The following is a 55,270-nucleotide window of genomic DNA, read 5'->3' as shown; positions in this document are numbered from 1 at the left end:
CCTACGAGCACGGCGCGACCCGCGACGGCAAGCTGCTGTACGTCCGGTGCCGCATCGTCCTCGACGGCGGCGCGTACGCCTCCTCCTCCCCGGCGGTCGTCGGCAACGCCGCCTCGCTGTCCATCGGCCCGTACGCCGTGGACAACGTCGACATCGAGGCGCTCGCGCTGTACTCCAACAACCCGCCCTGCGGCGCCATGCGCGGCTTCGGCGCCGTACAGGCCTGCTTCGCCTACGAGGCGCAGATGGACGCGGTGGCGGCGGAGCTGGGCCTGGACCCGGTGGAGTTCCGGCAGCGCAACGCCATGTCCCAGGGCACGGTCATGCCGACCGGCCAGCGCGTCGACTCCCCGGCCCCGGTCGCCGAACTGCTGCGCCGGGTCAAGGAGCGCCCGCTGCCGCCCGAGCGCCCCTGGGCGGACGCCGGGGGCTCCGTGGACGTACGGGGGCTGCCCGGCGGGCTGTCCAACACCAGCCACGGCGAGGGCGTGGTGCGCGGCGTCGGCTACGCGGTCGGCATCAAGAACGTCGGCTTCTCCGAGGGCTTCGACGACTACTCCACCGCCCGGGTGCGGCTCGAAGTGCTGGGCGCGGAGCCGGTCGCCCTGGTGCACACCGCCATGGCCGAGGTGGGCCAGGGCGGGGTGACCGTACACGCCCAGATCGCCCGCACCGAGCTGGGCGTCACCCAGGTCGTGATCCACCCGGCCGACACCCGGGTCGGCTCGGCGGGCTCCACCTCCGCCTCCCGCCAGACGTATATGACCGGCGGCGCGATCAAGCACACCTGCGAGGCGGTCCGCGAGGAGGTGTTCCGGCGCGGGCGGGAGCGGTTCGGCCACCGGCACCCCGGCTGGGCGGGCGACGCGGGGCTGCTGCTGGAGGGCGGCAAGGTGGTCACCGGGGCGGGCGAGGTGATCGGCGACCTCGCCGAGATCCTCGGCGGGGACGCGATCGACATCGAGCGGGAGTTCCGGCACCGCCCGACCGAGCCCTTCCACCCCGAGACCGGGCAGGGGTTCGGCCACGTCCAGTACTCCTTCTGCGCCCACCGGGCCGTCGTGGACGTGGACACCGAACTCGGCCTGGTCAAGGTGGTCGAACTCGCGGCGGCCCAGGACGTCGGCAAGGCGCTCAACCCGCTGTCCGTCGTCGGCCAGATCCAGGGCGGTACGACCCAGGGGCTCGGGCTCGCGGTCATGGAGGAGATCCAGGTCTCCGGCGGGGCGCTGGTGCGCAACCCGTCCTTCACCGACTATCTGATCCCCACCATCCTCGACACGCCGAGCATCCCCGTGGACGTGCTGGAGCTGGCCGACGACCACGCTCCGTACGGGCTGCGCGGGGTCGGCGAGGCCCCGACGCTCTCCTCGACCCCGGCCGTGGTCGCCGCGATCCGGGCGGCGACCGGCCTGCGGCTGGGGCGCGTCCCCGTCCGGCCGGAACACCTGACAGGCACGTGACGGTTGTGGGTAGAGGTGGCACAAAATGGCGCGACGGGTGCAAGGGGCACGAGGGGCACAAGAGGGCCCGCCCGCCGGCCCGTGCGTCCGCCCGCCCCCTCCGGCGACCAAGGAGCTGAGCACCATGCTGGACATCGCTGCCGAGCTGCACCGCTGGTGCGAGGAGGGGCGCGACTTCGCCGTCGCCACGGTCGTGTCCGTCGGCGGCAGCGCGCCCCGGCAGCCGGGCGCCGCGCTGGCCGTGGACGCCGCGGGGACGGCGGTCGGCAGCGTGTCCGGCGGGTGTGTGGAGGGCGCGGTCTACGACCTGTGCCAGGACGCGCTGCGCACCGGGCGGGCCGTGCGGGAGAGCTTCGGCTACTCCGACGAGGACGCCTTCGCCGTGGGCCTGACCTGCGGCGGGATCATCGACATCCTGGTCACCCCGGTGCCCGCCGCCGACACCGGGCCGCGCCCCGCCCTCGCCGCCGCGCTGTCCGCCGCCGCCCACGGCCACCCGGCGGCGCTCGTGCGGATCGTGGAGGGGCCGGCCGGGCTGCTGGGCCGCGCGCTGCTGCTGCGCCCCGACGGCTCGTACGAAGGGAGCCTCGGCCCGGCCCTGGACCGGACGGCGGCGGACGAGGCCCATGCGCTTCTGGAGGCCGGGCGGACCGCCACCGTCACGGTCGGCGCGGACGGCGGCCGCTGCGGCGAGCCGCTCACCCTCCTCGTCGAGTCCGCCGTGCCCCCACCCCGGATGATCGTCTTCGGCGCGGTCGACTTCGCGGGCGCGCTGGTGCGGATCGGGAAGTTCCTCGGCTACCACGTGACGGTGTGCGACGCCCGGCCCGTCTTCGCGACCGCCCGGCGCTTCCCGGAGGCGGACGAGGTCGTCGTCGAGTGGCCGCACCGCTACCTGGACGCCACCGAGGCCGACGCCCGTACGGTCCTGTGCGTGCTCACCCACGACGCGAAGTTCGACATCCCGCTGCTGGAGCGGGCGCTGCGGCGGCCGCTCGCCTACGTCGGCGCGATGGGCTCGCGCCGCACCCACGAGGACCGGCTGCGGCGGCTGCGCGAGGCCGGGCTCGGCGACCGGGAACTGGCGCGGCTGCGCTCCCCGATCGGCCTGGACCTCGGCGCCCGCACCCCGGAGGAGACGGCCCTGTCCATCGCGAGCGAGATCGTCGCCACCCGGCGGGGCGGCAGCGGCACGCCCCTGACGGGGGCGCGGACCCCCATCCACCACGACGTTCCCGCGCCCCTGGGCCCGGGGCCGGCCGGCCCGATCGGCTCGGTCGCCTGACGGAACGCCACCCGTTGGTGGGGGAGCGGTTCGGCCACCCGGCGGACGTACGCGTTGCGGGGCTCCGGTTTCTGATTGAGCCTCAGAAATCGACCCCGAAACCGCCGCTCGAGGAGTGCGCACGTGCGTAGAAGACGGACGATCCCCACCAAGCCGATGGCCGTTCTGGCCGCGATCGCGCTGCCCTTGTCCAGCGCCGCCGCCGTGTACGCGGCAGTGCCCCGGGAGCCCCGGGCCGAGGCCTTGAACCGCCTCTACACCCCGCCGGCCGGGACGGCCCCCTACCGTCAGGTGACCCGGCTGGCCCGGCACGGCGACCGCGGCGCGGCCGCCGGGGTACTCGCGATGCTCCGCACGCCCCACGCGGTCTGGTACGGGGACGAGACCCCGGAGGAGGTCGAGCAACTGGTCCGCGCGACCACCCGGCGCGCCGCCCGGCGGGGCCGGGTCCCGGTCCTCGCGCTCTACAACGCCCCCGGCCGCGACTGCGGCAACTACTCGGCGGGCGGCGCGAAGGGCACCGCGGAGTACCGGGCGTGGATCGACGCCGTCGCCCGGGGCATCGGCAACCGCCGGGCCCTCATCGTCCTGGAGCCCGACTCACTCGCCCTGCTGCCCTCCGACTGCGACCGCGCGGGCGGCGCGGCCGGCGGGCACCACGAGGAGGCCCGGGACGAATTCCCGGGGGAGCGGGAGGGCGCGGCGGGGGCCGGCGAGGGACTCGACGGCGGTGTCGACGGGGGTGTCGAGGGCGATGTGGACGGCGATGTCCTCGACAGCGAGCTGTTCGCGGGCGGGGCCGGGGTGCTCGGCGGCGCGCTGGCACACGCCGAAGCGCAGGCCCGAGCGGAGGCCGAGGCGCGGCTCGCGGCACAAGCGGCCCCGCCGGTCGGCACGGGCCTGCCCGCGGACGTGCGGGCCGGGGGCCCCGGGGGCGCGCGGGCCGACGTCGGCGCCGACACCGGTACCGGCACGGACAACACCGTCACCGACTCGCCGGGCGGCCGCCCCGCCGGCCAACCCGCCGGGCAGCACGCCGGCCAACCCGCCGAGCAGCACGCCGAGCAACCCGCCGGGCAGCACGCCGACCCGCACATGGGCCGGCCCGCGGCCGACGGCACCGTGAAGCCCACGCAACCCGCGCGACCCGCCCAGCCCGCCCAGCCCACGGTTCGGCCCGCGCCCACCCCCGCCGAGCTGAGGGCCCGTACCGCCGCCCGCTACGCGGAGATCCACTACGCGGTCGACACCCTCGAACCGCTGCCCGGTGCCAAGGTCTACCTGGACGCCGGACACGCGGGCTGGCACTCCGTCACCGGCATCGTGGGCCGCCTGCTCCACGCGGGCGTGGACCACGCGACCGGCTTCGCGATCAATGTCTCCCACTACCAGACCGACGAGGACAACGCCTGGTACGGCCGGCTCATCTCCTCCTGCCTGGCCTACGTGGCCGACGGCGGCGACATCATGGACTGCCCCGACCAGCGGTGGCCGCGGCTGCGCGCCGAGCGGTGGCTGGAGATCCATGTGCTCGACGAGCCGGAGGAGATGAAGCACTTCGTCACCGACACCAGCCGCAACGGCCGCGGTCCGTGGACGCCCCGGGCCGGCAGCCACGCCGACCCCCAGCCCTGGTGCAACCCTCCCGGCCGCGGCCTGGGGATCCGTCCCACCACCAGGACGGGCGATCCGCTGCACGACGCCGCGCTGTGGGTGAAGACCCCGGGCGAGTCGGACGGTCAGTGCCTGCGCGGCACGGCGGGCCCCCGGGACCCGGAGCGCGGGACGGTCGACCCGGAGGCGGGCCAGTGGTTCCCCGAACAGGCCCTGGAACTGGTCCGCTTCGCCCGCCCCTCGCTGTGACCGTACGTCAGGACGCCGCGGGCGCGACCAGCACGCCACCGATGCCGCTGCGGCCCGCCGGCGTGCCCACCAGTTCCACGCTCACACCGGAACGGACGCGTTCGCCGAACACGGCGACCACCGCGTCCGTGACCTCGGAGATCAGCCGGGCCACGATCTCCTCCGCGTCCGGTCGGCTGAAGGCGGCCTCTTTGATGCCGAACGTCACGCTCGGCGCCGGCGCCTCCGCCGGCTTGCCGCCGATGCCCCAGCGGCCCGCCGGCAGACCGATCAGGCGCACGTCCACGATGTCCCGCGCCCACTCCCCGTAGACCGCGACCACCGCGTCGGTCAGGGCTTCGATCAGGTCGGTCTCCCGGCCGGCGAGGTCGCTCTCGAGGACGTGAACGGTCAGATGCGGCATGACACCAACCCCAGGTGATAGCTTTGAAAGTAAATAATATTTGCAAGCAAAGCTAAATCGCCGGGTTGACCATGTCAACCCGGCGATTCCCGGTGTCACCCGGCGCGCCTCACCCGGCGCGCCTCACCCGGCGCGCCTCACCCGGCGCGCCTCACCCGGCGCGCCTCACCCGGCGCGCCTCACCCGGCGCGGCTCACCCGGCACGCGTCAGTCGGACGTACGGGCCGGGCGCCGGCCGGCGCCGCGGCGCTCGGTGGTCCAGTACAGGAGGGCGAGGAGCGGCAGGGCCGCGCCGAGGACGGTGACCGTGCTCCAGCCGCCGGCGCGGTAGGCGAGCGAGCCGAGCTGCGAGCCGAGCGCGCCGCCGATGAAGAAGGTGGCGATGAAGGCCGAGTTGAGCCGGGCCCGGGCGTTGGGGTCGAGCTGGTAGATGGTGTGCTGCCCGAGGATGAGGGTGGTCTGCACGGCCATGTCGACGAGGACGGCGGCGAGCGCCAGCAGCACCACGCTGTGCTGACCGAAGCCCGCGACGGCGAAGGCCACCGCGGCGACGGCGAAGGCGACGCCGGTCATGGGGCGGACGAGCTCGCGGTCGGCCCAGTGGCCGGCGAGCGGGGCGACGGCCGCCCCGGCGGCTCCGACGAGGGCGAAGACGCCGACGCCCACGGGGGAGTAGTGGAAGTGCGGCCCGGTGAGGACGTACGAGACGGTGGTCCAGAAGGCGCTGAACGCGCCGAACATCGCGGCCTGGTACAGGCCCCGGCGCAGCAGCGCCGGGTGGGTGCGCACCAGCGCGACGGTGGAGCGCAGCACGTGGTGGTACGGCACGGAGGTGGTGGGCGCGTGCTGGGGCAGCGCCGCCCGCAGGGCCAGGGCCAGGGCGGCCATCAGCACGGCGGAGCCCAGGTAGACGACGCGCCAGCCCGCGATGTCGGACACCAGGCTGCTGACGGTGCGGGACAGCAGGATCCCGGTGAGCAGACCGCTCATCACCCGCCCCACGATCCGCCCGCGGGCGTGGTCGGGGGCCAGGCTCGCGGCGAACGGCACGAGGATCTGGGCCACCACGGAGGTGGCGCCGCTGATCAGCGAGGCGGCCAGCAGCATGGGGAAGCTGGTCGCCAGCCCGGCCGCCACCAGGGAGAGGGTGGTGATGGTCAGCAGCGCGGTGATCAGCCCGCGCTTCTCCAGCCGGTCGCCGAGCGGGACCAGGAAGAGCATGCCGATCACATAGCCGACCTGGGTGAGGGTGATCAGGGCGCCCGCGGTGGCGGTGCTGATGTGGAAGACGTCACGCAGGGACGACAGCAGGGGCTGCGCGTAGTACAGGTTGGCGACCGTCATGCCGGAGGCGACGGCCAGCAGCGCGATCAGCCAGCCCGGTACGCCATGGGGAGCCAGGCGGCCGTCGGCGGCGCGCGGTGATGTGCGCAGAGCGGTTGACTGGGACACGGGACCTTCTTCGGGGAGCGAGCCGGGGGCCGGCTCGGGGGATGCCTGGTGGATCGAGCGTCTTTCTTGCTGCTTTCACCTGGCATCAAGCGCGCGGCGGGTCCCGTTCTTCCGCAGCCGTGGCGATGGTCGTCGATAATGGTTATCTCCGCCGGAGATGAGCGACCGCAGACCGCACCCGCATTCTTGGCGGGTGCGGGTGCGGGTGCGGGTGCGGGTGCGGGTGCGCGGTGGGCCGGGTCAGGCCGCCGGGTTGTGCCGGATGAGGGTGTCGACGAGCCCGGACACGGTGTTCGGGAAGTCCATCGGCACCACGCCCAGACCGGTCCAGCCGCTGGCCTCGGAGCTCTGCAGGAAGCTCTTGACCTGCGGGTTCAGCCGGTCCGCGTTGGAGCGGGGCGGGAGCAGGGCGGCGGTCGAGACGTAGTTGAGGAACAGCTTGCCGGGCTGGGTGGCGGCCTTGCGGAACTGGGCCTGGATCTTCGGCCACTTGCCGAACGGCTCCGCCATGTAGTCGTCCTGGATGTCGAAGAGCCGCGCGTCGGCGTACCGCACCCCCGGCATGTTGTCGGAGTCGGCGAGCAGGACGACCCTGCCGCGGGCCTCGCCCAGGGTCGGGAGCGTGGCGTCGAGGCGGAACAGCGGTCGCCAGCCCTTGCCGTCCAGGTAGGTGTCGAAGATGCGGCGGAACTCCGCGGCGCTCTCCTCGGAGTACTCCTGCTTGACGCGCATGAGCACGGTCTCGGAGGGGTGCGCGGTCAGGAAGGAGCGGCAGGCGGTGAGGACGTCGTCGAAGTTGAGGTGCTGGTAGAAGGCGCCGTGGTGGATGGGGAAGGCGCCCTCGAAGGCGCGGCAGCGGATGTCGAGGAAGCGTATGCCGCTGTTCAGCTGGTCGGCGATGGTGGTGTTCTGGCACTCCGTCCAGGGGCCGCCGTAGCGGGCGCCGGAGTCATGGGTGCCCGGCAGCGTCAGCCGCTGGACGGGGGTGGCGTCCGCGATGCCCGACAGCCAGTCCTGGGTGGTGAGCACCCTCGGTGCCGCGGTGGCCGTGGCCGCCCGGCCCGCGGTGGAGAACAGCCCCGCCGCGGACACCGCGGCCGCGCCTCTGAGAAACCCTCGCCGGTCCATGCGTCGTCTCCCGTCGCTGTGGTGTGAGTCGCCGGAGGGCATCGAAGCACAACGCGCGCCGGGAAAAAGCCAGTTGTGCCCTCCCGTGCCGCCCGGCGCGGCTCCGGGGGCGAAGGGAGGGAAGGGAGGGAGGGAAGGGAGAGGGGCGGCTGAGGACAGAAGCTGACCGCAAGGCGACCTACTGTGAGCGGCATGACGAACGACGTGCTCGGCCCGCGAGCCCTCAACCGGGCCCTGCTCCAGCGCCAACTGCTGCTGGACCGCTCCCCGTCCCTCAGCGCGCCCGAGGTGATCGAGCGGCTGGTCGGCATGCAGTCCCAGGCGCCCGGGGCCCCGTACATCGGCCTGTGGACGCGCCTGGAGGGCTTCGACTTCGAGGAGCTGTCCCGGCTGACACGCGAGCGGGAGGTCGTCCGGTTGGTGCTGATGCGCGGCACCGTGCACCTCGTCACCGCGGCCGACGCGCTGCGGCTGCGGCCGCTCGTCCAGCCCATGCTCGACAAGCAGTTCCGCGGCACCCCCTTCGCCCGCCTGCTGCCCGGCGCGGCGCGGGAGGAGCTGGTGAAGACCGTCCGCGAGCTGCTCGCGGACGGCGCGCTCGGCCCGGCCGAGCTGCGCGCCGAGCTCGGCCCCCGGTGGCCGGACGCGGATCCCGGCGCGCTGGTCGACGCGGTGCGGCTGTGGGCGCCGCTGGTGCAGGTGCCGCCGCGCGGGCTGTGGGGGAAGAGCGGCGGGCCCCGGTACGCGACCGTCGAGGACTGGCTGGGCCGGCCGATGGACGCCGACCCCTCCCCGGACGCGATGGTGCTGCGCTATCTCGCCGCCTTCGGGCCCGCCGCCGTCGCGGACATGCAGAAGTGGTGCGGGCTGACCGGGCTGCGCGAGGTGGTCGAGCGGCTGGGGCCCCGCCTGCGGAGGTACCGGGACGAGAGCGGGCGCGTGCTGTACGACCCGGCGGACGCGTCGCTCCCCGACCCCGAGACCCCCGTCCCGGCCCGCCTGGTCGCCGACTTCGACAACCTGCTGCTCTCGCACGCCGACCGGGCCCGCATCCTCGCCGACGGCTACCGGCGGCGGGTGATGGGCGACAACGGCGTCGTGCGCGGCACCATCCTGGTGGACGGCTTCGTCGCCGGGATATGGAAGACCGAGCGCGCCCGCGGCGCGGCGGTGCTGCGCGTGACCCCGTTCACACGGCTGGGCGCCGCCGACCGGGAGGCCCTGGAGGCCGAGGGCACGCGGCTGCTCGCGGTGACCGACCCCGAGGCGGGGGAGCGGGAGGTGCGGTTCGACCCGGTGGCCGAATGATCAGATCCGGGCCTGTTCTGATCCGGGCCGATCGGATCTGATCAAAATAGTGTGCCAAGCGGCGCTGGCCGTCGTGCCGTACCCCCCACCATTCGGGCGCCGGCGGTCAGAGCCAGTCGCGCCGCTTGAACACCACGTACAGGCTCACGCAGACCACGGCCATCAGCAGGATCGCGAAGGGGTAGCCGAAGACCCAGTGCAGCTCCGGCATGTGGGTGAAGTTCATCCCGTAGATGGTGCCGACCAGCGTGGGGGCGAAGAGGATGGCCGCCCAGGCGGAGATCTTCTTGACCTCCTCGTTCTGCTCGAAGCCCGCCTCGGCCAGCGCCCGCATCTCCGCGTTCTGCTGCTGGGTGACCAGGGTGGCGTTGACCGCGAGGATGTCGGTCAGGGCCGAGCGGAAGCCGTCCACGCGCTCGCTGGTGTGGGTGACGTGGTCGGCCACATCGCGCAGATAGCGCTGCAGCTCCTCGTCGGTGCCGTACTTGTCGAACCCGGCCATCAGCCCGTGCAACATCCCCACCAGCGGGCGGGTCGCGCGCTGGAACTCCACCATCTCGCGGGAGAGTTCGTAGATGCGGCGGGACACCTCGGGGTCGCCGCGGAACACCTCGGTCTCGATCTCGTCGATGTCGTTCTGCACGCCCGCGACCACCGGGGCGTACCCGTCCACCACCGAGTCCAGGATCGCGTACAGCACCGCCTCCGGGCCGAGCGCCAGCAGCTCGGGCGTGGCCTCCATGCGGCGGCGCACCGCGGACAGGTCGGGGGCGGCGCCGTGCCGGACCGTGATCACGAAATCGGGGCCGACGAAGACGTGCAGCTCGCCGAAGTCGACCTCCTCGGGCGCGTCGAGGTAGCGGGCCGCGCGCAGCACCACGAACAGCGTGTCGCCGTAGCGCTCCAGCTTGGGCCGCTGGTGGGCCTCCATCGCGTCCTCGATGGCCAGCTTGTGCAGGTCGAACTCGTCCGCGAGCGAGAGCAGCTCCGCCTCGCTGGGCCGCAGCAGTCCGATCCAGGCCATGGCCCCCGGCTCCTCGCGCAGCCGGCGGTAGGTGGCGGCCAGCGTGCCGGGCGTGCCGACCCGGCGCCCGTCCCGGTAGACCGCGGCGTCGACCACGCTGCGCTCGTCCTCCGCCGCCACCCGGGCGCCCGGGGCGGCGTCGCGCGGCTCGGCGCCCGGCGGCTCGGCCGGGCCCGCCCCGGGCCGGGGCGCGCCTGAGCCGCCACGGCCCGGGGCGGGACGCAGCCAGGAGGGCTTCCGCGGGGTGCGCGGGGACCGGGAACGATGCTCTGACATGGAGGGATCCTCACGAGTAGCAGGCGCGGGGGGCGGGCAGCCGGGCACACCGCGGGCGCACTGACCTCAAGGCAGGATATACACCCCAAATGTCCGGGACCCGCCCGGGTCGCCGGGAGCCGCGCCCCGCCACGCCCCTGCGCGGGGCTACGGCAGCAGCCCCGCACTACATCCACCCCACCCCGTCGCGCCCCGCCCCGCCCCGCCGCGTCACCCCCCGCCGAGTGGCTACGGCAGCAGCCCCGCCCGCCGCGCCTCCACCACCGCGTGCAGCCGGGTGTGCGCCCCCAACTTCCGCATGGACGAGCGCAGATAGCTCTTCACCGTCTCCGGCCGCAGCCCCAGCCGGTCCGCGGCCGCCGAGTTCGTGGCCCCCGACGCCACGCACGCCAGCACGTCCACCTCGCGCGGCGACAGCTCCACCCCCGGCCGGGCCGGCGCGTCCCCCGCGCCGCCGGCGGAGGCCCTGGCCAGCCGCCCGCAGGCGCTGAGGATCCGCTCCCGCAGCTGTGGATCGGCGACCTGCTGGGCCAGCGCCCGCAGGTCGCCGTGCGCCTCGCGCACCTCTTCCCACAGCGCCGGATCCGCCTCGGGCGGCTGCTGCGCCACGGTCAGCAGCCGCTGCGACTCGTCCTGCACCGCCAGCGACTGCTCCAGCTCGCGGGCCGCCTCCATCGCCGCGTTCAGCGCCCGGTCGCCGAGGGCGATCGGCTGGCGCAGCGCCCCGTACAGCACCCCGCGCACCCGGCCGCGCACCACCACCGGCACCGCCAGTATCGAGCGCAGGCCCTCGGCGCCGACCGCCGCGTCGTACTCGTGGCTGATCGCCCGCGAGGTCGGGTAGTCGGACACCGAGATCGGCCGGGACATGGTGATCACCTTGCCGCCCAGGCCGTTGCCGGGGGTGATGGCGAGCCCGCGCAGGGAGTTCGTGGTGGTGCCGGTCAGCTCGGAGATGCGGAACTGCCGCGCGCCGGAGAACAGCCCGCCGAACGCGACGGGCAGCCCGCCGCGCCGCCGCATCCGCAGCAGGGCCGTCCGCACATCCACCGCCCGGTCCGATTCCGCCACGGCCACCTCCCCGAAATGCCACCACCCCCGTCCGGGGGTGGTGAGACCCAGATCACCCGTCGCACGATGCTAGCGAGCAGCACGGCAATCAGGAGGAGATGTGACAGCAAACGGCCGGACCCAGGGTTTCCGGGCAGCCCGGGACTTCCTCCTGGCGCATCGCGACGACTACACAGCGGCGTACGAGGGTTTCAGATGGCCGCGTCCCGCCGAGTTCAACTGGGCACTGGACTGGTTCGACCGGATCGCGCGGGGGAACGACCGTACCGCCCTGCACATCGTCGAGGAAGACGGCCTCGAGACGCGGATCAGCTTCGAGGAGATGCGCCGCCGCTCCGACCGGGCCGCGCTCTGGCTGCGCGCCCAGGGGGTGCGGGCGGGGGACCGCATCGTGGTCATGCTCGGCAACCAGGCCGAGCTGTGGGAGACGGCGCTGGCGGCCATGAAGCTGCGGGCCGTCGTCATCCCCGCCACCCCGCTGCTGGGTCCGCTGGACCTCGCCGACCGGGTGGAGCGCGGCCGGGCCGCGCATGTGATCGTGCGGGCCGGGGACGCGGCCAAGTTCGCCGAGGTGCCGGGGGACTACACGCGCATCGCGGTGGGCGGCGCCCCGGAGGGCTGGCTGGCCTACGAGGACGCGGGCACCGGCCTCGGCACGGAGGCGCCCGGTGCACCGGACCCGGTCTTCGTGCCGGACGGCCCGACCCTGGCCGACGACCCCCTGATGCTCTACTTCACCTCGGGCACCACCGCCCGCCCCAAACTGGTCCAGCACACCCACACCACGTACCCCATCGGCCATCTGTCGACGATGTACTGGATCGGGCTGATCCCGGGCGACGTGCACCTCAACATCTCCTCCCCGGGCTGGGCGAAGCACGCCTGGTCCAACCTCTTCGCCCCCTGGAACGCCGAGGCGACCGTGTTCGTGTACAACTACACGCGCTTCGACGCCGCCCGCCTCATGGCCGAGATGGACCGCTGCGCGGTGACCACCTTCTGCGCTCCGCCGACCGTGTGGCGGATGCTCATCCAGGCCGACCTGACCCAGCTGCACACCCCGCCCCGGGAGGCGGTGGCGGCCGGTGAGCCGCTGAACCCGGAGGTCATCGAGCATGTGCGGCGCGCCTGGGGGGTGACCATCAGGGACGGCTTCGGCCAGACCGAGACCTCCGTCCAGGTCGCCAACACCCCGGGGCAGCCGCTCAAGACCGGCTCGATGGGCCGCCCGAGCCCCGGCTTCGCGGTCACCCTGCTGGACCCGGTCACCGGGCAGCCGGGCGACGAGGGCGAGATCTGCCTCGACCTGTCGGGCCCCTCGGGCCGCCCGGTCGGCCTGATGACGGGGTACGAGGGCGACGAGGAGCGCACCGCCGAGGTGACGGCGGGCGGCTACTACCGCACCGGCGACATCGGAGCGCGCGACGCGGACGGCTACATCACCTACGTCGGCCGCGCCGACGACGTCTTCAAGGCCTCCGACTACAAGATCTCCCCGTTCGAGCTGGAGAGCGCCCTTCTGGAGCACGAGGCGGTCGCCGAGGCGGCCGTGGTCCCGGCGCCCGACCCGCTGCGGCTGGCCGTGCCGAAGGCGTATGTCGTGCTGGCCGAGGGGTGGGAGCCGGGGCCGGAGACGGCCAAGGTCCTGTTCGCCCACTCCCGGGCGGTCCTTGCCCCCTACAAGCGTGTTCGTCGACTGGAATTCGCGGAACTTCCCAAGACCGTCTCCGGCAAAATCCGCCGTATAGAGCTACGCGAGCGCACCCTGCGCGGCGATGGTGTCGAGTTTCATGAGGAGACCTCATGACCGACCCGCACTCACCACGCGATCACGAGGAGTACTCATGACGGACCGCCCGGCCGACCCCTCAGGCCCATCGGGCTCATCCGGCCCGCAGGACCCGGCTGACACCGCCGCCCCCACAGACCCCTCCGCTTCGACCCGGGCCACCGGTTCGACCGGGACCGCCGCCTCCGCCGGGGCCGCCGCGCCGGCGCCCGCCCTGGCGTACGCGAGCGGGGCCGGCGAGGTCCCGCTGCTCGGCGACACCATCGGCGCCAACCTGGCCCGCGCCATCGAGCGGTTCGGGGAGCGCGAGGCTCTTGTCGACATCCCCAGCGGCCGCCGCTGGACCTACACCGAGTTCGGCCGGGCCGTCGAGGAGGTCGCGCTCGGGCTGATGGCCAAGGGCGTCGGCAAGGGCGACCGGGTCGGGATCTGGGCGGTCAACTGCGCCGAGTGGGTGCTGGTGCAGTACGCCACCGCCCGCATCGGCGCCATCATGGTCAACATCAACCCCGCCTACCGGGTCCACGAGCTGAAGCTCAGGCTCCGGCGGGCCGGCATCTCCGTCCTGATCTCCTCCACCGAGCACAGGACCAGCGACTACCGCCGCATGGTCGAACAGGTGCGCTCCGAGTGTCCCGCCCTGCGCGACGTCATCTACATCGGCGACCGCACCTGGGACGGGCTGATCCGCGCGGGCGCCGATGTGTCACGCGAGCGGCTGCTCGAGCGCGAGGCCCGGCTGTCCTGCGACGACCCGGTCAACATCCAGTACACCTCCGGCACGACCGGCCTCCCCAAGGGCGCCACGCTCTCCCACCACAACATCCTCAACAACGGTTACTCCGTCGGGGAGACGCTCGGCTACACCCCCCAGGACCGGGTCTGCCTGCCGGTCCCCTTCTCCCACTGCTTCGGCATGGTGACCGGCAACCTGGGCGCCACCAGTCACGGCGCCTGCATCGTCATCCCCGCCCCCACCTTCGACCCGGCCGCCACGCTGCGCGCCGTCGAGCAGGAGCGCTGCACCTCGCTGTACGGCGTCCCGACGATGTTCATCGCCGAACTCGGGCTGCCCGACTTCGACGCGTACGACCTCTCCTCCCTGCGCACCGGGATCATCGCCGGGGCCACCTGCCCGCCGGAGGTCATGCGGCGCGTGGTGGACGAGATGCACATGGCCGAGGTGTCGGCCTTCTACGGCATGACCGAGCTCTCGCCGGTGTCCATCCAGACCCGCCGCGACGACGACCTGCGCCACCGCACCGGCACGGTCGGCCGGGTGCTGCCGCACATCGAGATCAAGGTCGTGGACCCGGTGACCGGCGTGACGGTGCCCCGCGGCACCCGCGGCGAGCTGTGCACCCGCGGCTACTCGGTGATGCTCGGCTACTGGGAGGAGCCCGAGCGGACCGCCGAGGTGATCGACGCCGGGCGCTGGATGCACACCGGCGACCTCGCGGTGATGGACGAGGACGGCTACGTCCGGATCGTCGGCCGGATGAAGGACGTGATCGTCCGGGGCGGGGAGAACGTGTACCCGCGGGAGATCGAGGAGTTCCTGTACACCCATCCGAAGATCGCCGATGTGCAGGTCGTCGGCGTGCCGGACGAGAAGTACGGCGAGGAGATCCTGGCCTGCGTCATCCTGCGGGAGGGCGCCAGGTCGCTCAGCCGTGACGAGCTGGCCCGCTTCTGCCGGGGCCGCCTCGCGCACTACAAGGTGCCCCGCTATCTGCGCATCATGGAGGCCTTCCCGAGGACCGTCAGCGGCAAGGTCCGCAAGGTCGAGCTGCGCGAGGCGGGCATCGGGGACGCGGTCCGGCTGCGGGACGCCCGTACGGACGCCGCCGACACCCAGGCGGTTCCCCTGCGCTGACGCACCCTCGCGCCGATCCGCCCCCGCGCCGGGGTAACGGCCCGGCTGTCAGTGCCCCGTGGTGGAATCGTCCCCGGCACACAAGCGGTATGACGGGGCACCACGGGGGCACTGATGGCACGGCGTTCGGCACTGGCCGCGATCGACACCCTGCGCGGGCTCTCCCGGGGCGCCCCTCCGCCGCCCGCCGACGAAGGCGTGCTGCGCCTCCTGGCCGCCACGCACGTCACCTTCTGGCCCGGCGCCCGGTTCCCCGCATGGGTGCGCGACGCCTGGGCGGCCTGGGACGGCCGGGGGATCGCCGACCCGCTGCGGCCGGCGCCGGAGCCAGACCCCCACCGGGCGCTCAAGCGGCTCCGCGAGGACCACGTCTGGAGCGACAAGCTGGGCGTCAACGAAACGCTCCGCGGCGAGCTGGACACGGCCTGGCTCGCGGGCACGATCACCGGCCCGGACCTGCTCGCCGCCATCCCCGCCCGGTACACCATGCCGGTGGAGCACCGGTCCGCGTCCCCGGCCATGCACGGGCTGGAGCGGACGCTGCGCACCTTCCTGGCCGGCGCGCTCGGCGCCGACACGGACGCCTGGCTGCGGCTCGCGACCGCCGTGGAGGAGGTGCGCACCCTCCCCGGCGCCGACCGCGACGCCACCTGGCCCGACCTGCTGGCGCGCGCCGCCGGCACCCTTCCCGACCCGGCGCGGATCGTCCCGTACGGCAAGGTCACCGGCCGCGACCGGGAGAAGCTGCTGAGTTGGCGCGAGTGGACCTGGCCGGCCGGGGAGGTGCTGCGGCGGGCCCCCGACGCCAAGGTCCTGGACGCCCTCCTGCCGCTGCTGCCCGACCACACCGGATGGCTGCTCGCGCTGTACGTGGTCGCCCAGCGGAAGCCCGCGCCCCGGGCCGTCGTCGAGCATCTGATCGGGCGCGGCGACCGCGAGGCGCTGGTGATGCTGGCGGAGTGGCGGGATCTCGACCCGCCCACCCATCGCGCCCTGCGCGCCCACGGCGACCCCGAGGTCCACCTCGGCCTGCTCGCCCCGCACTTCTCCCTCGGCCCGGAGGAGGCCCGGCAGGTGCTGGACGGCTCGGTGCCGCTCGCCCCGTACGTGTCGCGCATCCCGGGCAACGCGTATCCCGACCTGCTGCACGCGGCCGAACCGGAGCTGATCGGGGCCGCGTTCGCCCACGACCACGGGCGGTTCAAGACCGCCGAGCAGCTCGTCGGCTGCCTGAACACGCTGCGGTGCGGCGGCCCCGGGGGCCTGTCCGCGCTGCTGGCCACCGGCCGGGTGGGCCCGGCCGTCACCAGGATGTGCCGGCAGGCCCTCGCCTCCGCCGACCCCCTCGCCACGCTGGAGGAGCGGGCGCGGCGCGAGCTGACGACGAAGAAGCTGGCGGGCCGGCTGCGCAAGGTCCGCACCACCTTGGGCTTCGCCGACACCGACCGGCTCGTCGCCCTCTTCCCGGACATCGACTGGGAGGAGCTGGAGGCCGAGCACGCCCGCGAGCCGTTCGCCTTCTGGCCGGCGGTGGTCGGCCATGCCGCGACCCCGTCCGCCGTCGCCGCGCGCCACGCCGACGCGATCCTCGGCGACCGGCGCGGCAGCCGCCGCCGGCGCCCCGCCCGGGACGCCGAGATCGCCCGCGGCATGGCCCGGCACGGCCTCGGCGCCGCCGACTGGCGGGCCATCACCCCGCGCGCCGACCGGCTGCTGGCCGACGGCCTGCTGACCGTCGATGACCTGGTCGCCCTCGCGGCCCCCGCCGACCGGATCCTCGGCTACCTCGGCAGCGCCCTCCGCCGCGCCGACGCCCCGGCCCCGGCCAGGGCCGCCGCCGAGCGGGTCGCCGGGCTGGTCGCCACCCACCTCGACGGCAGCGACGACCCGGACGCGGCCTGGCAGCGGGTGTACGCCCGCCTGGCCGGGCAGGACCCGCGGTGGCCACGGGCGAGCAGCATCGAGGCGACCCTCGAGCCCCTCGAGGAGTCCCTCACGAGCGCGAGCGCACCGCCGAGGTGAAGGAGCGCACCAGCCCGGCGACCTCCCGCGGGCACTCCAGGAGCATCGCGTGCGACGCGTCCAGCGTCCGCACGGTGAGGTGCGGGTGCGCGGCGGCCAGCTCGCCCAGGTCGCGGTCGAGCCCCTTGACGTACGCGGCCATCAGCTCGTCGAACCACGCCAGCTCGCCGCCCTGCGCCACCAGCCGGCCCGCCCGGACGACCAGCACCGGGCGGTCGAGGCGGCGGTAGACGGGGAAGAGGTCCACCTCGTTCATCCGGTCGAGCATGTCGAGGGCGCGCTGCCGCTCCGGCCGCAGATACAGCTGCCCGTCCGGGGTCTCGCCGAGCGCGCGCCGGACGCCCTCGTCGAGCACCTCGGGCGCGATGCCCAGCGCCTTCGCCATCGCCGCCTGCTGGGCGAGCACGGTGGTCTCCAGCGCCTCCGGCGGAAAGGTCCTGCCCATCGCGGCCTCGGAGAACCGGCGGGCGCGGGCCAGACCCTCGAGCACGGTCTCCCGGTCGAGGCCCACGTACTGCTCGGGGCGGCCCTGGCCGACGCCGTCGAGGTTGACGGCGGCGGGGGTGCGCGGGTGGGCCTCCGCGTACAGCGCGGCGACCATGCCGCCGAGGGAGTGGCCGACCGGTATGGCCTCGGGGATGCCGCAGGCGTCCAGCACGGCCTCGACGTCCTCCACCACGGCGGGGAACGTCCAGGGCGGGTCGCCGGGGCCGGAGCGGCCGTGGGCGCGCAGGTCCATCGAGACGACGCGGTGGTCGGTGGCGAGGTCGGCCGCGGCGACCGACCAGTCGGCGAGGGTGCGGGAGGCTCCGTGGAGCAGCAGCAGGGGGGTGCCGGTGCCGCCGTGGTCGCGTACGGCCAGCGTCAGGTCGCCGCGCTCGACGGTGAGCTCGACGGGGGAGTCAGGGGTGGGCGAGGGCATGGGGCATCGCTCCGTGGTGTCGTGGGACAAGGGGATCGACCGCCGAATGGGGTCGGCCACCACCGTAGGGCGTCGCACGGGCTCCAAGATCATCCTCCGAGGGGAGGCCCGAGGGCCCTCCGCCGGGTCATAATGAACAAGGGCCGAACGCGGAACACGCGTGAACGGCCGTGGAGCCGCGCCGCCTTGGATTCTTGTCGCCCCGGATCCCCGCCGCCTCCGATCCCCGCCGTCTTGGCTCACCGCTCGGCAGGGCCCACCCGGGTCAGCGAGTCCGCCGGATCGTTGACGGGCTGTGGGGTGCCGGTCAGATCCATGACGAACAGCGGGATGTGCAGCGCGTCGGCGCGCGCCCGCGCGTCCCTGGCATAGCCCGCGAGCGAGAAGAAGACGCCGGCGGCGGACTCGTTGAGCGCGGTCAGCCACAGGCACTCGACGTCGCGCAGCGAGGTGGGCCGGGTGGTCGGGTCCACCCGGGCGACCAGGCCCGGCCCGCACAGGTCCACGGACGCCGCCTTGCCCTCTGGCCTCCGCACCTCCCGGAAGCCCAGCCACGTCAGATACTGCGCGGCGGCGGTCACCGCGTCCCGCGCGGTACGGATCGTCACCGGCCGGAAGGCCGGGCGCGGCGCGGCCGGGGGCCGGTCCGCGGGGCGGTCCGTGGCCCGGTCCGCGGGCGCCGGCGCCACCGGCACGCGCACCAGCGCGCCGCACGCGCAGCCGAACTCCGGCTGGGGCCAGTGGCCCTGCAGGCCGCACATGGCGCAGGTGGCCACCACCCAGGTGTCCTCCCAGGTACGGTGTCCGATCTCCTGCGGGATGCCGTCGCGCAGCACGGGCAGGGTGAGCGGCGCCCCGCACGAGCACGGGTAGGTGGGCGGGGTGAACGACTGCTCGCGGCGGCAGGCGGGGCAGCGCACCGGCACGCTCTCTGTCATCTGCTCCTCCGAGGAGATCGCTCCGAGAGGTATCGGCCCATGCTCCATGAAGCGGGCGGCTCCCGGCAGCGAGTTGGGGGTTCCGTGCCCGGCGGGCCGACCGCCGTGTTAAGGCGCCGTGCCAAGGCCCTCGCCGGGCCCGGGGACGGCTGGTGACGCCCGCCACGCGGACGCAGTAGGTTGTCGGCGTGAGACTGAGGGTTGAGTTCACCACCGAGCCGTTCGACCTCGACGAGGTGCCCCCGCACGCGGTGGCGGCCCGCGGGATCGTGCAGGGTGCCGCGCTGGACTCCGTCGACGTCGGCCCGTTCGGCAACACGGCGGAGGGCCGGGCGGAGAGCGTGCTGGCCACCATCGACGAGCTGCTCCGCACCTCCTTGGCGGCGGGCGCCACCCGGGTCTCGCTCCAGGTGAACGTCATCGCGGACGCGGACGCGGAAGCGGACATGGACGGGGACACGGACACGGACGCGGATACCGACGCGGACGCGGCCGCGGCCCGGGGCGGGCCGGGGGAGGGGGGCAGGTGACCCCTCCCGCCGACGAGCCCTTCGTCACCGCCGTCAAGCCGCTGGTGGACGCCATAGGCGGCGAGCTGATCGCCCCGGACCGCGCCCAGGGCGACGACGTGGTCCTCTCCTGGGAGGGCCGGGCGGTCGTGGCCGTGCGCCTCCCTCACTTGTCCGCCTCGCTCGACCACATCCTCGCCGAGCTCCGCCGCCGCCACGGCGTTCCGCTGCGTGACCTGGACCGCAGAACCAAGCAGTCCGTCGTCCGCGTCCTCGAACAGCGCGGCGCGTTCTCGATGCGCCACGGCGTGGAGACGGTCGCCACCGCGCTCGGCGTCAGCCGCTTCACGGTCTACAACTACCTCAACCGCGAGAACGCCGAGCGGGCGGCCGGACCCGGCGCGGGTGGCCCGGAAGAGCGGGGTGGGGCGGGCGGCGCGTAGGGGGCAGTCCGCGCGGCCGGGCCTGGGGCGGCACCGGGGGTGTTCAGGCCAGGCCGCCGTTGCTGTGCAGCAGTTGGCCGTTGACCCAGCCGCCCCGTTCGGAGCACAGGAAGGTGACCAGGTTGGCGCAGTCCTGGGGCATTCCGAGGCGGCCCAGCGGGGTGGCGCGGGCGAGGTCGGCCTTCTGCTGCTCGGTCATCCAGCCGGTGTCCGTCGGCCCGGGGTTGACGGCGTTCGCGGTCACGCCGAGGTGGGCGAGCTCGCGGGCGGCGGCCAGGGTGATGCGGTCCATGGCCCCCTTGCTGGCTCCGTAGGGGAGGTTGCCCGCCGTGTGGTCGCTGGTCAGGCTGACGATGCGGCCGGTGCCCGGGGTGCCGCGGAACCTCAGCCCGTACTCCTTGATCAGCAGCCAGGTCGCCCGCGCGTTGACCGCGAAGTGCAGGTCGAAGCTCTCGAGGGAGGTGTTCAGCAGGCCCGAGTCGACGGATTCGCAGTGGCAGAGCACCAGGGCGGTGACCTGGCCCAGCTCCTTCTCGACCGCGTCGAACAGCTCCGCCGGGACGGACGGGTCGCTCAGGTCGGCCTCGATCGCCATCGAGCGCGCTCCGAGCCCGCCCAGCCGCTCGCGCAGCTCCCCGGCGGCCTCCGGCTGCTCTCCCCAGGGCATCCTGCGGTCGTACGGCGCCCAGTGGCTGAAGGCCACGTCCCAGCCGGTCTCCGCCAGGCCCAGGGCGACGGCCGCGGCGATGCCCTCCCGCCGGCCCGCCCCGGTGACCAGGGCCAGCGGACGCCCCGCGCCGGCCGTCTCCCGTCCGCTCACCGCGTGCGCCTCATCGCTCATGGGGCTCATCCTGCCCCGCCGTACAGCCGTCGGGCACGCTGATTTCCGGCCCGGGGGCCGCCGTCCGGGCGGGCGTGGCGGCGCGCCGCGGCAGCAACTTTTCAACAAACTGTTGACGCTCGTCGGGGGCGGCTCCTAGCTTGCCGGTGTGACTTCCAGCGCTCCGCCGGGGCTGGCCCGGTTCAACGCAGCGGACGAGCCGGGCGTGGCCGCGCTGCTGCGCGAGGTGTGCGCCAGCCGGGCGTGGGCGGCGGCGGTGGCCGCCGGACGGCCGTACGGCAGCGTGGCCGCGCTGCTGGCCGCTGCCGAGGACGCCGTGGCGGGGCTGACCGACGCCGACCTCGCCGAGGCGATGGCCGGGCACCCGCCCATCGGGCGGCCGCGCCCCGGCGACGCCGCCTCGGCGCGTGAGCAGAGCGGGGTGGGGGAGGCCGAGCGCGCGGAGCTGCTGGAACTGAACCTGGCCTACCAGGAGCGCCACGGGCATGTCTTCCTCATCTGCGCCACCGGGCGCGGTGGCCAGGAGATGCTGGCGGCGCTCAAAAGGCGGATCGGCAACGACCCGGACACCGAACGCGACATCGTCCGCACCGAGCTGGGCAGGATCAATCGCATCCGGCTGGCCCGGCTCGTAGGCGATGAGGGTCTCCGGTACGAGGACGTCAGGGACGAGGGCGTCAGGGACGAGCGGGAAGAAGGAGGGCAGGGGTGATGGCCACGGCATCCGGCGCGCGCACCTCCGTGTCCACGCACATCCTGGACACCACCCTCGGCCGCCCGGCCGCCGGCGTGGCCGTCGAGCTGTCCGTCCGCCCCGCGGGCGACGCGCCCTGGACGGCCCACGCCGTCTCCAGGACCGACGCCGACGGCCGCTGCAAGGACCTGCCCGCCCTCCCCGGGTCCACCGCCCACGCGCGGCTGCGGTTCGAGGTCGAGCCGTACCTGGACCGCGCCGGACACGCGTCGGCAGGCGGGCGGCGCGCCGGAGCCTTCTTCCCGGAGGTGGCGGTGGTCTTCGCCGTCGAGCCCGGGCAGCACTACCACGTGCCCCTGCTGCTCAACCCGTTCGGCTACTCCGTATACCGAGGGAGCTAGCACCGATGCCCACGCTCGGCCAGAACCAGTACGGCAAGGCGGAAACCCGCGTCGTCAGGATCGTGCGGGACGGACCCGTCCACCACATCAAGGACCTCAGCGTGTCGGTGGCGCTCTCCGGCGACATGGACGAGGTCCACCTCTCCGGCAGCAACGCCAACGTCCTGCCGACCGACACCACCAAGAACACCGTGTTCGCCTTCGCCAAGCGGCACGGCATCGCCTCGCCCGAGCAGTTCGCCATCCGGCTCGCCCGCCACTTCGTCACCGGCCAGGCCGCCATCCACACCGCCCGGATCCGGATCGAGGAGTACGGCTGGGACCGGATCGAGACCCCCGGGACGCCCCGGCACTCCTTCGTGCGCCGGGGCCAGGAGACCCGCACCACCCAGGTGGTCCACGACGGCGAGCGGTGGGAGGTGGTCTCCGGGCTGACCGACCTGACCGTCCTGAACTCCACCGACTCGGAGTTCCGGGGGTTCGTCAAGGACGAGTACACCACCCTCCCGGAGGCGCGCGACCGCATCCTCGCCACCGACGTACACGCCCGGTGGCGCTACGGCTGGAGCGACGAGCGCGAGCCGGCGCCGGACTGGGACCGGGCGTACGCCGGGGCCAGACGCGACCTGCTGGCCGCCTTCGCCGAGACGTACTCGCTCTCGCTCCAGCAGACGCTGTACCGGATGGGCGAGCGCGTGATCGAGAACTCTCCCGCGATCGACGAGATACGGCTCTCGCTGCCCAACAAGCACCACTTCCTGGTCGATCTGGAGCCCTTCGGGCTCGAGAACGACAATGAGGTGTACTTCGCCGCCGACCGGCCATACGGCCTCATCGAGGCCACGGTCCTGCGGGACGGCGTCCCGCCCCGGATCGCCACCGACTGAAGGGCGCTCCCCACGTGAACCGCATCGTCATCGAGAACTGCGCCGTCGCGACCGTGGACGCCCACGGCACCGAGCACGCCGACGGCCATGTCGTCGTCGCGGGCAACCGACTGGAGGCGGTGGGCGCCGGCCCCGCGCCCGCCGGTCTCGACGGGGTGGTCCGCCGGATCGACGGCACCGGACACCTGGCGACCCCCGGCCTGGTCAACACCCACCACCACTTCTACCAGTGGCTCACCCGCGGCCTGGCCCAGGACAGCAACCTCTTCGACTGGCTGGTCGCGCTCTACCCGACCTGGGCGCGGATCGACGAGCCGATGGTGTACGAGGCGGCGCGCGCGTCGCTGGCCATGATGGTCCGCGGCGGCGTCACCTGCGCCATGGACCACCACTACGTCTTCCCGCGCGGCGCGGGCGATCTGCTGGGCGCCGAGATCCGCGCGGCCCGCGAGCTGGGCGTGCGGTTCACGGCCGCACGCGGCTCCATGGACCTCGGCGAATCGAGCGGCGGGCTGCCGCCGGACTTCGCCGTCGAGAGCATAGAAGAGGCGCTGCGCGCCACCGAGGAAGCGGTCGACACCCACCACGACCCGTCCTTCGACTCCATGCTGCGGATCGCGGTCGCGCCCTGCTCGCCCTTCTCCGTGTCCACCGAACTGCTCCGCGAGGCCGCGGCCCTGGCCCGCCGCAAGGGCGTACGGCTGCACACCCACGGCTCGGAGACGGTGGAGGAGGAGAAGTTCTGCCACGAGAAGTTCGGGATGGGCCCGACCGACTACTTCGAGTCGACGGGCTGGCTGGGCGAGGACGTGTGGATGGCGCACTGCGTCCACATGACCGACGACGACATCGCCGCCTTCGCCCGCACCGGCACCGGCGTGGCACACTGCCCCTCCTCCAACGCCCGCCTGGCCGCGGGCCTCGCGCGCGTCCCCGACCTGCTGGCCGCCGGGGTGCCGGTGGGCCTGGGCGTGGACGGCACCGCCTCCAACGAGTCCGGCGAGCTGCACACCGAACTGCGCAACGCCCTGCTGGTGGGCCGGCTGGGCCCGCACCGGGAGGCGGCGCTGAACGTCCGTCAGGCGCTGCGCCTGGGCACCTACGGCGGGGCTCGGGTGCTCGGCCGCCAGGACGAGATCGGCTCCCTGGAGTCGGGCAAGCTGGCCGACCTGGTGCTGTGGAAGCTGGACGGGCTCGGCCACTCCACGATCGCCGACCCGGTCGCGGCGCTGGTCCTCGGCGCGCCGGCGCCGGTGACCCTGTCCCTGGTGAACGGCCGCCCGGTGGTGGAGGCGGGCCGGCTGGTCACCGCCGACGAGGACGACATCGCCCGGCGCGCCCGCGACGAGGCCCGCCGCCTCGCCCGTATCGCCGCCGACGCCTGAGACGGGGGAGAGGGACGGAGCCGAGTGGTGGCCGGGAAGGACGGCTCCCGGCCGGGGGTCCGTGGCCGCCGCGCGCTCAGCGCAGGGCGCTCTTGGCCCGCCACTCCTCCCACCCGACGTTCCAGTCGCCGAAGCCGTTGTTCAGCGCCACCCGCCCCTTGGTCTCCGCGCCCTTGACCTCGAACGGGTCGCCGACCCGGGCGCGCTCGTACAGCCATGCCGCGTCGGCGTCGCTCATGCCGATGCAGCCGTGGCTCCTGTTGGCCTTGCCGAAGTAGGCCGCGTTCCAGGGCGCGGCGTGCGCGTACGTCCCCGACCAGGTCAGCCGCATCGAGTAGTCGACCATCTCGTCGTAGGCGTTGCCGAGGCCGACGGTCTCGGAGTTCATCCGGATGGTGCCCTCCTTGGCCATCAGCACCTCCGTGCCCCGCCAGGAGCCGGTGTCGGGGCCGGGGGTGCCGCCGGAGACCGGGAAGGTGCGCACCGCCTTGCCGTCGCGCTCCAGGGTGAGCCGCTTGCTGTCGAGGTCGACCTTGACCACCTGCCGGGCGCCGATGGTGAAGCCGAGCTTGTAGTCGCGGACGAACCAGCCGCCGCCCTCGCCCGAGTCGGTGCCGTTCAGCCGGGCGTCCAGGGTGACTTTGGTGCCGGGGCGCCAGTACTCCTTGGGCCGCCAGTCCACCCGGTCCTTGCCGGACCGGTCCTTCATCCAGCCCCACGACCCCTCGGTGTTGTTCGAGGTGGTGACCTCGAGCTGCTTCTCCACGGCCGCCTTGTCCTTCACCGGGCGGTCGAAGACCAGGGAGATCGGCTGTGCCACGCCGACCGTGGTGGCGTCGCCCGGCCGCCAGTCCACCTTGTTGACCAGGTCCGCGGCGGGGGTGGTGAAGGAGGACCGGGCGCTGCCCGCCGTGCCGCCCTCGGCGCGGGTGGTCGCCTTGACGGTGTAGGTGGTGCCGGGCGCGGCGTTGCGGTCCGAGGTCCAGATCCGGCCGTGCCGCGACATCGTGCCGGTGAGCCTGCCGCCCCGGCCGTCGGTGACGGTCACCGAGTCGAGGGTGCCGCCGCTCGCGGCGACCTTGACCGGCTCGCCGGCCCGCCGGGGTGTGACGGTGACCGTCACCGCCTTGCCGTCCCGGCCTCCGCCGCCGACCTTCGCGTCCGCCTTCGCCGGGGCCGAGCCGCCGGAGGAACAGCCGGTCAGCGCGGCGGCCAGCAGGGCGGCGGCCGTGGCGGTGGCGGTGGCGCCCACACGTATCTGGCGCAACGGAAACCTCCGTGGAGTGAAGGGAGATGACGGGACGCTCGGGACTCTAAGCCGCGAAAGGCGCCGGAAGTGGCCGTGGCGGTCATGTGACGGAAGCTGCAGAGAAACGGTCATCGTCCGGTCACATTGGCCGCGCGGCGCGGTCATTGGCGGCTGTGAACCTTCCTCGCGTTCCCATCGAAAACGGCACCCGAGGAGGTGCAGTGTCAGCGCTGCTCGTGACGGCCGGCTGCCGTCGGCAGGACGTCCGGCTGGGCCCCGTCGACCCCGAGGCGTACCGCGCCTTTCTGGCATCCCGCACCGGCTCCGCTCTGGGCCCGGGCTTTCTGCAGTGCCCGTCCTGGGCCGAGGTGAAGCAGGGCTGGCAGGCCCGGCTGCTCGGCTGGGGCCCGGAGAGCGGCCCCGGCGCGGGGGAGCTCAGCGGAGTGGCGCTGGTGCTGCTGCGCCAGTTCCCCGGCACCCGGAAGTACTTCGCCTATCTGCCCGAGGGGCCCGTCGCCGACTGGACCGACCCGGACATCGACGGCTGGCTCGCCCCGCTGCTGCGCCATCTGCGCTCCTGCGGCGCGTTCGCCGTGCGCATCGGGCCCACGCCCGCCTACCGCAGCTGGAACGCCGCCGCGCTCAAGGCGCACACCGGCCCCGGGCGCCGCCTGTCCGACGTGCTCGCCTGCGAGGTCGATCCGCTGGGCACCGCGGTGGCCGAGCGGCTGCGGGCCCGCGGCTGGCGGCGCTGCGGCGACGACGGGGAGGCGGCCGGGGACGCGCAGCCCCGCTACGTCTTCCGGGTGCCGCTGGCCGGGCGCGGGCCCGAGGACCTGTGGAGCGGGCTGAACCAGGAGTGGCGGCGCAACATCCGCCGGGCCCACAAGTCGGGCGTGCGGGTGGAGCTGGGCGGGCCCGCCGAACTCCCGGAGTTCTACCGGCTGCTGCGGATCACCGAGGAGCGCGACGGCTTCCGCCTCGGCCGCTCCCTGGCGTACTACGAGCGCCAGTACGCGGCCCTCAACGCCGAGCAGCCGGGCCGGATGAGGCTCTACCTCGCCCGGCACCGGGGCGAGATCCTCGCCGCCCACACCATGATCACGGTGGGCCGGCGGGTCTGGTACCAGACCGGCGCCTCGGCCGACCACCGCCGCGAGGTCCGCCCCTCCAACGCCCTCCAGTGGCAGATGATGCTGGACGCCCACGCCCAGGGCGCGGAGGTGTACGACATGCGCGGGGTACCCTCCACACTCGACCCCGACGACCGCCCGTTCGGGCTGCTGCGCTGGAAGCTCGGCACCGGAGGGCAGGCCGTCGAGACGCTGGGGGAGTGGGAGACACCATTGAGCGGCACCGCCAACCACGCGCTCCATCGCGCCTTCCAGCTGTACCTGGCCCGCCGATGAGCGCCCCCACGAGCCCCGCCGGCCCCGCCGGCCCTGCGAGCCCGCCGCCCCCGCCGGCCGACGCGGCGGACGTGACCCAGGTGGACGGGGCGGCGGACGTGACCCAGGCGGGTGAGGCGGCCCAGGCGGGCGGCGCGGCCGAGGGGGCCGGGCGGTCCGCGTCCGTGCTGCGCAGCGGGGCCCTCATGGCCGCCGGTTCCCTGGTCTCCCGCGCCACCGGATTCGTACGCTCCGCCGTCGTCGCCGCGGCCCTGGGCGTGGGTCTTGCCGCCGACGGCTACGCGGTCGGCAACTCGGTGCCCAACATCCTCTACACCCTGCTCCTGGGCGGCGCGCTCAACGCCGTCTTCGTGCCCGAGCTGGTCAAGGCAGCCAAGGAGCACGCCGACGGCGGGGCCGCGTACACCGATCGGCTGCTCACCGTCTGCACGACGGCCCTGCTGCTGATCACGGCGGGGGCCGTGATCGCCGCGCCCGCAATCGTCGCGGCGTACACCGACTACACGGGCGCGCAGGCCACCATGACGGTCGCCTTCGCCCGCTACTGCCTGCCGCAGATCTTCTTCCTCGGCCTGTTCACCCTGCTCGGGCAAGTGCTGAACGCCCGGGGCCGGTTCGGCGCGATGATGTGGACCCCGGTCCTCAACAACGTCGTCGTCATCGCCGTCTTCGCCCTGTACCTGGCGACCGCCGCCACCGGCGGCACGCTCACCCCCGGCGAGACCGCGCTGCTCGGCTGGGGCACCACCGCGGGCATCGCCGCCCAGGCGCTGGCGCTGCTGCCGTCCCTGCGCGCGGCGCGCTTCCGCTGGCGGCCGCGGTTCGACTGGCGGGGCAGCGGGCTGTCCCGGCCGCTGCGCTCGGCCGGCTGGCTGGTGCTGCTGGTGTTCACCAACCAGCTCGCGTACTGGGCGGTGACCTGGCTGGCCACCATGGCCGGGGAGCGCGCCGCGGCCGCGGGGACCGACGGCGCCGGGTTCAGCGCGTACAACAACGCGTATCTGCTGTGGGCCGTGCCGCACGGGATCGTGACCGTCTCGCTGGTCACCGCGCTGATGCCGCGGATGAGCGGGGCGGCGGCCGACGGCGACCTGGCCGCCGTGCGGCGGGACGTGTCGTACGCCCTGCGCGGCAGCGCCGCCGCCGTCGTTCCCGCCGCCTGCGCGCTCTACGCGCTCGCCGGGCCGGTGATGGCGGCGGTCTTCCAGTACGGCAGGACCGACGCCGACGACATCGCGGCCATGGCGGGGACGCTGATGGCGTTCGCGCCCGGCCTCGTGGCCTTCTCCGGGCAGTACGTCCTCTCCCGCGCCTTCTACGCGCTCTCCGACACCCGCACGCCCTTCCTGCTCAACCTGGTGATCTCCGGGCTCAACGCCGGGCTGTCCGTGGCCGCTTATCTGCTGCTGCCCGCGCGGTGGGCGGTCACCGGGATGGCCGGGGCCTACTCGGTGGCGCTGTACGCGGGCTGGGCGGTCACCGCGTACGTGCTGAACCGCAGGCTCCCGCCGACGGCCGCCCCACCGGGCAGGCGTCGCAAGGCGAGGGCGAGGGCGAGGGCCCGGGCACGGCGCGCCGGGCTGTGGCGCTCGCCGTCCGTGGCCGCGCTGGCCAGGCTGCTGCTGGCGGCCCTGCCGGCCGCCGCCCTCGGCGAGTTCGCGGCCACCCGCGCCACGCCCCTGGGGCCGTTCGCCGCCGCGGCGGTGGGCGCGGCGGCCATCCTGCTGGTCTTCGCGACCCTGGCCGGCCCGATGCGGCTGACCGAACTGGACGCCGCCCGGCGGTCCCTGGCCCGCAGGCTCGGCCGCCGCGCCTGACCCCACGTACCGCCCCCCACCTGCTGGAATGGAATACTCCGCACATGCCACGCGTCCTTCTCGTAGAAGACGACCCCTCCGTCCGCGAAGGGATCGAACTCGGCCTGCGCCGCCGCGGGCACGAGGTGCGCACCGCCGCCACCGGCGAGGCCGGACTCACCGCCATCCAGGAGTTCCGGCCCGATCTGCTGCTCCTGGACCTCATGCTGCCCGGTGTCAACGGGGTCCAGGTGTGCCGTCGGGTCCGCGAGGGCAGCCAGCTCCCGATCATCATGCTCACCGCGCGCGGCGACGACTTCGACGTGGTCGTCGGGCTGGAGGCCGGGGCCGACGACTACATCGTCAAACCCGCCCGCACCGAGGTCATCGAGGCCCGCATCCGGGCCGTGCTGCGCCGCATCGAGGAGCCCGGCGGCCGCCCCGCCGTCGAGTTCCACGGCGACCTCGCCATCGACCGCGCCGGGCTGACCGTGGCCAAGGCCGGCGAACGCCTCGCGCTCGCCCCCTCCGAGCTGAGGCTGCTGCTCTACCTGACCGCCGCGCCCGAACAGGTCTTCAGCCGCCAGCAGTTGCTCGAACAGGTCTGGGAGCACAGCTACCACGGCGACGCCCGCCTGGTCGACGCCTGCGTACGGCGGCTGCGCCACAAGATCGAGGACGTGCCCGGCAGCCCGCGTTACATACAGACCCTGCGGGGCTTCGGCTACCGCTTCGGACCCCTGTGAGCCCGCGGGTGGCCCGCTGGAGAGCCCGCGCCGGGCTGCGCACCCGGCTCGTGCTCGCCTTCCTGCTGGTCGCCGCGGTCAGCGCCGGGACCACCGCGACCCTCACCTACCGCAAGGCCCGCACCGCCATCCTCGAACAGGCCCAGGACACGGCCGTCTCCTCCTTCCGGGAGCGGGTCAGCGACATGGCCACCCCGCTGCCCATCGAGCCCCAGTCCCTCCAGGAGCAGCTGCGCGCGCTCGCCCGGCAGGGCAAGCCCCACCCCTGGGTGGTCTTCGCCGAATACGGATCCATCCGGGTCTCCTCCGGCACCAGCCCGGTGTCCACCGTCATCACCCCGCAGCTGCGCCGCGCCGCGCTCGCCAACCCCCACGGCGGCTTCCAGCGGGTCGAGAAGCACGGCGAGCCCTGGCTGACCGTGGCCGTCCCGACCGTCTTCCGCGCCGGGACGACCGTACGCCCCACCGGTCTGGTGCTGTACGCCGTGATGCCGCTGAGCGACGAGGAGGCCAACGTCCGGTCCATGGTCACCGCCGCCCGCGACGGGGCCCTGCCCGGGCTCGCGGTGGCGATCATCCCCGCGCTGCTGGCCGCGCGCAGCGTGCTGCGCCCGGTCCGCGACCTGCGGAAGGCCTCGCAGAGCATGGGCCGGGGCCGCCTCGACACCCGGATCCAGGTCAAGGGCGGCGACGAACTCGCCGACCTCGCCCGCACCTTCAACGAGTCCGCGATCGCGCTGGAGCGCTCCGTCGGCGAGCTGCGGGACGCCGAGGCGCGCGCCCGCCGCTTCGCCTCCGACGTCTCCCACGAGCTGCGCACCCCGCTGGCCGGCATGCTCGCGGTCACCGAGGTGCTGGACGAGGACGCGGCCCGGCTGGCCCCCGACACGGCGGCCGCCGTCCGGCTGATCAGCGCGGAGACCGGCAAGCTCGCGGTCCTCGTCGAGGACCTGATGGAGATCTCCCGCTTCGACGCCCGGGCCGCCGAGCTGAACACCGACGAGGTCGACGTCGCCCAGACCATCCGCAAGACCCTGACGATCCGCCGCTGGACCGACCCGGACCGGATCGTCACCGAGCTGCCCGACGGCATCCGGGCCCGGCTCGACCCGCGGCGCTTCGACATCGTCGTCGCCAACCTCGTCGGTAACGCGCTGCGACACGGCGGCGCGCCGGTGACCGTACGGCTGCGGAGGGCGCCGGAGGCGCACGGCGAGGGGACGCGGCTGGTCACCGAGGTCGCCGACAGCGGCCCCGGCATCCGCCCGGAGGTGCTGCCGCATATCTTCGACCGCTTCTACAAGGCGGACTCCGCCCGCACCCGCTCGGAGGGCAGCGGCCTCGGCCTCGCCATCACCCTGGAGAACGTGCGGCTGCACGGCGGTACGATCCGGGCGGCGAACGGCCCGCAGGGGGGCGCCGTCTTCACCGTGGAGATCCCCCTGACCGGCGGAGAGGTGACCGGCGGAGAGGTGACCGGCGGAGAGGTGAGGGAGTGAAGCGCCGTGGTGCCGCCGCGGCCCGCGCGGCCGCGGCCTGCGTCATGGCGGTCGCGCCGCTGACCGGCTGCGGGGTGCGGGGGAGCGATGTCATCGAGGCCGGCGGCCCCGCCACCGTCACCGTCTTCCCCGCCGACGAGCAGCGGCTGCTCCTGTTCTTCGTCTCCCCCGAGGGCCGTCTGATGCCGGTGGCGAGGCGGGTCGGGGGCGACGGAAGCGGCCAGGCCGTCTGGAGTGGCCAGGCGGTCGGGCCGCCGCTCGGCGACGAGGTCCTCGCCGCGCTGTTCGCCGGCCCGTCGGACGGGGAGCGCGCGGCGGGTCTGCGCACCCGGCTGCCCCGGCCGAAGGAGCGGCCGGCGATGAAGTGGTCCCCCCGCGACGTGCTGGTCCACCTCCCGCTCGCGGTGCGGGACCTCAGCGAGACGGCCCGGCGCCAGGTGGTCTGCACGGTCGCGTACGCCGAGGGCGGCGACGGCGGCGCGGAGGTGACCCTGGCGGGCGAGGACGGCGCCCTCCCGCCCACCCACTGCGACGCCTAATGGGAGCTACGGAACCGGGGCCCGCGCCGCCCGGACCCGCGCCGCCGGGCGCACGCCAGGGCCGCGCCGCCGGCCGGGCTTCGCTCAGCGCAGCAGTTCGTACGCCGGCAGCGTCAGGAACTCCGCGTAGTCCTCGTCCAGCGCGACCTTGAGCAGCAGATCGTGGGCCTGTTCCCAGTTGCCCGCCGCGAACGCGTCCGCCCCGATCTCCTCGCGGATCGCGGCAAGTTCCTCCGCGGCGAGCGCGCGGACCAGGCCGGCCGTCGCCTTCTCGCCGTTCTCGAAGACGACCCCCGCGTTGATCCACTGCCAGATCTGGGAGCGGGAGATCTCGGCCGTGGCGGCGTCCTCCATCAGGTTGAAGATGGCGACCGCGCCCAAGCCGCGCAGCCACGCCTCGATGTAGCGGATGCCGACCTGGACCGCGTTGCGCAGCCCCGCCGAGGTGGGCTTGGCCTCCAGGGAGGCGATGTCGATCAGCTCGGCCGCCGTGACGTGGACGTCCTCGCGCAGCCGGTCCTTCTGGTGGGGCTTGTCGCCGAGCACCGCGTCGAAGGAGGCGCGGGCGATCGGGACCAGGTCGGGGTGGGCGACCCAGGAGCCGTCGAAGCCGTCGTTCGCCTCGCGGTCCTTGTCGGCCCTGACCTTGTCGAAGGCGACGGCGTTGACCTCGGGGTCGCGGCGGGAGGGGATGAAGGCCGCCATGCCGCCGATCGCGTGGGCGCCGCGCTTGTGGCAGGTGCGGACCAGCAGCTCGGTGTAGGCGCGCATGAAGGGGGCGGTCATGGTGACGGCGTTGCGGTCGGGGAGGACGAAGCCGGGCCCGGCGTCGCGGAAGTTCTTGACGATGGAGAAGAGGTAGTCCCAGCGCCCCGCGTTCAGCCCGGAGGCGTGGTCGCGCAGCTCGTAGAGGATCTCCTCCATCTCGTACGCGGCGGTGATCGTCTCGATGAGCACGGTGGCGCGGATCGTCCCCTGGGGAATGCCCAGGTGGTCCTGGGCGAAGACGAAGATGTCGTTCCAGAGGCGGGCCTCGAGGTGCGACTCGGTCTTGGGCAGGTAGAAGTACGGGCCCTTGCCCTGGTCGAGCAGGCGCCGGGCGTTGTGGAAGAAGTAGAGCCCGAAGTCGACGAGGGCCCCGGGCACCGCGCGGTCCCCGGCCCGCAGATGGCGCTCGTCCAGGTGCCAGCCGCGCGGCCGGGCGACGACGGTGGCCAGCTCGTCGGCGGGGCGCAGCGCGTACGCCTTGCCCTCGGGGGTGGTGAAGTCGATGCGGCGCTCATAGGCGTCGATGAGGTTGAGCTGGCCGAGGACCACGTTCTCCCAGGTCGGCGCGGAGGCGTCCTCGAAGTCGGCGAGCCAGACCCTGGCGCCCGAGTTGAGGGCGTTGATGGTCATCTTGCGGTCCGTGGGGCCGGTGATCTCCACCCGGCGGTCGTCGAGCGCGGCCGGGGCGGGGGCGACGCGCCAGTCGGGGTCCTCGCGGATGTGCGCGGTCTCGGGGAGGAAGTCAAGAGTGCCGGTTCGGGCGATCTCGGCGCGGCGCTCGGCGCGGCGCGCGAGGAGTTCGTCGCGGCGGGGGGTGAAGCGGTGGTGGAGCTCGGCCAGGAAGGCCAGGGCCGAGTCGGTCAGCACCTCGCCCTGCCGCTCGAGCGGCTCGGCGTCGACGATGGCCAGCGGGGACGGCGCTGGTGCGGACATGGGCGGTCACTCCTCGGGCGGCACCGGACGGGGCACGTGGACTTCGGGTACGTGGATCTCGGGGTACATGGACTTCTGGTTAGTGGATACTAATTTCCTCATGGTGGAAGTTCAATGTTCTGTGGGGGTCTGTTGACTCACTCCAGGCGCTTCAGGTCCTCAGGTGTGTCGATGTCGTCCGCCCGGGCGACGTCGGAGCAGTCGACGAGCGCGATCGCCGACTGATGCGCCTTCAGATAGTCGCGTGCCCCGCGGTCGCCCGCCGCACTCGCCGCGACCCCCGCCCACCGCTCGGCGCCGAACAGCACCGGATGGCCCCGCCGCCCGCCGTACACCGCCGCCGCCAGGGAGGACGGCGAGCGGTACGCCGCCGACACGCGGGCCACCGCCGCGGCCCCGATCCCCGGCTGGTCCACCAGCATCACCAGGGCCGCCCGCGCCCCCGTACCGGCCAGGGAGGCGAGGCCCGCCCGCAGCGAGGAGCCCATGCCCTCCGCCCAGTCCGGATTGTCGACCAGCACGCACCCGGGCAGCTCGGCGTCCGCCCGTACGGCCTCGGCGCCCGCGCCCAGCACGATGTGCACCGGCGCGCAGCCGCCCTCCCGCAGCGCCCGCGCCGCGTGCTCCACCAGCGGCCGGCCCCGGTGGACCAGCAGGGCCTTCGGCCGCCCGCCCAGCCGCCTGCCCCCGCCGGCCGCCAGCAGCAACCCGGCGACCTGCGGTGTGACGTGTGGTGTGTCCTGCGGTGTGACGTGCGGTGAGTCCTGTGGCGTGTCCTGCGATGTGTGATCCATGGGCATGGTCTGCCGCTTGTCCCTTCGTGAGGCCCCCGCTGTCTCCTGTTGCCTCCCCCGTCGCACCCGGTCTGATTTTCGCTCTCCGTATGGCGTGTCGCGCGCAGAGTGGCGTTAACTGATCCGCAGCCTCTCGCGTCCGATCGGCGCGCTCAGGGGCCGTGGGGAGAAGGGGGCAGGCTTCGTGCAAAGGCGCGCGAGGGCGAGCAGGGCAGTGATGTCCGACGATCAGATGGGGCTCCGGGTGGCACCCGGCGCCTGGTCAGTGGAGGGCGCCGCGGTCGTGGAAGACAGGCGAGTGGCCGGCACCGAGGAGAATTCCAGAGCGACGGAGCTGCGCCGGGCCGTCGCCCGGCTGCGGCGCGAACTGGCCGCCCACCCGGCCGACTTGCCGGACCGGGCCATAGCGGACGACGAACTCGCCGCACTGGACGCCATGACGCGGGAGGGAGCGCCCGAAGTGCCGCGCCTGCGCCGCTCGCTGCTGCTCATCGCGGGCGCGCTCGGCTCGGTGAGCGCGCTGGCGCCCGCGCTGAGGGGGGTCCGTACGGCGATCGACCTGTTCGGCGACGCGCCGCGGACCGGGGGAGGGGTCGAGGGAAGGGTCTGAGGGGCCGGGGGGAAGAGACGGCCCGGGGGCGAGGCGGCGGCCCGTAACGTCGCGCCGTCGCGCCGTACGTACCCTCCGGCCGTGCCGTCAGGCGGACCCCGTGCCGGCCAGCTCGGCGGACAGCTCGGCCGCGACCTCCTTGAGGATCGGCACGATGTCCTCCGTGGCCTCGTCCGTCACCCGCCCGGCCGGGCCGGAGATCGAGATGGCGGCCGCCGTGGGGGAGTCGGGCACGGCCACCGCGAGGCAGCGCACGCCTATCTCCTGCTCGTTGTCGTCCACCGCGTAGCCCTGCTCCCGCACGCGTCCCAGAGCCTCCAGGAAGACGTCCGGTGAGGTGATCGTCTTCTGGGTGGAGGCCGGCATGCCGGTGCGGGCCAGCAGCGCGCGCACCTCGTCGGCGGGCACGTCCGCGAGCAGCGCCTTGCCCACACCCGTCGTGTGCGGCAGCACCCGCCGCCCGACCTCGGTGAACATCCGCATCGAGTGGCGCGAGGGGACCTGCGCGACGTACACCACCTCGTCGCCGTCCAGCAGCGCCATGTTCGCGGTCTCGCCGGTCTCCTCCACCAGACGGGCCAGATAGGGCCGGGCCCAGGTGCCCAGCAGCCGGGAGGCGCTCTCGCCGAGCCGGATCAGCCGGGGGCCCAGCGCGTAGCGGCGGTTCGGCTGCTGGCGTACGTAGCCGCAGGCGACCAGGGTGCGCATCAGGCGGTGGATGGTGGGCAGCGGCAGCCCGCTGCTGCCGGAGAGTTCGCTCAGCCCGACCTCGCCCCCGGCGTCCGCCATCCGCTCCAGCAGATCGAAGGCGCGCTCGAGGGACTGGACGCCGCCGGAGCTGGCAGCGGCGGTCTTGGGCTCGGCGGACGGCACGTCGACGTTTCCTTTCGCGGCGGATGCGGCCGGCCCTCGCGTGACTGATCCGCCCCGGCCGACCGGCCACCGGGCAGCCTACCCGCCCCCGGCCGGCCAGGTTCTGCGGTTCGAAAATCGACTTCCATTGTATGGATGGCTTGACCAGGCAGGCGGCTCGGTGAAGACTCCCGAACAGAAAGTAGATTCCGCTTCGCGGAAGTATTGCCCCTGGTGTGTCGACGAACGGAGGGCGCGGGTGTCCGACGCGGATCCGGATCTGGTGCTTCGCTCGACCCGCGTGGTGACCCCCGAGGGCATCCGCGCCGCCTCGGTCGCCGTCACCACGGTCGACGGAAGGATCTCGGCCGTTCTGCCCCACGACGCGGCCCTCCCGCCCGCTGCCCGCCTGGAGGACCTCGGGGACGACGTCCTCCTCCCCGGCCTCGTCGACACCCACGTCCACGTCAACGACCCCGGGCGCACCGAGTGGGAGGGCTTCGCCTCCGCCACCCGGGCCGCCGCGGCCGGCGGCGTCACCACGCTCGTGGACATGCCGCTCAACAGCGTCCCGCCCACCACCACCGTCCGGGCCCTGGAGACCAAGCGCGCCGTCGCCCGCGCCGCGGCCCACGTCGATGTCGGCTTCTGGGGCGGCGCCGTCCCCGGCAACGTCCCCGACCTCAAGCCCCTGCACGACGCGGGCGTCCTCGGCTTCAAATGCTTCCTGCTCCACTCCGGCGTGGACGAATTCCCCCACCTCGCCCCCGCCGAACTCGACGCGGCCCTCCGCGAGATCGCGGGCTTCGGCGGCCTGCTCATCGTCCACGCCGAAGACCCCCACCTCATCGACCGGGCCCCGCGACCCAGCGGCCCCCGCTACGCCGACTTCCTCGCCTCACGCCCCCGCGAGGCCGAGAACCGGGCCGTCGCGGGTCTGATCGAGCTGGCGCGCGAGCACGCCGCCCGTGTGCACATCCTCCACCTGTCCTCCGCCGAAGCGCTCCCGATGATCGCCGCCGCCCGGCGCGAGGGCGTCCCGGTGAGCGCCGAGACCTGCCCCCACTTCCTCACCCTGACCGCCGAGGAAGTCCCCGACGGCGCCACCGAGTTCAAGTGCTGCCCGCCCATCCGCGAGGCCGCCAACCAGGACGCGCTGTGGCAGGGCCTGGCCGACGGCACCGTCGACTGCGTCGTCTCCGACCACTCCCCGTGCACCGCGGACCTCAAGGCCCGCGACTTCGGCGAGGCCTGGGGCGGCATCTCCTCCCTCCAGCTCGGCCTCCCCGCCGTCTGGACCGAGGCCCGGCGACGCGGCAGGACCCTGGAGGACGTCGCCCGCTGGATGTCCACCGCCCCCGCCGGCCTGGTCGGCCTCGCGCACAAGGGCGCCATCGAGCCCGGCCGCGACGCGGACTTCGCCGTCCTCGCGCCCGACGAGACCTTCACCGTCGACCCGGCCGCCCTCCACCACCGCAACCAGGTCACCGCCTACGCGGGCCGGACCCTGTACGGCGTCGTACGGTCCACCTGGCTGCGCGGCCGGAAGATCGCCGACCACGGCACCCCGACGCCACCCACCGGCCGACTCCTCGAAAGGCAGCCCACCGCATGACCGCGCCGATCCCCCGCTTCACCGGCGACGCGAGCCCGTACGGCGGCGGCGACCCGTACGCCGACTACCGCACCGCGGACCTCCCCTTCACCCACCTCGCGGACCTGGCCGACCGGCGGCTCGGCGGAAGCGTCATCGCCGCCAACGACGAGTTCTTCGCCGAGCGCGAGAACCTGCTGCGGACCGAGCCCCCGCACTTCGACCCCGCCGCCTTCGGCCACAAGGGCAAGGTCATGGACGGCTGGGAGACCCGCCGCCGGCGCGGCGCCTCCGCCGCCCACCCGCACCCCGCCGACGACGACCACGACTGGGCCCTGATCCGCCTCGGTGCCCCCGGCGTCATCCACGGCATCGTCGTCGACACCGCCCACTTCCGCGGCAACTACCCCCAGTCGGTCAGCGTCGAGGCCACCTCGGTCGCGGGCACCCCCTCCCCGGAGGACCTGCTGTCCGACGACGTACGGTGGACCGAACTCGTCCCCCGCACCCCCGTCGGCGGCCACGCGGCCAACGGCTTCCCGGTCACGGCGGCCCGCCGCTTCACCCACCTCAGGCTGGGTCAGCACCCCGACGGCGGCATCGCCCGCCTCCGCGTCCACGGCGAGGTCCTCCCCGACCCCGCCTGGCTCACCGCCCTCGGCACCTTCGACCTGGCCGCCCTGGAGAACGGCGGCGCCGCCGAGGACGCTTCCGACCGCTTCTACTCCCCGCCCGCCAACTCCATCCAGCCCGGCCGCTCCCACAAGATGGACGAGGGCTGGGAGACCCGCCGCCGCCGCGACCAGGGCCACGACTGGGTCCGCTACCGGCTCACCGAACACGCCCAGATCCGGGCCGTCGAGATCGACACCGGCTGCTACAAGGGCAACGCCCCCGGCTGGGCCGCCCTCCACGCCCTCGACGCCACCACCGGCGCCGACCCCACCGACCACACCGCCCCCGGCTGGACCGAACTCCTGCCCCGTACCCCCCTCCAGCCCGACACCGTCCACCGCTTCCTGCTCGCCGCCGCCCCACCCGCCACCCACGTCCGCATCGACATCTTCCCCGACGGCGGCATCGCCCGCCTCCGCCTGCACGGCACACTGACGGAGGCGGGCGCGAACCGGCTCGCGGCGCGGTACGCGGAGCTGGGCAGGCCCTGAACTCACAGGTAGCGGACCCGCACGCCCGGCCCGAGCCGGTCGGTGCCCGTGACGACCTGACTCCTGCCGACCTCGACGGTGAGGCGCGGGTGGGCCGGGCGGCCCGCCAGTGAGGACAGGTCCAGCGGGCCGGGATGCGGGCCGTGGCACATCCCGAAGAACACGGTGGTGAGCGAGGGGATCGCGTTCAGGGGGCTGAGGTCGGCGGGGAGAGCGCAGTCGTAGAAGTACAGAGCCTTGGCGCGGAGAACCGCGGTGGGCAGGACCCGAAGCTGCTCGGTCAGGTCGAATCCCGCCAGACGCAGCCGCCCGAGACCAGCGATCACGGCCGAGTCCGTGAGACCTCGAAGTCTCCCCGAGCCCTCGAGGGACGCGTACTCCAGCTGGGGCAGGCGCTCCAGAAAATCCAGCTCAGGATCGGCCGGGAGCTCTCCCAACCCCAGGTTGTCCAGCGTCGGCGGTCCTGGTGAGGCCGTCGAGCGAGCGCGGCAGTCTGCCCAGCACCGGGTCTCCCACCGCGGCCAGCGACTCCGCGTCGCTCTTGCGCCGGGGCGGCACCAGCAGGCCGAGATTCACGTCCAACTGCTCGGCGAGCCCGGTCGGCACCGACTCCATCGTCTCCAGGCAGGACGCCGCCAGCAGCCGTAACCCACGCGCGTGACGGCGCTCCGCGTCCGCGCGGTCGAGGATGCCGGTGATCAGCTCCTCGCGCTGGCCGCGGTTGGCGTGTCCGGCGGCCATGATGATGGTCTCCCGCCAGGTGTCCAGGTGGGCCCGCTCGATCAGGTTGCCGATGCGGTCCTCCTCCGCCGCCTCCTCAGCGGCCAGGTACTCCTGGAAGCTGCGGTGCAGGAAGTCGATACGGTCGTCGGCGGGCGCGCGCAGCACTCCGGAACGGGTCACCAGATGGTCCAGGGCCTGTTCGCCGCCCACCTCCAGATGGCGCATCGACCGCAGCTTCGCCGCCACGTGTCCGAGCGCCTTGTCCCGGGCGATCTCGCTGCGGTTGTTGTCCGACAGCCGCCAGGCCAGATCGCGCAGCAGGCACAGCTTGTCCGTGAGGCTCAGCCGTACGTCCAGGGCGCTGGGCACCCCGCGCTCGGCGTCCCTGCGCTGCACCAGCAACTCCAGCGCGATGCGGTACAACTCCATGCGGTTTCGCGGCAGCCGGCCGCGCCGCCCCAGGTGCAGCGCGCACAGCAGAGCGGCCAGGAGCGGGGTCGCGGCGAGCGCCCGCAGATGGGGGCGGTCCTGGAGGCTCGCCATCAGTGCCCGCTCGTAGTGCGGCAGCTCTTCCGGCGCACACGGCGCTCCGCCGGAGCGCAGCCGCAACGGCCTGGTGCCACTGCTGCACGAAGACGCGCAGGTCCGCCGGCGTCATCCGTTCGAGACCCACGGGGGCGAAGCCCTCCGACCGCAGCCAGTCGCCGCTCGCGGCGGTCGGCCGGGTGGTCACCACGGCGCGGGTGTCCGGGTAGGCGCCGAGCAGCAGCCGGAGCCAGTCGCGGACCTTGCGGCGTTCGCTCGCGACGAGTTCGTCCAGCCCGTCCACGAGGAGCAGCACCCGGCCCGCCTGGAACTGGCGGTCCACCCACGCGGCGGGCATATGGCCCGTCAGCGGTCCGGCGGTGAAGTCCAGCAGCTGTTCCAGGCGGGGCAGTTCACGGGCCGCGTACTGACGGAGCTTGAGAAGCACGGGGACCAGGCCGTTCCAGTCGGCAAGATCGCCGTCGAAGGCGCCCCGCGCGGCGGTGACGGCCAGCCAGTTGAGCAGTGTCGTCTTGCCGGAGCCGGCCTCCCCGCGCAGCAGCACGCGCGGCGACTGTTTCAGCGCCGCCTCGACCCGCACGCTCGCCGAGGACTCCTGGTCGGCCGTGTCCCATGCGCCGATGCCCGCGCGTAACCGGTCGACGGACCCATGGCCCGTCCGTCGTGCCGCCCGCCCGTCCTCGTCCGTGCTGACCCGCAGGCTGATGTAGGCGACGGACAGTTTGGTACGCGGCGCCTGCCCCGCGGTGAAGCTGAACAGTTCCACGTCGTCCAGGGTGCGGCTGACGAACTCCAGGTACTCACGGCGGAACGCGGCGTCCTGGTCCGCGCCCTGCGGTGCGTACAGCGACCTCACGGGCAGCCGTTCCAGCACTCGGCTCAGCTCGGTGCCCAGCTCGCCGACCCGGCCCAGCAGCTCGGTGATCCCGCGTTCGGTGAAGACGGGGAGTCGGCGCAGGACCTGCACGTAGCAGTCGCAGCATTCGGCCAGCAGCAGCTCGTAGAAGCCCGTGGCCGCCTCCCCGAGACCGGCCGGCGGGGGAGCGGCCGTGCGGACGCGGCGGGCGAGTTCGGCGGGGTTGGCGTCGGAGCCGAGGATCGCCTCGTCGGACAGGTCGGCGCGGGCGAAGGCCGCCGTCACGGCGCGGAGCGCCGCCTGCCGCCCGCCCTCGTCCAGGTCGCCGAACTCGTGCCCGCACATCGGCTCGCGCCGGGCCGCCACCGCGTCCGCGATCTGTTCGAACTGCCGCTCCACGCTTCGTTGCGCCCGCAGCCCCGGTATCCGCCGCCGGATCAGCGCGGACATGTCCATCCGGCTCTCCTGCTCGCGCGTTCGCGGGTCGAGCCACAGGCGTACCACGCGGGTCGCCAGGGTCCGCCCCAGGTTGATCGCCGCGACCTCAGCGCTCACACCACTCCGCCCCCTTGTCGTGCCGGTTGATCGGTGCCACCGCCCGCGAAGGTGGCGCTGAGGACCATCATGACGGCGCTCGGCGCCAAGGACAGTCCTCCCGCGTCACACAAGGATGCGACGGTCGGGCAGTGGGATATGTCTCCGGTAGCACCTGCACCGACTGGACGTACGAGGTGAACGACGGCTGACCCGTTCACCCCGTCGGCTTGGGCAGCCCGATCGGGTTGGGAAAGCGGAGGGCGGAGCCGCAGGCGCCCGCCAGCGGGGTCAGCAGCTCGGCCAGACTCGCCGCCTCGCCGGGGCCGAGCGTCCGCCAGGGGCGCTCGGCGGCCCGGTCCGTCGCCGCCTCGACCGTACGCAGCAGATCGCGCCCGGCGTCCGTGGCGGAGCCTTCCGGGGTGACCAGGCCGCGCTCCAGCAGGCGGTGTTCGGCGGCTTCCCACTCCTCGTCGGTCCAGCCGCGGTAGGGCTGGAGTTCGGCGCGGGGCAGGTCCGCGGCGGCACGGAGGGCCAGAGCCTCGCAGCCGTCGAGGCCTGCGGCGACGAGGGCCGCGACATGGCCGTCGCCCCGGTGTTCACGGAGCAGGGTGGCCGCGTGCCAGAGGCGTCCGGCGGGGTCGGTGGGGAAGTCCAGGGCGCCGTACGCGGCGGTCAGCACCCGCCCGGCGTGGTCCAGGCCCGCGGCGAGCGGCGCCAGGGCCTCGGCGGCCCGCTCCACCTCGTGCTCGTATCCGGCGAGCAGACGGGTCAGCGCGGCGGTGGCGCCCGCCCGGCGCAGCTCCAGGGCGCGCTCGGGGGCGGCCAGGGCCCAGACGGCGGGGAGGGCGCGGGCCACCATGGCGGGGGCGAAGCCGAAGAACGCGGCCACGACGGGCTCCGGCCCGACCGGCCCCAGGGGCGCGGCACGGCCCGCGAAGTAGCCGCGCCAGAAGCCGCGGAGACCCGCGTCCTCGTAGGCGGCCAGGGCCTCCGGCGCGAAGTACGTGACCGCGTGGATCGGCTCGAACAGGGGCCACATCGCGCGGGCCGTGGCCGCCGGGCTGTCTGCCATGGTGGTGTTCCCTTCAGAGGTGGGGCGGGTGGTCACAGGCCGTGGTGCCGGAGCACATGCTCCCACCCGAGCTTGACCAGGGAACTGAGCGTGGCGCCGAGCGCGATACCGAGGCCCTTCTTCACATGCCGCGTGCATGCCCGGCCGGTTGTCCGCCGCCGCTGTGCGGTCGTTCGGGTCGTGCGGGTCCTGTGCATTTCCTGGCCTCCTCGATGCGTTCTTCATGGAGGAGACGCGGCCGGGGAGTGGATTCCGTCAGAGAAGGGCGTGCGGAGCGAGGGTGTGCCCAGCCGAGGGTGCGCGTAGCTGAGAAAGAAATACGGCTGGGGCCCGGACTCGGATAACCCCCTTTGGTCCGAGTCCGGGCCCCGCTCCCCCCGAATCGCGCCGCTGTGCCTAACCTTCACAGCATGCGCGAATATACGTCACGCTTCGTTCGGCCCTGACCCCCGTCCAGGTCCGAGCGCTGCGATCAGCGGGAAAACGCTGGGCCGTTCTCCCGGGAATTTCTGTTCCGCGTGCAGTTCCTCAACGACAGCGACCGCTACTTCGTCGCCGGCCCGCGCTGCGTGGCGCCACCACGCGTAGGCCGCTTCTTCGCCGTCCAGGAGCTCCACGATTTCCGCGATACGTCGGAGTCGGGCCCCCTCCATTCCAGGGTCGTCTCGGGTGATTTCCTTCAGCTCGTCCAGCAGCTCCTCCCGGCCGGGGCCGGGCGGGATCGCGTCCTCCTGAACGAGGTCTTCCTCGGATTCGGCCCGCCGGGGGCCGGCCGCACCGCGGCCGGTCCCCGTAGCGGACACCGGTGAAGAGACGAATCCCGGATCGGGGAACACCCGAGCCAGGAATGTCTCGTCGTCGGGCCGAACCGAATCCGGGGAAGCGTGCTGGGATGCCAGGGCGAGACGTTCAACGACGTCCATCCCCGCCTCCTTTCTCTCCCCACGCCCGTTCGGCTTCCGCGAGGGCGATGAGCGCCCTCCTGTCGAATCGGCGGGCGGTCGACTCCGAGATGCCCATCAGCGCGGCGATCTCGGGAAACGACCTGCCCTGTCGGTACCGCAGTTCGATGACTGAACGCCAGGTGGGATTGAGCATGTCCAGCATGGGCGGAAGGCTCAGCTTCCACTCGATGTCGGAATAGAGGTCCTGCGTTTCCGGCACCGGCTCGCCGGAGGCGTATTTCTTGAGGCGCTCGCGCTCCGCGGTCTCGCTGCGCTCCATGGAGCGCCAGGCGTTGATCACGCAGCGCTGCGCGTATCCGGGTGTGTTCTTGACCTTCCGGCGAAGGTCGGCCACCTCCCATTTCCTCCAGAAGCTCTCCAATACGTGTTGTACGGCGTCGTCCGCGGCCTGGTGGTCACGGGCATGCCTCCGCGCGGTCCGTCGGAGCGGCCCGGTGTGTTCGCGACACCAGGCCATGAAATCCTCCCGCGCGTCGAATTCCTCCTCGTTTCCCTCCTCGATTCCTTCCTCGTTCATGCGGACCTCCCGGGCCGGGGCCCGACGGTGTGGCGCAGCGTCGGGTGGCCGTCGGGGGTGACCCCGCGGGCGGCGGGCCGGGCGGTGGCGCGGACCTGGCCGGCCCGGCCGTCCGCTCGGTGGTGCGCCGCGGGGTCGCGCGGGAAGGCGTCGTCGACTGCGGTCATCGACGGCTCCCCCCTCTCGGTGAATCGATCAGCTCGGACCCCGGTCCCAGTGGGGCCGAGTCCGATGGCCGCCGAAGAAGTGCGGCCACCCCGTAGACGCGGCCGGCGGCGGCAATCTGTCACAACGGGCGGAAAGTTTTGTGCAGTTGCCTCCGGGCGGCTCGCGGCTCGGAGCGGTCCCGCGGGTGGACCAGTCCATGACAAGAGGCGGGTCGACCGATCTGTGACCCGGATTGCGCCGACCCGTGGAACCCGGGGAGTCGGGTCGCTCGTTCACCGGGCAGCTCATCCGTAGCTATGCGATATATCCGCCATGTCCGCCCCGAGGAGTCCTGCTGTGACCTTGCGCCAAGAGATCGTCGGCAACGCCATGCAGATGGCGGTCTGCAGCCTCCAGCCCGGCCAGACCGTCTACTGCGAGGCCGGGAAGTTCCTGTTCAAGACGTCGAACGTGACGATGGAGACCCGGCTGTCCGGGCCCGGCGCCGGGTCGGGCGGAGGGCAGGCCCCCGGCGGCGGGAACGGTGGGGGGAACGGCGGCGGGGGCGGGGGCATGGGGGGCATGCTGCGGCAGGCCATGGGCACCGCCATGCAGGTGGGGCAGCGGGCGCTGGCCGGGGAGTCGCTCGCCTTCCAGTACTTCACCTCGACCGGCGGCGAGGGGACCGTCGGGTTCGCGGGCGTGCTGCCCGGGGAGATGCGCGCTCTGGAGCTGGACGGAGGCCGGGCCTGGTTCGCGGAGAAGGACGCGTTCGTGGCGGCCGAGTCGACCGTGGAGTTCGGCATCGCCTTCCAGGGCGGCAGGACGGGGCGCAGCGGCGGCGAGGGGTTCGTGCTGGAGAAGTTCACCGGGCGCGGCACGGTGATCATCTGCGGTGCGGGCAATTTCATCGACCTCAACCCGGCCGACTTCGGCGGCCGGATCGAGGTCGACACGGGCTGCATCGTGGCCTTCGAGGAGGGCATCCAGTACGGCGTGCAGCGCATCGGCGGGCTCAACCGCCAGGGCTTGATGAACGCCGTGTTCGGCGGCGAGGGCCTGTCCCTGGCCACGCTGGAGGGCGACGGCCGGGTGATTCTGCAGTCGCTGACCATGGACGGGCTGGCCAATGCGCTGAAGAAGGCGCAGGGCGGGGACAAGCAGGGGCCGACGGGCGGGCTGTTCTCCAGCCGCGCGGGGTGACCGGAGGCGGCTCCAGCCGCGCGGGGTGACCGGGCCGCCGTCGGCGGCCGGGCTATTTGGCTCCGCCCAGGTAGAACAGCAGGAAGAGGAACGCGGCGATGAAGTGGACCCCGACGAGGTAGATGAAGACGCGGACCGAGAGCGCCATCGGCGCCCGGTCCTCCTCCCGTACGGGCCGGCCCTGCGCCGCGCCGCCTGGCGCGGCGGTGCCCGGGGTGCTGTCGGCGTCGCTCATGGCGTGTGGTGCCTCCCTCCGCGGGCGGCGTCCCCGAGACACAGGTCGGCCGTGCCGCTCTGCAGCAGTGTGTGGACGAACAGCAGGTCCGTGCCGCCGGACGAGGCGGCGGCGATGCGGTGCGGGGTGAACGAGTCGAAGTGGGCCGCGTCGCCGACGGCGAGCACATGGACGGTCTCGCCGAGGGTCAGCCGCAGCCGGCCCCGGGTGACGTACAGCCACTCCTCGCCCGGGTGGACCCGCACCAGGTCCTCCTGCGGGCCGGGCCCGGCCGGTACGTGCACCCGCAGGGCCTGCATCGCCCGGCCGGGGCCGCCGGCCCGCCAGTACGTCCAGCCGCCCACCCGCGAGGCCTCCATCCGGTCGGCCCGCAGGATCGGGTCGCGTTCGGCGGAGGCCTCGCCGAGGAGGTCGGATACCGTGGTGCCGTAAGTGCGGGCCAGCGCGAGCAGCATGGGCAGCGAGGGCTGGCGCCGGGCGGTCTCCAGGCGGGACAGGTGCGCGGGGGAGAGCCCGGCCACCCGGGCGGCGGCTTCGAGGGTCAGGCCGCTGCGCCGTCGCAGGTCGCGCAGGCGCGGCGCGACGGAGGGCAGCTCGGAGGGAGGCCCGTCGGCGGGCCCCTCGGGGAGCGGGGTCATGCCTCCGGTATAGCCAGCATTCGCCTCAGGGGCAAAAGTTTTGCCTCTGAGGCAAAGGTGGCAGCCGACCCCTGGACCCCCTCCGCCGATAGTGGGCGTTACGCCTTCGTCACGTCTCCCGGCGCTTCGGGGGGATCTTGTGAACGCCGGGGAAACTCCGGCGACTTGGCATTGACATGTCATGGTCTACGCGCGTCATGCTGAGGGGCATGAGAATCCCCCCACGGATCGCCCGCATCGGTGCCCTCGGCGCCCTCGCCACGAGCCTTCTCATCGGCGGCCCGGCCGCCGCCGCCACGGCCACCCCGCTCGCCCCCCACGCCCCGCTCGCGCCCCTGTCCGTGTCCCAGGCCGCCCCGTCGATGTCCCAGGTCGCGGCCGTCGGCGACATCTGCTACTCCGACCTGCCCTCGCAGGCCCATGACACCCTGGACCTGATCGAGGCCGGCGGCCCCTTCCCGTACCCGCAGGACGGGACCGTCTTCCAGAACCGCGAGGGTGTCCTGCCGACCCAGACCAGCGGCTACTACCACGAGTACACCGTCGTCACCCCCGGCTCGGACGACCGTGGCGCCCGCCGCATCGTCACCGGGAAGAAGACGGACGAGGACTACTACACCGCCGACCACTACGCGTCGTTCGACCTGGTCGACCACGGCTGCTGACCGGCCGCCGACCAGCCGCCGACCACTCAAGACCGCCACCCCCCGCACCGCGGCCGCTGCCTGCTCGCAGGCAGCGGCCGCCGCGTTGTGCGGGCCGCGCCCCAACCCCCGCGGGGACGGCTGTCGGTGGCGCCCGGTAGCGTTTCCGGGAGACGGCGTTGTGCGGGAGCAAGGGGAGGCACCGTTGGCGAGCGGCCCGGACGTGGTCACATGTGGTGAGGCGATGCTGTTGTTGCTCGCCGAGCCCGGGGTCCCTCTGGAGCGGGCCGTGCACTTCCGCCGCTCGGTCGCCGGCGCGGAGTCCAATGTGGCCATGGGCCTGGCCCGGCTCGGCCACCCGGCCCGCTGGCTGGGTCGGGTGGGCGCGGATCCGGCCGGCCGGGCCGTGCTGCGCGAGCTGCGCGCCGAGGGTGTGGACGTGGCCCATGCCGGGGTGGACGAGCAGGCCCCGACCGGGCTGCTGCTGCGCGACAGCCATCCGCATCGCGCCATCGACGTGCAGTACTACCGCTCCGGCTCGGCCGGTTCCCGGCTCGCGCCCGAGCACATACCCGCCGAGGCCGTCGCCGGCGCCCGCCTGGTGCACATCTCCGGGATCACCCCGATGCTGTCGCCGACCGCGGCGGCCGCCACCGACCGGCTGATCGAGCTGGCCCGCGCCGCCGGAGCGGAGGTCTCCTTCGATCCGAACGTGCGGCGCAAGCTGGGCGGGGCGGCGCAGTGGGCGCACACGGCGGGGCGGCTGCTGCGCGAGGCCGACCTCGTCCTCGCGGGCGAGGACGAGCTGGAGCTGCTGACCGCGAGGTCCGCCGACGAGGCCGCGGCGGAGCTGCTGGACGGCCGGGCCCACACCGTCGTCATCAAGCGCGCCGACCGCTCCGCGACCGCCCTGACCGCGGGCGGCCGTTGGGACCAGCCGCCCTATCCGGTGCCGGTCACCGACCCGGTCGGCGCGGGGGACGCCTTCGCCGCGGGATATCTGTCGGCCCGGCTGCGCGGGCTGTCCGAGTCGCGGGCGCTCGCCGAGGCCGCCTGTGTGGCCGCGCTGGTCGTCCAGAGCGCCACCGACACGGACGGGCTGCCGAGCGCGGACGGGCGCGAGCGGGCCCTGGCCGCGTTCGAGGACGGCGCCGACCCCGTCCACCGCTGAGCCCGGGACCCCTCACCCTCCCCCCCCGCAGACAATCGCACAGCGAACTGCCGCATATCCCGGAGGCAATCCGGAGCGGCATCCCCAGGAGACCCTTCTGAGAGGAAAGGCGGCGAATTGCCGTGTACCGCTGGGAGACCACCCGGGCCGCGCTCGCACAGCGGGTTTTCGCCATCATCCGCAGCGACAGCTATGACCACGCGGCCGCGGCGGCGGACACCCTGCTCTCGGCCGGCCTCACCACGGTGGAGTTCTCGCTGACCACCCCCTTCGCGCTGGAGGCCGTCACCACCCTGGTCCGCGAGGTCGGCGACGACGCGGTGATCGGCGCGGGCACGGTGCTCGACGCCGCCTCCGCCCGGATGGCCGTGGACGCGGGCGCCCGCTTCCTGGTCTCGCCGAGCCTGGACCCGGAGGTGATCCGCACCGGCCACCGCTACGGCCTGCCGGTCTTCCCCGGCGTCGCCACGCCCACCGAGATGGTGCGCGCGATGGAGCTGGGCGCGGACGCCCTGAAGCTTTTCCCGGCCTCCGCCCACAGCCCCCGCTGGGTGAAGGACGTACGGGCCGCGCTGCCGCAGGCCGCCCTGCTGCCCACCGGCGGGGTGACCGTGGCCGACGCCCCGGAGTGGATCGCCGCCGGAGCGGTGGCCTGCGGGATGGGCTCGGCGCTGACGGAGGGCGACCGGGACGTGGTGGCCAAGCGCGTCGCCGAGCTCCTCGCCCGCCTGCGGGACGTCGCGCCGCCCGAGGGCTCCTGACGGGGCGCCGGCCGCGGCGCGTTTCAGCAGGTGGTCAACGGGTTCCGCCGAGCGGCGCGTTCTGCCACCCTGAGCGCGCCGTGATCACGCGCACCGCGCGCCCCCGCCGCGTGTGCGCCGTGAGTACCGTTTTGTGCCGCTCGCCGCGGCCTGTGCGAAGGAGTCGCCATGCGACGTTCCGTCACGCTGTCCGCCCTCGCCGCCGTGCTGGCCGCCACCGCGGCCGGCTCGGCCCTGGCCGCCGCGCCCGCCGCCTCGCCCGCGGCCGCCGCCAGGCACCAGCGCGGCACGCTGCTCGACCGGGTGCCCGAGCGCGGCGTGCTGCGCGTGTGTACGACGGGCGACTACCGCCCCTTCACCTACCGCGACCCCAAGTCCGGCGACTACACCGGCATCGACATCGACATGGCCCGCGACCTGGCCAAGAGCCTGGACGCCAAGCCCGCGTTCGTGCCCACCACCTGGGCCAAGCTGGTCGACGACCTGGCGGCCGGGCGCTGTGACGTCGGCATGGGCGGGGTGTCGGTGACCTTGCCCCGGGCCCGCAAGGCGTACTTCAGCGAGCCGTACCTGACCGACGGCAAGACCCCGGTGGTGCGCTGCGAGGACGCGGAGAAGTACCAGACGCTGGAGGACATCGACCAGCCGGGCGTGCGGGTGATCGTCAACCCGGGCGGCACCAACGAGCAGTTCGCCCGCGCCCACATCAAGCGGGCCACCCTCACTGTCCACCCGGACAACACCACGATCTTCGACGAGATCATCGCGGGCCGCGCCGATGTGATGATGACCGACGCCAGCGAGACCCGCTACCAGGCGAAGATCCACCCGGAGCTGTGCGCCGTCCACCCCGACAAGCCGTTCTCCTTCTCGGAGAAGGCGTACGCCCTGCCGCGCGGCGACCAGGAGTTCAAGGAGTACGTCGACCAGTGGGTGCATCTGGCCACCCACGACGGGACGTACGCCAAGTACGAGCACGAGTGGATGAAATGACTTCACTTTCTGAAGGTGGGCCGGGCTGCGGCGTGGCGGCCGCTGTCCCGGCGGGCGCCAGCCGCCCGCGCTCCCAGCGCACCCGCGAGCGTTCACTGGTAGCCGACCGCCGCACAGCCTGGCGCGTTGTGGCTGAGGCCGACGGCCTACGCGGCTTTTAGGCAGCCACCAGGGGGCGAGCCTCCGAGAACAGGGGGCCAATCGGTCGCAAACGCGGGCAGGCCCCAAGACCCGCCCGATTCGCCGAGTCGGCGTACGGCCCCCTGTTCTCTCGCCCCCGTGGCAGCTACCGCCCCCAAGCCGCTACGGCCGGCGGCGCGCCCACACGGCGCCAATCCCCCGATCCAGGCCCGCCACCGGCCGATCCTGTACCGTCCCCCTACTCCTGATGAGGACTGACTGAACTCATCCGGACCGACCGTCTCCCCGGTCCATTCCCCCATCACCACAACGAAGAGTCTGGCCCCGCCGCTCACACGGCGGGGCCAGAACCCCAAGATCTTCATGAGTCTTCTGGCTCGGTACGCGGGCCATCGATGTGACGGTCAGCGGTCCCAGCGGGGTCTCGCCGAGCGTGGTGAAGCCGAAGTGGCGGTACAGGGGGACGTTCGCCGGGTCCGCCGTGGTCAGGTGGACTGCTCCCGGCGTCGTCGTCAGCACGTGGTCCAGGAGGGTGCGGCCCGCTCCACGGCCGGTGAGGTCCGGACGGACTCCGACGAACTCCAGGGTCCAGGCCCCCGCGGGGGCCCCGCCCTCGGTGGCGTCCAGATAACGCAGGGTCCGGCCGAGGGCGTGCGGCCCGCTGCTCAGCAGGGTCCGGGCTGCCCAGAGCGCGCGGGCGCCAGCGGGCGGGGTCGCGCCCGGCGGGGTCAGGACGGCTGCGGCCAGGAGCCGTCCCTCGGTGTCCACCAGAGCCGTACGGCGGGCCCCGGCGAGGCCGGCGTGGGTGCGCAGGGTGGCGCGGAACCAGCGAGCGCGGGCGGAGTGCGCGCCGCCGCAGATCCAGGAGACGGCCGGCTCCCGGGCGAACGCGGCGGCCAGCAGATCGGCGCAGGCGGTCGGGTCGGGGTCGGTGTCGATCCGGCGGGAGGCCGCGGCAGCCAGGTCCTCAGACATCCCGACCCCGCTCCAGGGGCGCCTCGGGCACGAGGTGGCAGACGAGCAGTTTGAGAAAGAACAGTGGTGCGAACCAGGCAAGCGCGGCCGGCACCGGCAGCCAGAACAGGTTGACCAGGACGGCTGCCATCAACACCGCCATCGCCACGGGCCGTCTGAGGTGGACGGGCGCGAACTCCACCGCCACCGCCCCGCCGAGGAGCAGGGCGGCATTCGCCGAGGTCCAGGCGAGGTCGCCGGAGAGGACGTACAGCCCCATCGCGGCGAGGTGGATCAGGTGCGCCGAGACGAACAGCAGCCGGGCGCGCCGCGCCGCCGGGTCGGCCCGGTGGTACCAACGCTTCGCGGCGTTGGTGGCGTTGGTCAGGACCCCGCCGATCAGGTCGAGCCCGGCCAGGGCGACCACGACGAGTTGCCCTGTCGACCAGTCGCGTGCGGCTCCCGAGCTCCACAGTCCGGCGGCCAGCAGCAGGGCACAGCCGAGGAGGCCAATGGTCTCCACCGCGGACTCGGAGCGGGACTTGCCCGGACCCATGAACCGTTCCAGGCGGCCGGCGAGGCCGGACGGGATGGCCGGTATCTCCCAGGAGATCCTCAGGTCAGTGCGCATCGTTCGGCTCCTGTCCGGGGGCCGCGGTCGCCGCTGCACCCCACAGGCCGCGCAGGAGGCTCCACAGCTGGTCCGGGGGGTCACCCTCCGGGAGGCCTTCGAGGGATCCGCTCGTCATCAGGGCCACGGCCCAGGCGTCCGCGGCCCGGACGACGGCGGCGGTCGCCGACACCATCAGTGCGTGGTCCACATCGGTACGAATCATCCCGAGCCGACGGCCGTCCGTGACCAGGGCGCCGAACCAGTCGAGCCACGGGCTTCCGTCGCTGCGCCCAATGGCGGCGTCGGCGAGGGCCAGGTCCTCGGGGTGGTCCCTCAGGTGGGCGGCGAGCGCGGCGGATCCAGCGGTGAACCGGGCGCCGAAGTCCTCCTCGTCGCGGGCCGGGTCCCAGGGTCCGAGGGCGTCCAGCAGTCGGTCGAGGACTCCGTCGAGGACCGCGGTGAGCAGGTCCTCCCGGCCGTCGAAGTAGTGGTAGGCGGCGGTCTTGGAGACTTCCGCCGCCTCGATGATCTTGTTGTAGGAGGCGCCTTCGGTGCCGTGCTCGGCGAAGTGCCGACGCGCGACTCCCAGGATGTGCTCCCGGCGTTCGGCGGGCAGGCGGTCGAAACGAGGAAGAGGCATGAACGCATAATACGCACCAGTGGGGTGTACCGCCAGTACACCCCACTGGTTCATGGGGGGCGGGCCGCGGTTGCTGAGGTTGAACTCGTGATATCGCTGGGTTACTCAGGTCAGCCTGATGGTGGCCGGTCTCGGTGAGGCAGCCGTCTATGAGGTGGCTGCGGTACTGGATGCGCTCAGTCAGTGATCAACACGACTGCCGAAGGCTCAGGCGTGTTCGATGCGCCTTCCGCGCAGGCCGCAACGATCCGGGTCCGCTCCGCCACACGAGCTGGGACGTGCCACACAAGGCCGCGGTACCTCACGTGTGATGAACTGTGGCCCGTGTTCGAGACGTTGATCTCGTCTCGAACAAGAGAGTGGGAGGGAACGTGGGCCTTGGTGGGGGGACGCGGCAGCGACTGACCGCCGTGGTGCTCGTCATGGCGGTGGCGGCCGGGTGTACGGGGCAGGGCGAAGGCGCGGGCGGCGGAAACGACGAAGACCTGCTGCGGAACCACGACTGGACGCAGATGCCGGGCACCACCGCGCGGAACGGCGTCCTGCGGGTCAGCGCATTGGATCGGCGCATCGTGGAGCAGGACTCCTCCGGCGGCCAGCCCAACCCCCCGCTGAACCTGGCCGGCCCGCATCTTAGGTCCGATGGCGACTTCACCGTCACCGCGCGCATGTCCGGTGTGGGTGACGATGACGGCGACTCATGGCTGCGGCTGTACGGACGTGTACCGGTCATCTACGACGAGTGGCGGCAGGAGCGGCCCTCACTCCACGTCGGCGTGACCGCTGACGGACAAGTGAAGGTACAGATATGGGACGGCGAGGGCGATGAGCCAGCCACCTCCAAGGATTTCGACTGCGGCTGCTCCGGGACGGTGACGCTCGCCGTGTCGAGCATCGGTGACACCTTCCGCGTGAAAGCCGACGGGCGGCGGCTGGGAACCGTGCGGGACCCGGGGGTGTTCGCCGAGGGCACTGTCTGGTTCGGTCTGGAGGCGGACGCGGGCGAAGACGAGCGCCGCGAGGGATGGCGTCTGACGCAGCTGATCGCGCGGGCAGAGAGCGGTGACTCGCTCCGCGTGATCAAGGCGCCGCAGCTACGCCAGGAGCAGTCCGACGACTCGCTGCGTGCGCGGGCCGCAGACGTGGGGCGGCCGTTCGATGTCGGCGCCGCCCTGGCCGAGAACCCGCTGCTCACCGACTCACGCTACCGGGCGCTCGCGGGGAGCCAGTTCTCCATGCTCACTCCGGAGAACGCGTTCAAGCCACAGTTCCTCCACCCACGCCGGGGCGTCTACGACTTCCGCGACGCGGACCTACTCGTACGCTTCGCTCGCGCAAACGACATGAAGGTGCACGCGCACACCCTCGTCTGGCACGAGGCTCTGCCCAACTGGATGCGGGAGAACGACGACCCCGAGGAGGTGCGCCGGACCATGCTCCGGCACATCGCCATGGTCGCCGGGCACTTCAAGGGAAAGGTCGCGGAATGGGATGTGGTCAACGAGCCCATGTCCGACGACGAGAAGAGCTACACCAACGGGGATCTCGGTCTGCGCTCCGAGCAGAGCCCGTGGTTCGAGGCCATGGGCGAGGAGTACATCGACGAGGCGTTCAGGGCCGCCCACCGGGCCGATCCGAAGGCACGGCTGTTCCTCAACGAGTACGGGGTCGAGGAGGAAGGCGAGCGGTGGGACGCCCTTTACGATCTGGTCAAGCGGCTCAAGGAGCGCGGCGTACCGATCGACGGCGTGGGTTTCCAGAACCATGAGTACGCACCCGGCGACCGCATCGACCCGGAGACCTTCCGCAGCCATGTGCGGGATCTGGCGGAGCTCGGGGTTCAGGCGCGGGTGTCGGAGATGGACGTCCCCATAGGTGAGGACGAGGAGGACGGGCGGCAGACCCAGGCTGATGAGATGGCGGGCAAGTTGCGGGTCTGCCTGGAGGAGCCGAACTGCACATCGTTCTCCACATGGGGATTCACCGACCGGTACGGTTCCACCGCCGACACCAAGATCTATCCTCCGCGCACGGCCGATTCCCTGCCGTGGGACGCGGCCCTGCGGCCGAAGCTGGCGTACGAGCGCTTGCTCGAGGCCTTTGACGAGGTGTGAGGAATCAAGGTGCGATCTCTCGGCTTGGTGTCGATGGCCAACGCCGCGGAATCACCTTGAAGCCCTTCTGGGCGGGATCGCGGCGAGTGACTTCCACATCAATGCCGAGGCGGGCACCATGGTCGATGACTTTGGTCCGGTAGCCGTTGTCGACCCACGCTTTGGTGATGCGCGGGTGGTCAGCGGCGATGCTCGAAAGCACATGAATGCCACCGGCATTGTCGGAGACGCCGGCGGCCGTAACCAGCACGGCCAGGAGGAGGCCGAGTGTGTCGACGCCGCCGGTCCGGTCGACGTAGAGGATCGCGTCCATGATCCGGCGCAGGTCGTGCTCGGGCGGCCCGCCTATGGCTAAGCCTTTCCCTCTGCGTTCGGCACGCCAGGCTGTCAGAGTGGGCTCAGTTCCCAACGGGCGTCGGACAAGTCACTCGGATAAGGCCGCTGTCGGCGAGACATGTCTCAGTAGTACTGACGCGCGTCGTCTCTCCATAGGGCGCAAACAGGGGTGACTGGCGGCATGTTGGGATCAGACAGGAGCGAAGGAGGCGAATAGAGCTCTCCAAAGCCGTCACCTACCGCACCTACGACAATGGATATCCGCTCCCTCGGCTGTCCCGAAGCGGCCCGTCACCCCAAACTGCAGACAAACGCCCCTGGTGGAACAAAACGCTCTTTGAGCTTGTTCTTTGCGCTTTCTTTCGCCTCCCGGCGCGGGGGTCACCTATGGTCCAGCCGCGTTGTCAGACCGCCCCGGTACGGTCGGCGCATGAGAGCTACGGCAACTTTCACCGTCAAAGCGTTCGTCCCGACTGAGCTGAAGCCTGAGCCTGCCGTGTCCACTGGGCTGCCGGTAGGTGTCGCGACGATGGAGAAGCACTTCGAGGGGGAGGTCGCGGGGCGCTCGGCGACCTTGTTCACTGCCGCGTTCGACCAGTCGACCGGCGTCGGCACCTATGTGGCCATGGAGTCATTCGAAGGGTCGCTACAGGGACGGGAGGGGGCCTTCAACTTCGTGCACTCGGCGACAACATCTGGCAGCGACCGCACAGCGGAGTTCTTCACCATCGTGCCTTCAAGCGGCACCGGCGAGCTGGCCGGGATCTCCGGGGCCGGAGGGATGGCCGTTGATGCTGACGGCACGCATCGCATCTGGTTCGACTACCAACTCGGCTAAACGGCGAGGTCTTGTCGGCCTCGGACTATGACCCGAACATGATCGCCCGAACGAGGATTCGGGGGACGTGAACACGGCCTTCGTCTGATCCTGTGCTCCGACCAAAGGCGCACCTGACCAGCACGAAGGCCGTGGGGAATGAGTCTGCTGCAACCTGCCATCCAACGGGAGCCGTTCGCGGTGGCGTCACGCTTCCGGGATGACTTCTTCGACTGTCTGACCGTGCGCGGGAACACATTGTTCGAGCTGACCGACGCGTTACTGTGCGCTGACGGCCCGGTGACCACGCCGGTGGATCTCACGCTCACGGCCGAGCACCGGCGCGGACACGGCGCGATGTATGAAGCCTTGAAACAGGGGGAACGTCGATGGGGCCTTGACCCCGAGTCCTGGACAGGGGTTATGCGGCTGGTGCCAGCGTAGTTGATGTTGTTTTGGACGCTGTCTCGTAGGCGATCGGGCTGCGATGTCCGAGGCGGGAGTGACGGCGTCGGGTGTTGTAGCGGTGCAGCCAGCGGAACGCGTCGAGGCGTGCTTCGCGCTCGCTGGACCAGTGCTTGCGACCCTGGAGCGTCTCGCGTTTGAACGTCGCGTTGAAGGACTCGGCGAGTGCGTCATCCGCCGAGCTGCCGATCGCGCTCATGGACTGACGGACGCCGGCTTGGCGGCAGGCGTCGGCGAACGCCCGGCT

At 73.1% G+C, this 55,270-nt stretch carries 51 protein-coding genes and 6 pseudogenes (1 of these 57 cut by a window edge); 30 read left to right on the top strand and 27 right to left on the bottom strand.

Annotated features, from left to right (window positions below):
• From pucD to ABFY07_RS26565, 4 genes and pseudogenes are all read left to right on the top strand, one after another.
• On the top strand, positions 1-1,463 hold the 3' portion of the coding sequence (gene pucD / locus ABFY07_RS26580; protein ID WP_346176899.1) for a xanthine dehydrogenase subunit D. It extends 958 nt beyond the left edge of the window; the window shows 1,463 of its 2,421 coding nt (coding positions 959-2,421); the start codon falls outside the window, past its left edge; its stop codon occupies positions 1,461-1,463.
• 124 nt (positions 1,464-1,587) lie between these two features.
• On the top strand, positions 1,588-2,748 hold the full coding sequence (locus tag ABFY07_RS26575; protein WP_346176898.1) for an XdhC family protein: 1,161 nt from the start codon (positions 1,588-1,590) through the stop codon (positions 2,746-2,748).
• Between the two features lie 156 nt (positions 2,749-2,904).
• Positions 2,905-3,366: pseudogene (locus ABFY07_RS26570) on the top strand (glycoside hydrolase family 6 protein); the annotation flags it as partial.
• 588 nt (positions 3,367-3,954) lie between these two features.
• A pseudogene (locus ABFY07_RS26565) lies at positions 3,955-4,611 on the top strand (glycoside hydrolase family 6 protein); the annotation flags it as partial.
• Positions 4,612-4,618: 7 nt separating this feature from the next.
• On the opposite strand, the gene ABFY07_RS26560 reads toward ABFY07_RS26565, so the two are convergent.
• From ABFY07_RS26560 to ABFY07_RS26550, 3 genes are all read right to left on the bottom strand, one after another.
• Positions 4,619-5,014 (bottom strand): tautomerase family protein, encoded by a 396-nt coding sequence (locus tag ABFY07_RS26560; protein WP_065965633.1) that lies wholly within the window; start codon positions 5,012-5,014, stop codon positions 4,619-4,621.
• Positions 5,015-5,221: 207 nt separating this feature from the next.
• Complete coding sequence (locus ABFY07_RS26555; protein ID WP_428837013.1) at positions 5,222-6,448, bottom strand: MFS transporter; 1,227 nt, start codon at positions 6,446-6,448, stop codon at positions 5,222-5,224.
• A gap of 258 nt (positions 6,449-6,706) precedes the next feature.
• The gene (locus ABFY07_RS26550; protein ID WP_346176896.1) at positions 6,707-7,594 is read right to left on the bottom strand and encodes a phosphatidylinositol-specific phospholipase C; all 888 of its coding nucleotides are present in this window, start codon (positions 7,592-7,594) and stop codon (positions 6,707-6,709) included.
• A gap of 192 nt (positions 7,595-7,786) precedes the next feature.
• On the opposite strand from ABFY07_RS26550, the gene ABFY07_RS26545 reads away from it, so the two are divergent.
• Entirely contained in the window at positions 7,787-8,902 is a 1,116-nt protein-coding gene (locus ABFY07_RS26545) for a winged helix DNA-binding domain-containing protein (RefSeq protein WP_346176895.1), read from the top strand.
• Positions 8,903-9,008: 106 nt separating this feature from the next.
• Here the strand turns inward: ABFY07_RS26545 and ABFY07_RS26540 are convergent, their stop codons facing one another.
• Positions 9,009-10,202, bottom strand: a complete 1,194-nt coding sequence (locus tag ABFY07_RS26540; RefSeq protein WP_346176894.1) for a magnesium and cobalt transport protein CorA — start codon at positions 10,200-10,202, stop codon at positions 9,009-9,011.
• Positions 10,203-10,430: 228 nt separating this feature from the next.
• Entirely contained in the window at positions 10,431-11,273 is an 843-nt protein-coding gene (locus ABFY07_RS26535; protein ID WP_428837010.1) for a helix-turn-helix transcriptional regulator, read from the bottom strand.
• Between the two features lie 100 nt (positions 11,274-11,373).
• Between ABFY07_RS26535 and ABFY07_RS26530 the strand changes: the two genes are divergently transcribed.
• The 3 genes from ABFY07_RS26530 to ABFY07_RS26520 all read left to right on the top strand — a co-directional run bounded on the left by ABFY07_RS26530 (position 11,374) and on the right by ABFY07_RS26520 (position 16,960).
• On the top strand, positions 11,374-13,080 hold the full coding sequence (locus ABFY07_RS26530; protein ID WP_346176893.1) for an AMP-binding protein: 1,707 nt from the start codon (positions 11,374-11,376) through the stop codon (positions 13,078-13,080).
• A gap of 37 nt (positions 13,081-13,117) precedes the next feature.
• Complete coding sequence (locus ABFY07_RS26525) at positions 13,118-14,938, top strand: AMP-binding protein (protein WP_346176892.1); 1,821 nt, start codon at positions 13,118-13,120, stop codon at positions 14,936-14,938.
• 114 nt (positions 14,939-15,052) lie between these two features.
• Positions 15,053-16,960, top strand: a complete 1,908-nt coding sequence (locus ABFY07_RS26520; RefSeq protein WP_346176891.1) for a hypothetical protein — start codon at positions 15,053-15,055, stop codon at positions 16,958-16,960.
• Here the strand turns inward: ABFY07_RS26520 and ABFY07_RS26515 are convergent.
• Together ABFY07_RS26515 and ABFY07_RS26510 are read right to left on the bottom strand one after the other, a co-directional pair.
• Complete coding sequence (locus ABFY07_RS26515; protein ID WP_346176890.1) at positions 16,932-17,882, bottom strand: alpha/beta fold hydrolase; 951 nt, start codon at positions 17,880-17,882, stop codon at positions 16,932-16,934. The two genes, ABFY07_RS26520 and ABFY07_RS26515, sit on opposite strands and share 29 nt — an antisense overlap.
• Positions 17,883-18,121: 239 nt before the next feature.
• A complete protein-coding gene (locus ABFY07_RS26510) occupies positions 18,122-18,820 on the bottom strand; it encodes a hypothetical protein (protein ID WP_346176889.1) in 699 nt (232 codons plus the stop codon).
• A gap of 188 nt (positions 18,821-19,008) precedes the next feature.
• Between ABFY07_RS26510 and ABFY07_RS26505 the strand changes: the two are divergent.
• Together ABFY07_RS26505 and ABFY07_RS26500 are read left to right on the top strand one after the other, a co-directional pair.
• Positions 19,009-19,248, top strand: a pseudogene (locus ABFY07_RS26505) (hypothetical protein); the annotation flags it as partial.
• 98 nt (positions 19,249-19,346) lie between these two features.
• Entirely contained in the window at positions 19,347-19,772 is a 426-nt protein-coding gene (locus tag ABFY07_RS26500; RefSeq protein WP_065965642.1) for a helix-turn-helix domain-containing protein, read from the top strand.
• A gap of 43 nt (positions 19,773-19,815) precedes the next feature.
• Here the strand turns inward: ABFY07_RS26500 and ABFY07_RS26495 are convergent, their stop codons facing one another.
• Positions 19,816-20,622 (bottom strand): SDR family oxidoreductase, encoded by an 807-nt coding sequence (locus ABFY07_RS26495; protein ID WP_428837009.1) that lies wholly within the window; start codon positions 20,620-20,622, stop codon positions 19,816-19,818.
• A 139-nt stretch (positions 20,623-20,761) separates the two neighbouring features.
• Here ABFY07_RS26495 and uraD point away from each other — a divergent pair, with 139 nt between their 5' ends.
• Genes uraD through ABFY07_RS26475 form a run of 4 tightly spaced genes read left to right on the top strand, consistent with a single transcriptional unit; the run spans position 20,762 to position 23,980 of the window.
• On the top strand, positions 20,762-21,325 hold the full coding sequence (gene uraD / locus ABFY07_RS26490) for a 2-oxo-4-hydroxy-4-carboxy-5-ureidoimidazoline decarboxylase (RefSeq protein ID WP_346176887.1): 564 nt from the start codon (positions 20,762-20,764) through the stop codon (positions 21,323-21,325).
• Positions 21,325-21,708: a hydroxyisourate hydrolase gene (gene uraH / locus ABFY07_RS26485; protein ID WP_346176886.1), complete on the top strand. Its 384-nt coding sequence runs from the start codon at positions 21,325-21,327 to the stop codon at positions 21,706-21,708. Before uraD ends, uraH begins: the two co-directional genes overlap by 1 nt.
• A 5-nt stretch (positions 21,709-21,713) precedes the next feature.
• Positions 21,714-22,595 carry a factor-independent urate hydroxylase gene (gene pucL, locus ABFY07_RS26480; protein ID WP_346176885.1) on the top strand — a complete coding sequence of 294 codons (882 nt, stop codon included), beginning with the start codon at positions 21,714-21,716 and terminating at the stop codon, positions 22,593-22,595.
• A 14-nt stretch (positions 22,596-22,609) separates the two neighbouring features.
• Positions 22,610-23,980 (top strand): 8-oxoguanine deaminase, encoded by a 1,371-nt coding sequence (locus tag ABFY07_RS26475; RefSeq protein WP_346176884.1) that lies wholly within the window; start codon positions 22,610-22,612, stop codon positions 23,978-23,980.
• Positions 23,981-24,056: 76 nt separating this feature from the next.
• Here the strand turns inward: ABFY07_RS26475 and ABFY07_RS26470 are convergent, their stop codons facing one another.
• On the bottom strand, positions 24,057-25,247 hold the full coding sequence (locus ABFY07_RS26470; RefSeq protein ID WP_346176883.1) for a L,D-transpeptidase: 1,191 nt from the start codon (positions 25,245-25,247) through the stop codon (positions 24,057-24,059).
• A gap of 203 nt (positions 25,248-25,450) precedes the next feature.
• On the opposite strand from ABFY07_RS26470, the gene ABFY07_RS26465 reads away from it, so the two are divergent.
• The 5 genes from ABFY07_RS26465 (at position 25,451) to ABFY07_RS26445 (ending at position 31,218) form a co-directional block, all read left to right on the top strand.
• Complete coding sequence (locus tag ABFY07_RS26465; RefSeq protein WP_346176882.1) at positions 25,451-26,638, top strand: lipid II:glycine glycyltransferase FemX; 1,188 nt, start codon at positions 25,451-25,453, stop codon at positions 26,636-26,638.
• A gap of 185 nt (positions 26,639-26,823) precedes the next feature.
• On the top strand, positions 26,824-28,455 hold the full coding sequence (gene murJ / locus ABFY07_RS26460) for a murein biosynthesis integral membrane protein MurJ (protein ID WP_428837012.1): 1,632 nt from the start codon (positions 26,824-26,826) through the stop codon (positions 28,453-28,455).
• 44 nt (positions 28,456-28,499) lie between these two features.
• Positions 28,500-29,180, top strand: a complete 681-nt coding sequence (locus ABFY07_RS26455) for a response regulator (RefSeq protein ID WP_346176880.1) — start codon at positions 28,500-28,502, stop codon at positions 29,178-29,180.
• Between the two features lie 8 nt (positions 29,181-29,188).
• A complete protein-coding gene (locus tag ABFY07_RS26450; RefSeq protein ID WP_346176879.1) occupies positions 29,189-30,679 on the top strand; it encodes an ATP-binding protein in 1,491 nt (496 codons plus the stop codon).
• Complete coding sequence (locus tag ABFY07_RS26445; RefSeq protein WP_346176878.1) at positions 30,676-31,218, top strand: hypothetical protein; 543 nt, start codon at positions 30,676-30,678, stop codon at positions 31,216-31,218. The genes ABFY07_RS26450 and ABFY07_RS26445 overlap by 4 nt, the downstream gene beginning before the upstream one ends.
• 84 nt (positions 31,219-31,302) lie before the next feature.
• On the opposite strand, the gene aceB is transcribed toward ABFY07_RS26445, so the two are convergent.
• A complete protein-coding gene (aceB, locus tag ABFY07_RS26440) occupies positions 31,303-32,919 on the bottom strand; it encodes a malate synthase A (protein ID WP_346176877.1) in 1,617 nt (538 codons plus the stop codon).
• A gap of 137 nt (positions 32,920-33,056) precedes the next feature.
• Positions 33,057-33,713 (bottom strand): nucleotidyltransferase family protein, encoded by a 657-nt coding sequence (locus tag ABFY07_RS26435; RefSeq protein WP_428837008.1) that lies wholly within the window; start codon positions 33,711-33,713, stop codon positions 33,057-33,059.
• 217 nt (positions 33,714-33,930) lie between these two features.
• Here ABFY07_RS26435 and ABFY07_RS26430 point away from each other — a divergent pair, with 217 nt between their 5' ends.
• A complete protein-coding gene (locus tag ABFY07_RS26430; protein WP_428837007.1) occupies positions 33,931-34,323 on the top strand; it encodes a DUF5955 family protein in 393 nt (130 codons plus the stop codon).
• An 87-nt stretch (positions 34,324-34,410) separates the two neighbouring features.
• Here ABFY07_RS26430 and ABFY07_RS26425 read toward each other — a convergent pair whose 3' ends face one another.
• Complete coding sequence (locus ABFY07_RS26425) at positions 34,411-35,196, bottom strand: IclR family transcriptional regulator (protein ID WP_346176876.1); 786 nt, start codon at positions 35,194-35,196, stop codon at positions 34,411-34,413.
• Between the two features lie 238 nt (positions 35,197-35,434).
• Between ABFY07_RS26425 and allB the strand changes: the two genes are divergently transcribed.
• Together allB and alc are read left to right on the top strand one after the other, a co-directional pair.
• The gene (allB, locus tag ABFY07_RS26420; RefSeq protein ID WP_346176875.1) at positions 35,435-36,790 is read left to right on the top strand and encodes an allantoinase AllB; all 1,356 of its coding nucleotides are present in this window, start codon (positions 35,435-35,437) and stop codon (positions 36,788-36,790) included.
• The gene (gene alc / locus ABFY07_RS26415) at positions 36,787-37,935 is read left to right on the top strand and encodes an allantoicase (protein ID WP_346176874.1); all 1,149 of its coding nucleotides are present in this window, start codon (positions 36,787-36,789) and stop codon (positions 37,933-37,935) included. The genes allB and alc overlap by 4 nt, the downstream gene beginning before the upstream one ends.
• Positions 37,936-37,937: 2 nt before the next feature.
• Here the strand turns inward: alc and ABFY07_RS26410 are convergent, their stop codons facing one another.
• The 8 genes and pseudogenes from ABFY07_RS26410 to ABFY07_RS26370 all read right to left on the bottom strand — a co-directional run bounded on the left by ABFY07_RS26410 (position 37,938) and on the right by ABFY07_RS26370 (position 43,318).
• Entirely contained in the window at positions 37,938-38,261 is a 324-nt protein-coding gene (locus tag ABFY07_RS26410; protein WP_346176873.1) for a hypothetical protein, read from the bottom strand.
• Positions 38,262-38,346: 85 nt separating this feature from the next.
• Positions 38,347-39,201, bottom strand: a complete 855-nt coding sequence (locus tag ABFY07_RS26405) for an NACHT domain-containing protein (RefSeq protein ID WP_346176958.1) — start codon at positions 39,199-39,201, stop codon at positions 38,347-38,349.
• 130 nt (positions 39,202-39,331) lie between these two features.
• Positions 39,332-40,564, bottom strand: a pseudogene (locus ABFY07_RS43210) (NACHT domain-containing protein); the annotation flags it as partial.
• Between the two features lie 247 nt (positions 40,565-40,811).
• On the bottom strand, positions 40,812-41,669 hold the full coding sequence (locus ABFY07_RS26390; protein WP_346176872.1) for an SCO6745 family protein: 858 nt from the start codon (positions 41,667-41,669) through the stop codon (positions 40,812-40,814).
• 32 nt (positions 41,670-41,701) lie between these two features.
• Positions 41,702-41,866, bottom strand: a complete 165-nt coding sequence (locus ABFY07_RS26385) for a hypothetical protein (protein ID WP_346176871.1) — start codon at positions 41,864-41,866, stop codon at positions 41,702-41,704.
• 228 nt (positions 41,867-42,094) lie between these two features.
• Entirely contained in the window at positions 42,095-42,592 is a 498-nt protein-coding gene (locus tag ABFY07_RS26380) for a hypothetical protein (RefSeq protein WP_346176870.1), read from the bottom strand.
• Complete coding sequence (locus tag ABFY07_RS26375) at positions 42,579-43,151, bottom strand: RNA polymerase sigma factor (RefSeq protein WP_346176869.1); 573 nt, start codon at positions 43,149-43,151, stop codon at positions 42,579-42,581. The genes ABFY07_RS26380 and ABFY07_RS26375 overlap by 14 nt, the downstream gene beginning before the upstream one ends.
• Positions 43,148-43,318, bottom strand: coding sequence for a hypothetical protein (locus ABFY07_RS26370; protein WP_346176868.1), 171 nt, complete (start codon positions 43,316-43,318; stop codon positions 43,148-43,150). Before ABFY07_RS26370 ends, ABFY07_RS26375 begins: the two co-directional genes overlap by 4 nt.
• Before the next feature lie 337 nt (positions 43,319-43,655).
• On the opposite strand from ABFY07_RS26370, the gene ABFY07_RS26365 reads away from it, so the two are divergent.
• Positions 43,656-44,501: an AIM24 family protein gene (locus ABFY07_RS26365; RefSeq protein WP_346176867.1), complete on the top strand. Its 846-nt coding sequence runs from the start codon at positions 43,656-43,658 to the stop codon at positions 44,499-44,501.
• A 52-nt stretch (positions 44,502-44,553) separates the two neighbouring features.
• Here ABFY07_RS26365 and ABFY07_RS26360 read toward each other — a convergent pair whose 3' ends face one another.
• Entirely contained in the window at positions 44,554-44,736 is a 183-nt protein-coding gene (locus tag ABFY07_RS26360) for a DUF6126 family protein (RefSeq protein WP_346176866.1), read from the bottom strand.
• Positions 44,733-45,374, bottom strand: coding sequence for a helix-turn-helix domain-containing protein (locus ABFY07_RS26355; protein ID WP_346176865.1), 642 nt, complete (start codon positions 45,372-45,374; stop codon positions 44,733-44,735). Before ABFY07_RS26355 ends, ABFY07_RS26360 begins: the two co-directional genes overlap by 4 nt.
• 209 nt (positions 45,375-45,583) lie before the next feature.
• On the opposite strand from ABFY07_RS26355, the gene ABFY07_RS26350 reads away from it, so the two are divergent.
• The 4 genes from ABFY07_RS26350 to ABFY07_RS26335 all read left to right on the top strand — a co-directional run bounded on the left by ABFY07_RS26350 (position 45,584) and on the right by ABFY07_RS26335 (position 48,943).
• The gene (locus ABFY07_RS26350; protein WP_346176864.1) at positions 45,584-46,039 is read left to right on the top strand and encodes a ribonuclease; all 456 of its coding nucleotides are present in this window, start codon (positions 45,584-45,586) and stop codon (positions 46,037-46,039) included.
• Positions 46,040-46,223: 184 nt separating this feature from the next.
• Positions 46,224-47,189, top strand: coding sequence for a sugar kinase (locus ABFY07_RS26345; RefSeq protein ID WP_346176863.1), 966 nt, complete (start codon positions 46,224-46,226; stop codon positions 47,187-47,189).
• 122 nt (positions 47,190-47,311) lie between these two features.
• Positions 47,312-47,950 carry a bifunctional 4-hydroxy-2-oxoglutarate aldolase/2-dehydro-3-deoxy-phosphogluconate aldolase gene (locus ABFY07_RS26340; protein ID WP_346176862.1) on the top strand — a complete coding sequence of 213 codons (639 nt, stop codon included), beginning with the start codon at positions 47,312-47,314 and terminating at the stop codon, positions 47,948-47,950.
• Between the two features lie 168 nt (positions 47,951-48,118).
• Positions 48,119-48,943, top strand: a complete 825-nt coding sequence (locus tag ABFY07_RS26335) for a transporter substrate-binding domain-containing protein (RefSeq protein WP_346176861.1) — start codon at positions 48,119-48,121, stop codon at positions 48,941-48,943.
• A 405-nt stretch (positions 48,944-49,348) separates the two neighbouring features.
• Here ABFY07_RS26335 and ABFY07_RS26330 read toward each other — a convergent pair whose 3' ends face one another.
• Genes ABFY07_RS26330 through ABFY07_RS26320 form a run of 3 tightly spaced genes read right to left on the bottom strand, consistent with a single transcriptional unit; the run spans position 49,349 to position 51,291 of the window.
• Positions 49,349-50,059 carry a GNAT family N-acetyltransferase gene (locus ABFY07_RS26330; protein WP_346176860.1) on the bottom strand — a complete coding sequence of 237 codons (711 nt, stop codon included), beginning with the start codon at positions 50,057-50,059 and terminating at the stop codon, positions 49,349-49,351.
• The gene (locus tag ABFY07_RS26325; RefSeq protein ID WP_346176859.1) at positions 50,052-50,669 is read right to left on the bottom strand and encodes a hypothetical protein; all 618 of its coding nucleotides are present in this window, start codon (positions 50,667-50,669) and stop codon (positions 50,052-50,054) included. The genes ABFY07_RS26330 and ABFY07_RS26325 overlap by 8 nt, the downstream gene beginning before the upstream one ends.
• Positions 50,659-51,291 (bottom strand): TetR/AcrR family transcriptional regulator, encoded by a 633-nt coding sequence (locus ABFY07_RS26320; protein ID WP_346176858.1) that lies wholly within the window; start codon positions 51,289-51,291, stop codon positions 50,659-50,661. Before ABFY07_RS26320 ends, ABFY07_RS26325 begins: the two co-directional genes overlap by 11 nt.
• 371 nt (positions 51,292-51,662) lie before the next feature.
• On the opposite strand from ABFY07_RS26320, the gene ABFY07_RS26315 reads away from it, so the two are divergent.
• Positions 51,663-53,405 (top strand): endo-1,4-beta-xylanase, encoded by a 1,743-nt coding sequence (locus ABFY07_RS26315; RefSeq protein ID WP_346176857.1) that lies wholly within the window; start codon positions 51,663-51,665, stop codon positions 53,403-53,405.
• A gap of 37 nt (positions 53,406-53,442) precedes the next feature.
• Here the strand turns inward: ABFY07_RS26315 and ABFY07_RS26310 are convergent.
• Positions 53,443-53,861, bottom strand: a pseudogene (locus tag ABFY07_RS26310) (IS5 family transposase); the annotation flags it as partial.
• A 310-nt stretch (positions 53,862-54,171) separates the two neighbouring features.
• On the opposite strand from ABFY07_RS26310, the gene ABFY07_RS26305 reads away from it, so the two are divergent.
• Entirely contained in the window at positions 54,172-54,579 is a 408-nt protein-coding gene (locus ABFY07_RS26305; protein ID WP_346176856.1) for a DUF3224 domain-containing protein, read from the top strand.
• 138 nt (positions 54,580-54,717) lie between these two features.
• Positions 54,718-54,939: pseudogene (locus ABFY07_RS26300) on the top strand (transposase); the annotation flags it as partial.
• Positions 54,940-54,979: 40 nt separating this feature from the next.
• Here ABFY07_RS26300 and ABFY07_RS26295 read toward each other — a convergent pair.
• A partial coding sequence (locus ABFY07_RS26295; protein ID WP_346176855.1) for an integrase core domain-containing protein occupies positions 54,980-55,270 on the bottom strand: 291 nt, incomplete at its 5' end.

The organism is Streptomyces sparsogenes subsp. cuspidosporus (assembly GCF_039532705.1).
GTDB classification, from domain to species: Bacteria; Actinomycetota; Actinomycetes; order Streptomycetales; family Streptomycetaceae; genus Streptomyces; species Streptomyces sparsogenes.
This window is presented reverse-complemented; position numbering and strand designations above follow the sequence as displayed.

What these genes read in the sequence shown, in the direction of transcription:
- ABFY07_RS26575 (WP_346176898.1), top strand. Translation starts at nt 1,588, where the DNA reads ATGCTGGACATCGCTGCCGAGCTGCACCGCTGGTGCGAGGAGGGGCGC.
- ABFY07_RS26560 (WP_065965633.1), bottom strand. Translation starts at nt 5,014, where the DNA reads ATGCCGCATCTGACCGTTCACGTCCTCGAGAGCGACCTCGCCGGCCGG.
- ABFY07_RS26550 (WP_346176896.1), bottom strand. Translation starts at nt 7,594, where the DNA reads ATGGACCGGCGAGGGTTTCTCAGAGGCGCGGCCGCGGTGTCCGCGGCG.
- ABFY07_RS26545 (WP_346176895.1), top strand. Translation starts at nt 7,787, where the DNA reads ATGACGAACGACGTGCTCGGCCCGCGAGCCCTCAACCGGGCCCTGCTC.
- ABFY07_RS26540 (WP_346176894.1), bottom strand. Translation starts at nt 10,202, where the DNA reads ATGTCAGAGCATCGTTCCCGGTCCCCGCGCACCCCGCGGAAGCCCTCC.
- ABFY07_RS26525 (WP_346176892.1), top strand. Translation starts at nt 13,118, where the DNA reads ATGACGGACCGCCCGGCCGACCCCTCAGGCCCATCGGGCTCATCCGGC.
- ABFY07_RS26520 (WP_346176891.1), top strand. Translation starts at nt 15,053, where the DNA reads ATGGCACGGCGTTCGGCACTGGCCGCGATCGACACCCTGCGCGGGCTC.
- ABFY07_RS26515 (WP_346176890.1), bottom strand. Translation starts at nt 17,882, where the DNA reads ATGCCCTCGCCCACCCCTGACTCCCCCGTCGAGCTCACCGTCGAGCGC.
- ABFY07_RS26510 (WP_346176889.1), bottom strand. Translation starts at nt 18,820, where the DNA reads ATGACAGAGAGCGTGCCGGTGCGCTGCCCCGCCTGCCGCCGCGAGCAG.
- ABFY07_RS26495 (WP_428837009.1), bottom strand. Translation starts at nt 20,622, where the DNA reads ATGAGCCCCATGAGCGATGAGGCGCACGCGGTGAGCGGACGGGAGACG.
- uraH (WP_346176886.1), top strand. Translation starts at nt 21,325, where the DNA reads ATGGCCACGGCATCCGGCGCGCGCACCTCCGTGTCCACGCACATCCTG.
- pucL (WP_346176885.1), top strand. Translation starts at nt 21,714, where the DNA reads ATGCCCACGCTCGGCCAGAACCAGTACGGCAAGGCGGAAACCCGCGTC.
- murJ (WP_428837012.1), top strand. Translation starts at nt 26,824, where the DNA reads ATGGCCGCCGGTTCCCTGGTCTCCCGCGCCACCGGATTCGTACGCTCC.
- ABFY07_RS26455 (WP_346176880.1), top strand. Translation starts at nt 28,500, where the DNA reads ATGCCACGCGTCCTTCTCGTAGAAGACGACCCCTCCGTCCGCGAAGGG.
- aceB (WP_346176877.1), bottom strand. Translation starts at nt 32,919, where the DNA reads ATGTCCGCACCAGCGCCGTCCCCGCTGGCCATCGTCGACGCCGAGCCG.
- ABFY07_RS26435 (WP_428837008.1), bottom strand. Translation starts at nt 33,713, where the DNA reads ATGGATCACACATCGCAGGACACGCCACAGGACTCACCGCACGTCACA.
- ABFY07_RS26430 (WP_428837007.1), top strand. Translation starts at nt 33,931, where the DNA reads ATGTCCGACGATCAGATGGGGCTCCGGGTGGCACCCGGCGCCTGGTCA.
- alc (WP_346176874.1), top strand. Translation starts at nt 36,787, where the DNA reads ATGACCGCGCCGATCCCCCGCTTCACCGGCGACGCGAGCCCGTACGGC.
- ABFY07_RS26405 (WP_346176958.1), bottom strand. Translation starts at nt 39,201, where the DNA reads ATGGCGAGCCTCCAGGACCGCCCCCATCTGCGGGCGCTCGCCGCGACC.
- ABFY07_RS26390 (WP_346176872.1), bottom strand. Translation starts at nt 41,669, where the DNA reads ATGGCAGACAGCCCGGCGGCCACGGCCCGCGCGATGTGGCCCCTGTTC.
- ABFY07_RS26385 (WP_346176871.1), bottom strand. Translation starts at nt 41,866, where the DNA reads ATGCACAGGACCCGCACGACCCGAACGACCGCACAGCGGCGGCGGACA.
- ABFY07_RS26380 (WP_346176870.1), bottom strand. Translation starts at nt 42,592, where the DNA reads ATGGACGTCGTTGAACGTCTCGCCCTGGCATCCCAGCACGCTTCCCCG.
- ABFY07_RS26375 (WP_346176869.1), bottom strand. Translation starts at nt 43,151, where the DNA reads ATGAACGAGGAAGGAATCGAGGAGGGAAACGAGGAGGAATTCGACGCG.
- ABFY07_RS26370 (WP_346176868.1), bottom strand. Translation starts at nt 43,318, where the DNA reads ATGACCGCAGTCGACGACGCCTTCCCGCGCGACCCCGCGGCGCACCAC.
- ABFY07_RS26360 (WP_346176866.1), bottom strand. Translation starts at nt 44,736, where the DNA reads ATGAGCGACGCCGACAGCACCCCGGGCACCGCCGCGCCAGGCGGCGCG.
- ABFY07_RS26355 (WP_346176865.1), bottom strand. Translation starts at nt 45,374, where the DNA reads ATGACCCCGCTCCCCGAGGGGCCCGCCGACGGGCCTCCCTCCGAGCTG.
- ABFY07_RS26350 (WP_346176864.1), top strand. Translation starts at nt 45,584, where the DNA reads ATGAGAATCCCCCCACGGATCGCCCGCATCGGTGCCCTCGGCGCCCTC.
- ABFY07_RS26335 (WP_346176861.1), top strand. Translation starts at nt 48,119, where the DNA reads ATGCGACGTTCCGTCACGCTGTCCGCCCTCGCCGCCGTGCTGGCCGCC.
- ABFY07_RS26330 (WP_346176860.1), bottom strand. Translation starts at nt 50,059, where the DNA reads ATGTCTGAGGACCTGGCTGCCGCGGCCTCCCGCCGGATCGACACCGAC.
- ABFY07_RS26325 (WP_346176859.1), bottom strand. Translation starts at nt 50,669, where the DNA reads ATGCGCACTGACCTGAGGATCTCCTGGGAGATACCGGCCATCCCGTCC.
- ABFY07_RS26320 (WP_346176858.1), bottom strand. Translation starts at nt 51,291, where the DNA reads ATGCCTCTTCCTCGTTTCGACCGCCTGCCCGCCGAACGCCGGGAGCAC.
- ABFY07_RS26305 (WP_346176856.1), top strand. Translation starts at nt 54,172, where the DNA reads ATGAGAGCTACGGCAACTTTCACCGTCAAAGCGTTCGTCCCGACTGAG.